Origin of the sequence: Microcoleus sp. K4-B3, from assembly GCF_036704615.1 — a bacterium.
GTDB lineage: Bacteria > Cyanobacteriota > Cyanobacteriia > Cyanobacteriales > Microcoleaceae > Microcoleus.
In genome coordinates this window covers 1-48,516 of sequence record NZ_JAUBSF010000050.1, presented here as the reverse complement: position 1 = coordinate 48,516, position 48,516 = coordinate 1, and the positions used below count along the sequence as shown (strand labels likewise).

General features: G+C 46.0%; 43 protein-coding genes, 1 tRNA gene and 1 pseudogene. 25 read left to right on the top strand and 20 right to left on the bottom strand.

What is annotated here, in order from left to right:
- Positions 1-543 precede the first annotated feature (543 nt).
- The 3 genes from QUA78_RS20135 (at position 544) to QUA78_RS20125 (ending at position 4,073) form a co-directional block, all read left to right on the top strand.
- The gene (locus tag QUA78_RS20135) at positions 544-900 is read left to right on the top strand and encodes a transposase (RefSeq protein WP_445302456.1); all 357 of its coding nucleotides are present in this window, start codon (positions 544-546) and stop codon (positions 898-900) included.
- Between the two features lie 59 nt (positions 901-959).
- Positions 960-2,684, top strand: a complete 1,725-nt coding sequence (gene ggt, locus QUA78_RS20130; RefSeq protein ID WP_333303476.1) for a gamma-glutamyltransferase — start codon at positions 960-962, stop codon at positions 2,682-2,684.
- 504 nt (positions 2,685-3,188) lie between these two features.
- Positions 3,189-4,073: a choice-of-anchor L family PEP-CTERM protein gene (locus QUA78_RS20125; RefSeq protein ID WP_333303475.1), complete on the top strand. Its 885-nt coding sequence runs from the start codon at positions 3,189-3,191 to the stop codon at positions 4,071-4,073.
- 437 nt (positions 4,074-4,510) lie between these two features.
- Here QUA78_RS20125 and QUA78_RS20120 read toward each other — a convergent pair whose 3' ends face one another.
- Together QUA78_RS20120 and QUA78_RS20115 are read right to left on the bottom strand one after the other, a co-directional pair.
- Entirely contained in the window at positions 4,511-5,539 is a 1,029-nt protein-coding gene (locus tag QUA78_RS20120; protein ID WP_333398984.1) for a pentapeptide repeat-containing protein, read from the bottom strand.
- A gap of 318 nt (positions 5,540-5,857) precedes the next feature.
- A complete protein-coding gene (locus QUA78_RS20115) occupies positions 5,858-6,706 on the bottom strand; it encodes an alpha/beta hydrolase (RefSeq protein ID WP_333303471.1) in 849 nt (282 codons plus the stop codon).
- 120 nt (positions 6,707-6,826) lie between these two features.
- On the opposite strand from QUA78_RS20115, the gene QUA78_RS20110 reads away from it, so the two are divergent.
- Both QUA78_RS20110 and QUA78_RS20105 read left to right on the top strand, forming a co-directional pair.
- Positions 6,827-7,282, top strand: a complete 456-nt coding sequence (locus QUA78_RS20110) for an aspartyl protease family protein (protein WP_333303470.1) — start codon at positions 6,827-6,829, stop codon at positions 7,280-7,282.
- A 91-nt stretch (positions 7,283-7,373) separates the two neighbouring features.
- On the top strand, positions 7,374-7,553 hold the full coding sequence (locus QUA78_RS20105; RefSeq protein WP_333303469.1) for a hypothetical protein: 180 nt from the start codon (positions 7,374-7,376) through the stop codon (positions 7,551-7,553).
- A 16-nt stretch (positions 7,554-7,569) separates the two neighbouring features.
- Here the strand turns inward: QUA78_RS20105 and QUA78_RS20100 are convergent, their stop codons facing one another.
- Positions 7,570-8,295: a DUF3120 domain-containing protein gene (locus tag QUA78_RS20100; protein ID WP_333303468.1), complete on the bottom strand. Its 726-nt coding sequence runs from the start codon at positions 8,293-8,295 to the stop codon at positions 7,570-7,572.
- Positions 8,288-8,872 (bottom strand): hypothetical protein, encoded by a 585-nt coding sequence (locus QUA78_RS20095; protein ID WP_333303467.1) that lies wholly within the window; start codon positions 8,870-8,872, stop codon positions 8,288-8,290. The genes QUA78_RS20100 and QUA78_RS20095 overlap by 8 nt, the downstream gene beginning before the upstream one ends.
- Before the next feature lie 516 nt (positions 8,873-9,388).
- Between QUA78_RS20095 and QUA78_RS20090 the strand changes: the two genes are divergently transcribed.
- From QUA78_RS20090 to QUA78_RS20070, 5 genes are all read left to right on the top strand, one after another.
- Entirely contained in the window at positions 9,389-10,639 is a 1,251-nt protein-coding gene (locus tag QUA78_RS20090; protein ID WP_333303466.1) for a ferrochelatase, read from the top strand.
- Between the two features lie 282 nt (positions 10,640-10,921).
- Complete coding sequence (locus QUA78_RS20085; protein WP_333267447.1) at positions 10,922-11,164, top strand: AbrB/MazE/SpoVT family DNA-binding domain-containing protein; 243 nt, start codon at positions 10,922-10,924, stop codon at positions 11,162-11,164.
- Positions 11,161-11,505, top strand: a complete 345-nt coding sequence (mazF, locus tag QUA78_RS20080) for an endoribonuclease MazF (RefSeq protein WP_333303465.1) — start codon at positions 11,161-11,163, stop codon at positions 11,503-11,505. Before QUA78_RS20085 ends, mazF begins: the two co-directional genes overlap by 4 nt.
- Positions 11,506-11,599: 94 nt before the next feature.
- Complete coding sequence (locus QUA78_RS20075) at positions 11,600-11,797, top strand: DUF433 domain-containing protein (protein WP_333303464.1); 198 nt, start codon at positions 11,600-11,602, stop codon at positions 11,795-11,797.
- A 26-nt stretch (positions 11,798-11,823) separates the two neighbouring features.
- Entirely contained in the window at positions 11,824-12,135 is a 312-nt protein-coding gene (locus tag QUA78_RS20070) for a DUF433 domain-containing protein (RefSeq protein ID WP_333398983.1), read from the top strand.
- A gap of 17 nt (positions 12,136-12,152) precedes the next feature.
- Here the strand turns inward: QUA78_RS20070 and QUA78_RS20065 are convergent, their stop codons facing one another.
- Positions 12,153-13,475, bottom strand: coding sequence for an aminotransferase class V-fold PLP-dependent enzyme (locus tag QUA78_RS20065; RefSeq protein ID WP_333303463.1), 1,323 nt, complete (start codon positions 13,473-13,475; stop codon positions 12,153-12,155).
- Between the two features lie 95 nt (positions 13,476-13,570).
- Between QUA78_RS20065 and QUA78_RS20060 the strand changes: the two genes are divergently transcribed.
- The 4 genes from QUA78_RS20060 (at position 13,571) to QUA78_RS20045 (ending at position 17,482) form a co-directional block, all read left to right on the top strand.
- On the top strand, positions 13,571-15,391 hold the full coding sequence (locus QUA78_RS20060) for a TM0106 family RecB-like putative nuclease (protein WP_333303462.1): 1,821 nt from the start codon (positions 13,571-13,573) through the stop codon (positions 15,389-15,391).
- Between the two features lie 88 nt (positions 15,392-15,479).
- A complete protein-coding gene (locus tag QUA78_RS20055; RefSeq protein WP_333303461.1) occupies positions 15,480-16,607 on the top strand; it encodes an esterase-like activity of phytase family protein in 1,128 nt (375 codons plus the stop codon).
- A 56-nt stretch (positions 16,608-16,663) separates the two neighbouring features.
- A tRNA-Asp gene (locus tag QUA78_RS20050) sits at positions 16,664-16,737 on the top strand.
- A gap of 82 nt (positions 16,738-16,819) precedes the next feature.
- Entirely contained in the window at positions 16,820-17,482 is a 663-nt protein-coding gene (locus QUA78_RS20045) for a Uma2 family endonuclease (RefSeq protein ID WP_333303460.1), read from the top strand.
- Positions 17,483-17,540: 58 nt separating this feature from the next.
- Here the strand turns inward: QUA78_RS20045 and QUA78_RS20040 are convergent, their stop codons facing one another.
- Both QUA78_RS20040 and QUA78_RS20035 read right to left on the bottom strand, forming a co-directional pair.
- Positions 17,541-17,750, bottom strand: a complete 210-nt coding sequence (locus QUA78_RS20040) for a hypothetical protein (RefSeq protein WP_172189418.1) — start codon at positions 17,748-17,750, stop codon at positions 17,541-17,543.
- 98 nt (positions 17,751-17,848) lie between these two features.
- Positions 17,849-18,346, bottom strand: coding sequence for a DUF393 domain-containing protein (locus tag QUA78_RS20035; protein WP_333303459.1), 498 nt, complete (start codon positions 18,344-18,346; stop codon positions 17,849-17,851).
- Between the two features lie 350 nt (positions 18,347-18,696).
- Here QUA78_RS20035 and QUA78_RS20030 point away from each other — a divergent pair, with 350 nt between their 5' ends.
- Both QUA78_RS20030 and QUA78_RS20025 read left to right on the top strand, forming a co-directional pair.
- Entirely contained in the window at positions 18,697-19,182 is a 486-nt protein-coding gene (locus QUA78_RS20030; protein ID WP_333303458.1) for a COP23 domain-containing protein, read from the top strand.
- The gene (locus QUA78_RS20025; RefSeq protein WP_333303457.1) at positions 19,127-21,961 is read left to right on the top strand and encodes a tetratricopeptide repeat protein; all 2,835 of its coding nucleotides are present in this window, start codon (positions 19,127-19,129) and stop codon (positions 21,959-21,961) included. The genes QUA78_RS20030 and QUA78_RS20025 overlap by 56 nt, the downstream gene beginning before the upstream one ends.
- Positions 21,962-21,971: 10 nt before the next feature.
- Here QUA78_RS20025 and QUA78_RS20020 read toward each other — a convergent pair whose 3' ends face one another.
- Positions 21,972-23,486 carry a serine/threonine-protein kinase gene (locus QUA78_RS20020; protein WP_333303456.1) on the bottom strand — a complete coding sequence of 505 codons (1,515 nt, stop codon included), beginning with the start codon at positions 23,484-23,486 and terminating at the stop codon, positions 21,972-21,974.
- A gap of 320 nt (positions 23,487-23,806) precedes the next feature.
- Entirely contained in the window at positions 23,807-24,058 is a 252-nt protein-coding gene (locus tag QUA78_RS20015; protein ID WP_333303455.1) for a hypothetical protein, read from the bottom strand.
- Between the two features lie 52 nt (positions 24,059-24,110).
- Here QUA78_RS20015 and gltX point away from each other — a divergent pair.
- Both gltX and QUA78_RS20005 read left to right on the top strand, forming a co-directional pair.
- A pseudogene (gene gltX, locus QUA78_RS20010) lies at positions 24,111-25,553 on the top strand (glutamate--tRNA ligase); the annotation flags it as partial.
- 348 nt (positions 25,554-25,901) lie between these two features.
- Entirely contained in the window at positions 25,902-26,336 is a 435-nt protein-coding gene (locus tag QUA78_RS20005) for a CAAD domain-containing protein (RefSeq protein ID WP_333304454.1), read from the top strand.
- Between the two features lie 99 nt (positions 26,337-26,435).
- On the opposite strand, the gene QUA78_RS20000 is transcribed toward QUA78_RS20005, so the two are convergent.
- From QUA78_RS20000 to QUA78_RS19985, 4 genes are all read right to left on the bottom strand, one after another.
- Positions 26,436-30,092 carry a CHAT domain-containing tetratricopeptide repeat protein gene (locus tag QUA78_RS20000; protein ID WP_333304452.1) on the bottom strand — a complete coding sequence of 1,219 codons (3,657 nt, stop codon included), beginning with the start codon at positions 30,090-30,092 and terminating at the stop codon, positions 26,436-26,438.
- A gap of 40 nt (positions 30,093-30,132) precedes the next feature.
- Entirely contained in the window at positions 30,133-31,032 is a 900-nt protein-coding gene (locus tag QUA78_RS19995) for an RNA-guided endonuclease TnpB family protein (protein ID WP_333304453.1), read from the bottom strand.
- Positions 30,936-31,352, bottom strand: a complete 417-nt coding sequence (locus QUA78_RS19990; protein WP_333304451.1) for a helix-turn-helix domain-containing protein — start codon at positions 31,350-31,352, stop codon at positions 30,936-30,938. The genes QUA78_RS19995 and QUA78_RS19990 overlap by 97 nt, the downstream gene beginning before the upstream one ends.
- Before the next feature lie 668 nt (positions 31,353-32,020).
- A complete protein-coding gene (locus tag QUA78_RS19985) occupies positions 32,021-33,292 on the bottom strand; it encodes an aspartate aminotransferase family protein (RefSeq protein ID WP_333304450.1) in 1,272 nt (423 codons plus the stop codon).
- Between the two features lie 128 nt (positions 33,293-33,420).
- Between QUA78_RS19985 and QUA78_RS19980 the strand changes: the two genes are divergently transcribed.
- The gene (locus tag QUA78_RS19980) at positions 33,421-34,698 is read left to right on the top strand and encodes a ribulose bisphosphate carboxylase small subunit (RefSeq protein ID WP_333304449.1); all 1,278 of its coding nucleotides are present in this window, start codon (positions 33,421-33,423) and stop codon (positions 34,696-34,698) included.
- Between the two features lie 221 nt (positions 34,699-34,919).
- Here the strand turns inward: QUA78_RS19980 and QUA78_RS19975 are convergent, their stop codons facing one another.
- Positions 34,920-37,322: an AAA family ATPase gene (locus QUA78_RS19975; protein WP_333304448.1), complete on the bottom strand. Its 2,403-nt coding sequence runs from the start codon at positions 37,320-37,322 to the stop codon at positions 34,920-34,922.
- A 116-nt stretch (positions 37,323-37,438) separates the two neighbouring features.
- Positions 37,439-38,527, bottom strand: coding sequence for an ATP-binding protein (locus QUA78_RS19970; RefSeq protein WP_333304447.1), 1,089 nt, complete (start codon positions 38,525-38,527; stop codon positions 37,439-37,441).
- Positions 38,528-38,664: 137 nt separating this feature from the next.
- Between QUA78_RS19970 and QUA78_RS19965 the strand changes: the two genes are divergently transcribed.
- On the top strand, positions 38,665-38,976 hold the full coding sequence (locus QUA78_RS19965) for a TRADD-N-associated membrane domain-containing protein (RefSeq protein WP_333304446.1): 312 nt from the start codon (positions 38,665-38,667) through the stop codon (positions 38,974-38,976).
- A gap of 132 nt (positions 38,977-39,108) precedes the next feature.
- On the opposite strand, the gene rbsK is transcribed toward QUA78_RS19965, so the two are convergent.
- Positions 39,109-40,029, bottom strand: a complete 921-nt coding sequence (gene rbsK / locus QUA78_RS19960; protein ID WP_333304445.1) for a ribokinase — start codon at positions 40,027-40,029, stop codon at positions 39,109-39,111.
- A 310-nt stretch (positions 40,030-40,339) separates the two neighbouring features.
- Here rbsK and nblR point away from each other — a divergent pair, with 310 nt between their 5' ends.
- The 4 genes from nblR (at position 40,340) to QUA78_RS19940 (ending at position 42,904) form a co-directional block, all read left to right on the top strand.
- Positions 40,340-41,035: a response regulator transcription factor NblR gene (gene nblR / locus QUA78_RS19955; RefSeq protein ID WP_333304444.1), complete on the top strand. Its 696-nt coding sequence runs from the start codon at positions 40,340-40,342 to the stop codon at positions 41,033-41,035.
- Positions 41,036-41,177: 142 nt separating this feature from the next.
- Positions 41,178-41,714: a DUF192 domain-containing protein gene (locus tag QUA78_RS19950; protein ID WP_333304443.1), complete on the top strand. Its 537-nt coding sequence runs from the start codon at positions 41,178-41,180 to the stop codon at positions 41,712-41,714.
- Between the two features lie 665 nt (positions 41,715-42,379).
- The gene (locus QUA78_RS19945) at positions 42,380-42,511 is read left to right on the top strand and encodes a hypothetical protein (protein WP_333304442.1); all 132 of its coding nucleotides are present in this window, start codon (positions 42,380-42,382) and stop codon (positions 42,509-42,511) included.
- 180 nt (positions 42,512-42,691) lie between these two features.
- Positions 42,692-42,904, top strand: a complete 213-nt coding sequence (locus QUA78_RS19940; RefSeq protein WP_172189436.1) for a DUF2949 domain-containing protein — start codon at positions 42,692-42,694, stop codon at positions 42,902-42,904.
- 55 nt (positions 42,905-42,959) lie between these two features.
- Here QUA78_RS19940 and QUA78_RS19935 read toward each other — a convergent pair whose 3' ends face one another.
- The 4 genes from QUA78_RS19935 to QUA78_RS19920 all read right to left on the bottom strand — a co-directional run bounded on the left by QUA78_RS19935 (position 42,960) and on the right by QUA78_RS19920 (position 46,161).
- The gene (locus QUA78_RS19935) at positions 42,960-44,117 is read right to left on the bottom strand and encodes an alanine--glyoxylate aminotransferase family protein (protein WP_333398982.1); all 1,158 of its coding nucleotides are present in this window, start codon (positions 44,115-44,117) and stop codon (positions 42,960-42,962) included.
- A gap of 78 nt (positions 44,118-44,195) precedes the next feature.
- The gene (locus QUA78_RS19930; protein WP_041623669.1) at positions 44,196-44,441 is read right to left on the bottom strand and encodes a DUF5340 domain-containing protein; all 246 of its coding nucleotides are present in this window, start codon (positions 44,439-44,441) and stop codon (positions 44,196-44,198) included.
- A 350-nt stretch (positions 44,442-44,791) separates the two neighbouring features.
- Complete coding sequence (trpC, locus tag QUA78_RS19925) at positions 44,792-45,691, bottom strand: indole-3-glycerol phosphate synthase TrpC (RefSeq protein WP_333306856.1); 900 nt, start codon at positions 45,689-45,691, stop codon at positions 44,792-44,794.
- 272 nt (positions 45,692-45,963) lie between these two features.
- Positions 45,964-46,161, bottom strand: coding sequence for a hypothetical protein (locus tag QUA78_RS19920; protein ID WP_333306859.1), 198 nt, complete (start codon positions 46,159-46,161; stop codon positions 45,964-45,966).
- 180 nt (positions 46,162-46,341) lie between these two features.
- Between QUA78_RS19920 and QUA78_RS19915 the strand changes: the two genes are divergently transcribed.
- Positions 46,342-48,459 carry an NACHT domain-containing protein gene (locus QUA78_RS19915; protein ID WP_333306861.1) on the top strand — a complete coding sequence of 706 codons (2,118 nt, stop codon included), beginning with the start codon at positions 46,342-46,344 and terminating at the stop codon, positions 48,457-48,459.
- Positions 48,460-48,516 lie beyond the last annotated feature (57 nt).

The window sequence follows — 48,516 nt, the reverse complement described above, 5'->3', positions numbered from 1 at the left end:
GTTTTTGAGCAACAGCTTGCCTTCTGTTAAAAGGCAGCTACTTTTAGCTGTGACCATTTTTTAGTCTAAACTCCAGTCAATAAGGAATCGAAACAATCTAGCTACACCAGCAAGAAACTGCTTGATAAAGCATTTCCGACGGTTCCTTACTCCGAAAACAAATTTGTCAATGTCCAAGGAGAGAAATCTCCCTACGATGGAGATATAGCCTACTGGAGTGAGCGTAACAGCAAGCTCTATAACGGCGAAACCTCTAAAGCTTTAAAACGGCAAAACCATAAATGTGGAAAATGTGGCCTAAAAATGCTAGGCGATGAAAAGGTGCATCTACATCATGTAGACAGAAACCATAGTAATTGGAAAATAAACAACCTTCTAGCGGTTCACGAAAGCTGCCACGATCATATCCACATGAGCAAAGGCGAAAGCCAAGAACATCGGGAGCTGGGTGCGGGGAAACTCGCACGCCCAGATCTAACTGAGAGGTGCGGAGGATAATACCTCCCATCGACTCAACCAAATACTTTATTATTTAGCACTGATATTCATCTACCACCTGAGCAAATTGTTGAATATTATCAGGCTCGTTTTCAAATCGAATTTATTTTTCGTGATGCTAAACAATTTACGGGATTGTCTGATTGTCAAGCTCGTCATTTACCACGGCTTGATTTTCATTTTAATGCCAGTCTTATTGCCTTATATCTAGCCAAATATGAACTCTCTAGTTGTCATTCATCTGCCAAATCTTTTGTGTTTTCTATGGCTTCTTATAAACGTCTGGAATTCAATAAGCATCTACTTTCTACCTTTATTGATAAGTTAGATTTAGACCCGGATTTGATTTTAAATCACCCTAACCTTCTTTCAGTCTTGTCTTATGGTACTCTGGCTACTTAAAAACTGTCCGAACTATTGTAAAATTATACTGTAAAAAATTCTCGAATCACCCCTAAAAAATGTTGCCAAAGTTCTTGAGCAAAGTGCAAATTTATACTTGTTTCCTAACAGTCTTGGTTTGCGCCGGCTGCCAGCAGCTACAGCCAAACTTGCAGCTGCAGCGCAGCAAACAGGGCATGGCAGTTTCGGCTCACCCTCTGGCGAGCGCTGCGGGGCTGGACCTGCTGCAACAGGGGGGCAATGCAGTGGATGCAGCGGCTGCTACGGCTTTGGCAATTTCGGTGGTGGAGCCTTTTTCGGCGGGTATCGGCGGCGGGGGTTTTTTGCTGCTGCGGCGGGCCGAAACGGGGACTGTGCAAGCGCTGGATTTCCGGGAACGAGCTCCGACAAGGGCTGCGCGGGATATGTACCTCGACAAGCAAGGCAAGGTGCGCCCAAGGGCAAGTCTGGACGGGCATTTGGCGGCGGGTATTCCGGGCACTGTTGCTGGACTTTACACGGTGCACCGCGAGTATGGTAAGTTGCCTTGGGCGGAGGTGGTGGCGCCGGCGATCGCCCTGGCTGAAAAAGGCTTTCCGGTAAGTTCGCGGTTTACCACGGCTACCCAGCGACGACAGGATGCGATCAAAAAAAACCGGGCGGCGCGGGAGGTTTTTACTCGCAGTGGCCTTTTATACCAGCCGGGTGAGCTTTTGGTGCAGCGGGATTTGGCGCGGACTTTGCGGCAGATTGCTGAAAATCCGCAGAGTTTTTATACCGGGGACATTGCGCGGGCGATCGCCGCCGACATGGGTAAAAACGGCGGTATTATCACTCTCGAAGATTTGAAAAACTATACGCCGATTTGGCGAAATCCAGTTTGCGGCAAATTTCGGGCTTACGAAATTTGCGCGATGTCGCCTCCTTCTTCCGGTGGCGTTCATTTGTTGCAAATCTTAAATATTCTGGGAGATACCGATCTCAAGAGGTTGGGGAGGCAAAGTCCAGATACCATACATTTACTGGCGGAGAGCATGAGGATTGCTTATGCTGACCGGGCTGAGTATTTGGGCGACCCGGATTTTGTGAGTGTACCGATCAAAGCTCTGACTAGCAGCAATTATGCCAAATTGAGACGATCGCAAATCCAAATGTCAAAAGCCAGACCTTCGGGAGAGGTGAAAGCTTTTGACGCTCAAACTTTGAGTCGCTTTGTATGGGAGTCTCCGGAAACTACCCACCTAACAGTAGTTGACAAAGAGCGCAATGTTGTAAGTTTGACGTTTACGGTGAATGGCGGTTTTGGGGCTGGGGCGGTGGCGGCGGGTACGGGAATTTTGCTCAACAACGAGATGGATGATTTTGCAGCGGCGCCGGGAGTGCCGAATTTGTTTGGTTTGGTGGGCGGGGAGGCAAATTCGATCGCTCCGGGGAAGACTCCTTTATCGAGCATGACGCCGGTCATCGTGACAGAAAAGGGCAAATTTCGCCTCGCTGCAGGGGCTCCCGGAGGCAGCACGATTATTACCACGGTGTTGCAAGTTGTACTGAACGTATTGGTTTACGACATGAATGTCGGCGATGCTGTGTCTGCACCTAGGGTGCATCATCAGTGGCAGCCCGATAGCCTGAGGGTGGAACGGGGAGGTTTTGAGGCTGCGACGCTTTCGGAGTTGCGCCGGCGGGGACACCAGATTGTGGAAGATGACGGCTGGGGCAATGCCAATGCGATCGTCCTGACTCCGGATGGTTGGTTGGAAGGGGCTGCCGATCGGCGCGGGGAAGGAGAAGCAAGGGGGTTTTAGTAATCAGTCAGTCGATTAGAGATTTTAGATTTTAGACTTCGGCGAGCCGTCGAGCCGCGCTCAGTCGAACGATTTTAGATTTACTCCACAGATGAATCTGCGAGCTTGAACTAGGTCGAAAATTATGATCTCTCCATGACAAGAGTCTGGGGCTTGTATGCGTTTTTGGGCGGGGTCATTAGTCATTAGCCATTAGCCATTAGTCATTAGTCATTACTCATTACTCATTTTGGTGATCGCAAACGGTATCAAAATCCGGTTTCTTTGGTTTCCAGTGCATAAGTCCTAAAATTATTAGTCTGTGTACGTGTGTTTTTGCATGCGTACTTTTGCAGTGAGGTTTATGTGCTGACTAACTGCCAGCAATTACCAAAAAACTGAATCACAAAAAGCGTAAATTTACTTATATGTAAAGTTATGGTAAAGGCACTAGACATTGATAGTTATATAATGTAAAAATCAAGTTAAGCATTAAATCAGGTTTGTATTTTTACGGAAAAACTTATGATAATTACTCACAAAATTGCTGCCTTAACTGCTACATTAACTACTGCTCTGAGCTTGTTGACAGCACCAGCAATGGCATTTTCGGTAGGGGCAACTAATAACACTGAGACTTTGAAAAATAATTTGTTGGGGACTAATACAGCGGGATTGAGTAATTTCTCTGTTTCAATTACGGGGAATGCTGCTGCTTTTGGTACTTTTACTAATGACCCCTTCGGTTTGAAATCAGGTGTTGTTCTCAGCACTGGTAAAGTCGCCGATCTACGGGGTCAGAATCGGAAAGATAACGTCCTCGTACTGACCAACGGCAGCGATTTAAACACGGACTTTGGCGCTCAAGGTGAAAAGGGGGACTTGACTCAGCTAAACCTCAGCTTTTTTGCTAATAGCACGGTTGAAAAGTTGTTCTTTGAATATGTATTTGCTTCGGAGGAGTTTCCTGAGTTCGGCGGTTCTGAATTTAATGACGATTTTGAACTGCTGCTGAACGGCACTAATTTGGCGAAATTGAGCGACGGAAAAACAGTTACGATTAATAATCTTGTTCCCGATCCAAATAATCGCTCTAAAGATCACCCAGACTATGTTGACAACCCAAGTTTGACAGGTATTGCTGCTAACATCGTTAAGCTGGATGGCTTTACTAAAGTTTTAGGTTTTGAGGGTTTGCTCAAGAAAAATCAGACGAATGTTCTCAGCATCCGCATTAAAGATGTGGGCGATGGCAATTTAGATTCTGCTGTATTTATTAAAGGCGGTTCTGTGGGGACGGTTCAACCTGAACCGGTTCCCGAACCGATGACTGTGGGGGGTTTGATGGTCGGAGGTGCTATGCTGGCTGCTGGAAAAAAGTTACGCGATCGCCGTGCCGGAAGTAATTAATAACAGAAAGAACAAGGAAGAAGGAAGAAGGAAGAAAGAAGAAGGAATAAGGAAAAAAGAGGAAGCATTTTGGCGGTTGCTGTAATATGAAGCTCTATTAACCGTGTTGGAGGCAGACACGGGCTTTGATGAACCGAAAGACTTCGTTGCAGTCCTTGAACCGGATAAAAAAACTCGGTTTGTGCGATCGCGATCGGGTAATATCATCTCAAGTAATTTAACCGCTATGGGTGCGCAGCGAGGAATGCAAGTCCTCATAAAATTCTGACGACGAACGCCCTCACTACGAACCAATTGTATTGCGGTTGTTCTAGCGGACATAATATAAGTTTTAATCCAAAATTCGCGGCAAAGGGCGAATTTTTGTGTATTTTTGGTTGCAGCCAATACTGCGGGTAAAACCCGGGCCTACAACAACTGACTAAAAACTAAATCATTTAGCTATGAACCGTACCGTCGGGTAAGATTGTACCTGTTAATGTAGTTCGGGTTAGTTTTACCATAACTCGATCGCCGTAACCGATTTTCGCTCCTGTTAAGTCCGCACCGCTCAAGTCTGCACCGCTCAAATCAGCTCCGATTAAGTTGGTTTCTCTCAAGTTGGCATTGATCAAACAAGCTCCTAACAAATTAGCCCTGAACAAGTTTGCTTTGTGCAAATTCGCGCCTGTGAGGTTGACGTTGTGTAGAAAAGCATCGCTTAAGTCGGCTTCACTCAGGTTTGCATTGCTCAAGTTTCTCCCTGAAAAATCCTTTTCTTTTAAGGAAGCTCCTTTGAAGTTGGAACCGCTCAAATCGGGAGCTTGCGGCGCAGCTTGGCGGTAAGACTGAGATGGCTGCGGCGGTGGCGATTGGTAGCGGGACGCATCTGAATAGGGCCCTGAAGGATTTCCAGCATAATTGCCAGCATATTTTCCTGGAGAGGTTTCAGAAGAGTAGCGGGGTTCTTTTGGGTTTGCCGGCGGTGGCTGGGTGTTTGGATACTGAGTATTTCTGTACTGAGTGTTTTGGTACTGAGTGTTTTGGTACTGAGTGTTTTGTGGCTGAGTGTTTTGTGGCTGAGTGTTTTGGTACTGAGTATTTTGTTGCTGGGTGTTTCTGTACTGAGTATTTTGTTGCTGGGTGTTTTGTTGCTGGGTGTTTTTGTACTGAGTATTTTGTTGCTGGGTGTTTTGTTGCTGAGTGTTTCTGTACTGAGTATTTTGTTGCTGGGTGTTTCTGTGCTGAGTATGTTTTTGCTGAACGTTCTGATTCTGACCTCTTGGTTGAATCGATCGTAATTGTTCGCGAGCTTGATTAATTTCCTTAATCTTTTCTTCAGCTTTCTGTAGTAGTCGGGGATTGTCTTTGGGGATGCGATCGGGGTGCCAAATGAACGCTAAATCCTTGTAGGCTTGGCTAATTTCTTCTCTGGAAGCTCCCGGCAACAGTTCCAGCACTTTATAGTATTGGTCGAGGTCGTTCATTGTACCACCTTTCGCTTTAAGAAATTAGGAATTAAAAATTAAGATCAGAGCAAAAGCTGCTGTCAGTCGATTTGAGATTTGAGACCTTCGGCGAGACGTTCGGCGAGCGCTCTGTCGAGCCGTCGAGTCGCGCTCTGTCGAGCCGTCGAGTCGCGCTCTGTCGAACAATTTTAGATTTACTCCACAGATAAATCTGGGAGCTTGAACAAGAGTCTAAAATTTTGGCCTGCTCACGACGAGTGTCGGGGGCTTGTCTCCGTTTTTGAGCGGGGTCAAAGCTTGCTTGTCCGATCGTACATTAGATGAACAATAACTCAGCTAAGCCGCTGCTGGCAAAAAGTCTCGAATTCGCTGCAAGTATGTTGCTGCATCCTCCAGCATCGGAAAGTGAGCCGTATTGGGAATTATAACAAATTCTACTTTTTTGCTGAGGGAGGCCGCTTGCTCTCCCATGATGGCAGGGATAATTTGGTCAAATTCTCCGGCCACAAGCAGTGTGGGAACACTCAGCCGCGCAAATTCTTGGGGCATTTCCTCGGCTGCTCTTTTGCTGACGGCCGTCACCATTGTACCTATAGCAGCTTGCTCGTCTGCCATTAAAAAATCCTTGAGAAACGCCAGACTGACCTCTGTGGGCAAGGAACGGCGCAAAAACCGGGCCATAAATAGCCGATCGGCAAAGGGAATCGATGCCAGCCAAGAGGGTCTAAATCTTACCACATAGCCGCCGAATTTGTGAAAAGTTGTAAAAGATTTTTCGTCGTATTCAAAAATCCCGCTGCAAGTGAGAATTGCTTTTTCTACTTTTTCGGGGTAAAGGTTGAGAAATAAAGTAGCAATTGATGCTCCTGTGGAGTGAGCATTGAGAAAGACGCGGCTTAAATTCAGAGATTCTAATAATTCCGCTAAGTCGCGGGCGTAGGTTTCGAGTTCGTAGCTGGACTCAGGAGGCTCTTTTGGCAAAGGCGATCGACCAAAACCTCTCATATCGTAAAGCAAACAATCAAAATCATCAGCAATAGCCCGTGCCGTGCTTTCCCAGTAGCGCGCCGATCCCGCCCAGCCGTGCATAAATACCATCACTGGTTTGCCGCTGGGTTGGGCGCTTGCGTCTGCCGTTATCCACTCGTAATAATGTTCTACACCGCGAATTGAAATGAAAGCCATGATTAAGTAGTTTTGAGTTTTGAGTGATAATTGTAAATCATATAGGAGTGAGGGGCGATCGCGTCTCAGTTAGCAGAACTCGTATAATGTAAGCAGCAAAAGATTAAAAGGAAATTTAATATGACAAAAATAAATAAATTAGAATTGGATGGAATTAAGAATATGGGGGCAATTAAGACTCAGGTAAAGCTGACAAATGCCATAGATGAAGCTCTAGTTAGTCGGGGGTTGCTCGCGCCTCGGCTGTTGCGTGAGTGTGAAACAGAAGCTCTAGTAGATACAGGCTCGGTTTACCTAGTAATTTCAGCAGAGATGGTACAGCAGCTAGGTTTACGAATTATAGGACAGCAGGTTGTTAAGTATGCTGACGGTCGTCAGGAAACCGTAGGAGTAACGGAGGCTATATTAATGGAAATTGAGGGGCGTAGGACTACGGAGGATGCTCTGGTGACAGGTGATGAGGTGTTGATTGGTCAGGTGGTTTTGGAGAAGTTAGATTTGCTTGTGGACTGTAGGAATCAGCGGTTAATGGGGAATCCTACTAATCCTAATTATTCAGTGACTTATATCAAGTAGGACTTATATCAAATCCGTTGACATCCGAATTATTCATCTCTCTCTTCTCTGACTCTGCGTTCTCTGTGTCCTCTGCGGTTTAATCATTCCGATGCAACCGGACGTAGGCAAAGTAGTAGGTTGGGTTGAGAAACAAAACCCAACACTCATTAATTGGATGTTGGGTTTCGTTCCTCAACCCAACCTACAGAATAAAAACTACATCTATCAAAAAATCTACGTTAACCTGCGTCAATCTGCCTACATCTGCGGTCAAAAATCACCAACATAAAAACCAATCAGAAATTTTAAGCAGCAGAAGCAGCCAGCCAAAATAAACCATCCACCAAAAGCGTGCTTAACACCGCTCCGCTAAAGGCGCGCCAGTGCAGTTGCTTGCCCCGCAAACTCAGCAAACCGACTGTTAGCAACACAGCGATTAGAACTAAAGCACAGCCTATGCCCCAAGGAGTTTCAATTTGACCGATCGCACTTTGAAAAATCGGCATAGCTAATTCCGGTTCCGCGTGCATAACTTGCCGCCAGTAGGGCATCAAGCCTGTTAAGTAAAAATATAAATCAGTAATGGCAGTACCCAAGAGGGAACCCAAGTAAAAATAGCCGCCAACTTTTCCCCAAGACTTGCCCAAGCACCAAATAGCAAAAGGCAAGCCAATTGATTCTATAGGTAGATGTAAAATTGGTTCCCATCTAAACCAGCCCCAATAGATAGAACCTGCCAGCCAACAGCCGGCAAATCCTAATAATAAATCTCCCCAAAGTTGGGTTTTGGGGCGGAAAATTAAGATAAAACTAAGTACGAACCAGGGAATAGTTGATAGCAAACTGATGGTTGGATATAAACGCACTAACGGTGCTTGCACGAAGACTGGAATTGATACTAAAAAGGCTGAGGCACTAAATATCAACCACTGCTGAATGCTATTTCTTCTGCCTGAAGATAGAGGATTTTCCAGACTGGTGATGGTGAAAATAGGTGCGATCGCGGATGATACTACATTAAGATTAAACAACTGATTGGACTCCGTACTGTTTCAATAGGTGGACTAAAAATTTTGCTGCGGTTGTGGGTGCGACAGTATCAATCCCGGCGGCGGTTTGGCTGACGTGCCAGCCTTTTGCCGTTTGGGGAGATCGCCACAAATCCAAATGTTCGATCGCGGGATCTGCATAAAAACTGTCTCCACCGCCACCGAGAATTGCCGAACTCCAGTGCGTAAAGCGATCGTGGCTGATTCGGTGAATGGGAAAATTGCTCCCCAGAGGTACTCCCCAACCGTCTAAGGCAAAAAAAGCCCCGACTTTGCCACCGAGTTGCTGCCACATCCAAGCCGCCCCGATCGCCCCGGCTACTCCTGCCGAAAAGCTGACAAATACTAGACTTTCTCCTGCTAAGTCTTCGCTGCACAAAAAGTGCAATATGTCAAGAGCTGAAAAAGGCGGATATTTATGAGCGGGAAAAATCTTGACAGGCTCGACTATTTGCTGGTTTTGGCGATCGGCTGCCAGTCCCCAAAGCCCCGAAAGTCCCGCTAGGAAACAGTCGGTTAGCTTTGGTTCGTGGACTCCGGGGCAAATTACCAGTCTCATAGTTCGTCAAGAAAGTTAATATAGTTCGCAACATAACTTTATCATATGCCTACTATATTATATACTATGCCGGGGGATAGGGTGTTAAACTTATAATAGAGTAAAGTTTGAAGAGTATCCCCCCTCTTAAAGTGCTGGGACTGCTCGCCAGAACTCAGACCAGAGGCAAGGTGAGCAAGTCTTAAGAAAACATAAAACTTAACAATCTCGGCTTTCTTCCGTGTCAGGGGTGGGGAGCAAGATTCTAGTTCTAGCCACCTTAGGGGTTTCGGGTGGGGGTCAAAAAGCCGATCGTCAGTGATGCCAAATCCGGGTTAGAAATCCCCGATCAGACTCGGCGGTTGAAACAGATCCTACACAAACTTTCGTCCGCCTAAGCGAAGGGGCACAGACACGGGCCTTCGCGGACTAAGATTGAAGGGAGTATTTAAGCCGGATTTTGTATGATGCAACATCTCAGATTTGCGCTTCATCCTGCGTGCGGCTCTCAAAATAGTAAAAATTGAGGAATACAAAGTGGTTGCTTCTCCAGAAAAAATCGAGTCCAAAACATCTGCCGCACCCGCAAGTAACGATCGGGTTGCTGTATTGCTGATGGGTTATGGCGAAGTCGAAAGCTACGACGATTTTGCCAACTACAACGAACAAGCTTTAAATTTGCTTACGGCAAAGTTTGCGCCAGTACCGCTTTGGATTTATCCGCCGCTGGCGAAGATTTTAGCAATCTTTGACTTGCACGAGTGGAGTCACCAACACGGTCAATTCGTTTCGCCGCACAATGCAATTTTTGAACAGCAGCGCGCTGGGATTGAAAAGAATTTACAGGAGAAATGGGGCGATAAAGTAAAAGTGTTCAAAGCTTTTAACTTTTGCGCGCCGTTTTTGCCAGAACAAGTAATCCCTCAAATTCAAGCAGAAGGATTTGACAAAATTCTGATTTATCCGCTGTTGGTAGTTGATTCGGTTTTCACCAGCGGTATTGCTGTCGAACAGGTGAATAAAGCTTTAGCACAAACCTTTGATGGTAAGGAACATTGGGTAAAAGGACAGCGCTACATTCCTTCTTTTTACGATGAACCGGCTTACATCCAGCTAATGGCGGATTTGGTTGAAGAGGAAATTAAGAACGATTTAGCTGTAGCGCATTTGCCTTCTCAGATTGGGATTGTGCTGATGAATCACGGTTGTCCGCACAAAGCGAAGGGCTTTACTTCGGGAATTGTGGAAAGTCAAGCTTTGTACGATCGCGTGCGGGAACGTTTGATGTATCGCTATCCTTTGATTTCGGTGGGTTGGCTGAATCACGACACGCCGCTGATTGAATGGACGCAGCCGGATGCGACGTTGGCTGCGAAGAATTTGATTGATTTGGGTGCAACTGCGATCGTGTTTATGCCGATCGGATTTGCGACAGAAAATCACGAAACATTGTTAGATGTAGACCACATTATTGAGTCTTTGCAGAAACAGCGTCAAGGAGTTACTTACCGCAAATTGCCTTGCGTTAACGACCATCCAGAGTTTCTGAAAATGGCGGCCGAGTGGGCAAATCCGCAGATTGAAGCGTTGTTGAGTGAGACGGCGGTGGCTGTTAATCCGAGTTTGGCTGCGGCGCACCGCGAACACGCGCATTCTCATGGGGATCACGGTCATTCTCATGGCGGGCACGGGCATTCTCATGGTGATCACGGGCATTCTCATGGTGATCACGGGCATTCTCATGGCGGGCACGGGCATTCTCACGGCGGGCACGGGCACAGTCATTAATTAGGATCTGAGAAACCGGGTTTTTTGCGAAAATACTGCGTTACAGACGACAGATTAAGTAAAAAACCCGGTTTCTTTGTCGGAGTGCGTGAGTTCAGATTAATTTAGGTAAAAAGTCGATCGTCCTTTGGTGTATTAGAGAAGGGGCGATCGACTTTTTTATCAAATTTTCTGTGCTTGTCAAACATCCCCTTAGTCGCTACACTGTAGATACTCTGTATATACTTTCTCTTAGAACGGGTAAATTCCTCAGAGTGATATCACTAACTAGAGGTTCAGGCTATGGTTGCGACGATCGCAAAATGGGGAAACAGTCTTGCTATTCGGATTCCACAGAATTTAGCTAAAGAGATTAACTTGGCTGAGGGTTCCGAAGTGAAGCTTGTCTTGATAGATGGCAAGCTGACAATCGAGCCTATCGTTCGTCGGCGGTATTCGCTTGAGGAGCTGATCGAGGCAATGACGCCAGAGAATGTTCATACTGAGATTGATACTGGAATTGCTGTGGGGAACGAAGTTTGGTGACACAATCAAATCCCTACATTCCGAGTCGAGGCGATATCGTTTATTTAGACTTTGACCCAACTAAGGGACACGAGCAAAAAGGACTTAGACCTGCTTTTGTGCTGTCGCCTCGTTCCTACAACGAGAAAAGCTCCTTAGCTCTATTTATGCCGATTACAAAACAACAAAAAGGGTATCCTTTTGAAGTTGTCCTACCCACTGGATTAAAAGTTCAGGGAGTAATTCTTGCAGATCAAATTAAGTGTTTAGACTGGAAAGCTCGCGGTATTCGATTTGTTGAGTCGGTATCTCAAGATGTAATTGAAGAGGTACAAGCTAAAATAGAGCCGTTGTTATTGTAAAAGCATGAAGTTCACGGGGTTGCATAAATCAGACGATCGCACTTTTCCTGAAATTACCTATGTGCGCGGCGCTAGCGGCTAATTCGTCCCCGTTTTGCGCGGCACTCGCTTGCGGGTGCAAACAGTAGTCATTGCAGCCCATAAATGGGGTTTTTCGCCAAACCAAATTGTCGCTGAGTATGATTTAAGTGAAGCTCAAGTGAACGATGTTTTCGCTTTTTATGCAGTCCACTGTCAGGAAATAGATGCCTCTATTGCCGTTGATCGAATTATCGAAGCTGCCAATGGGTAAACCGCTATTGCATCTGGATATCGATTATGACCATCAAAGAACAACTTCTCCAAACCATTGAAACACTGCCTGATGACTTGCTAGCACAAACGCTGCAATTCGTCCAAACCCTTCAACATCCCATTCACAAAACTCCAGGAATTTGTGGCGGTGCAGCGCGAATTCGCGATACCCGCATTCCCGTCTGGACGATTATCGCCTACCAACAACAGGGCGCAACTGAAGCCGAACTTCTTTATAATTATCCAGGAATCACCCTTCAAGATTTGCAAGCGGTTGCGAACTATTACGAACACAACCGAGAAGAAATCGAGCTGTGGCTTGCTGAAAATGAATAACTGCCAATGCTAAAGTTTTACTCAAATGAAAACTTCGCTATAGCGATCGCCCCAACCAACTTATCAATCTCCACCTCAGTGGTAAAATAGTGAACACAAGCCCGCACACAGTCAGGATTAAGAATAGTCCTTACCATAATTCCCTGTTTTTCCAACAAATCGACAAGCTTTTTGTGCGGCATCCCATTAGTTAATCGAAACGAAACTAAACCCGCTTCCGGCGCAGATTTCCGCAAACATTCCACATCGGGAAGTTCCGACAAACGCTCCCAGAGATACTTACTCAAACGGCAGATTTCTGCATACCTTTCCTCGATCGTACCCCATTCATGTTCCAGGGCGATCGCACTCCGCAAACCTGCATACAAAGGATAAGCCGAAGTCGCAATTTCGTAGCGCTGCGATCCCGACTTCCAGCCAAGGACTTTAGCATTAGCATCCGTCACAATTCCCCGCCAACCGATAAACACCGGATGCAAATCTGCCAAAGCTTCCGCACTCACATAAAGCCCCCCCAAACCTTCCGGGCCGCACCACCATTTGTGACCAGTAAAAGCATAAAAGTCAACCCCCGATTCAATCAAATTCAAAGGCAAAACCCCCACAGATTGAGCCGCATCAACTAATACTCTAACTTTGTGCTTCTTTGCAGGCAATTCCTCTTGTCCCTCCCCTTGAATCAGGGACAAATCCTCTTGCCCATCCCCTTGAATCAGGGACAAATCCTCTTGCCCATCCCCTTGAACCAGGGAAAACTCCTCTTGTCCCCCCCCTTGGCAAGGGGGGGTTAGGGGGGGTTCATGACAGACTTTTACAATCTCAGCCAGAGGCAAAACTTGGCCAGTATTCCACAAAATGTGACTGATAACCAACAACCGAGTATTTGGCCGCAAACTATCAGCAATCACCGCCACCGGATCGCCCTCATTCAAAGTAGCCGCCAGCGGACAAATCGAAACCTTAATGTTGAAACGGCGCTGAAGTTCCATTACACTAGCTACAATGCCGTGGTGCTCGCAGTCAGAAAGCAGCAAATGGTCGCCTGCTTTCCAGTCAATGCCCCACAGCGCAATATTGCAGCCGACGGTGACATCTTCAGTTAGGGCGATGGTTTCAGGAGGTACCGTCAACTCAGATGCGATCGCACGTCGCGTCAGCATCGCCTCCTGAACCACCCAAGCCCCCACCTCCCCCGAAAACGGCCCCCCAAGCTGCACCCGTTTGTAAGCCTCATAAATCGCCTCTAAAGCAGGCTCAGGCAGCGGCCCTTGTCCGCCGTAGTTAAAATAAGCTTTATTGGCCAAAGCTGGGAATTGTTGCCGGTGATTGTCCTTTGTCATTTTTTTTGGGGAATTATTGATAGCGTTAATATTGAATAACTAATGCTGTGAATTTTATACCTTTTGCCTGATACTCTATGCCTTGCGAATACTAAATGTTAATAACTGACAAACTACTACTTTCCTATCAGCGATGCCATCTCCGAGCATTTTTAGACACCTGCGGAGACTGGAAACAACAAGACCCCCCCAGCGACTTTCTGCTGAAACTGATGCGCGACAGCGCGACATACCAGCAGCAAGCTTTGGAACACGAGACTTACCAACAACCATATTATCCTAGAGGGGATTGGGAAGCCGGCGCGGCTGCTACATTGAGTTTAATGCAGCAAGGGGTCGATCGCATTTACCGAGGAGTTCTGATCCAGGGCGAATTCGGCCAAACCAACGGCGCAACAACTTCTCTGGTAGGAATTGACAGTCAATATTTCCCAGAATTTGGCGAAATCCCCGAAACTCCCGTTCATCTTTCATCCTCCAATCTGCACTCTTCAAACATTACCCTGATCGGCCGCCCCCATTTATTAATCAAACAGCCGGGACAATCAAAATTTGGCGATTGGAGTTATATTACTGCGGATATTTGGCTTAGCAAGCGACCAAAACAAGAGTATCAAATTATCGCCGCTTTTCACGCCCAAGTTTTAGCTTCCGTACAGGAAACAATGCCCGATACTGCCTGGCTGATGCTGCGAAAAAAAGGCCTGTGGTCGGTGAATCTCGACCAGCGAACTCCTCAGATGTTCGAGATTTTAGAGAACTGCATTCAGATGATAGAACATCGGGATAAACCAGAGGTCTTCATTTCCCGGCAAAAGTGCAATCTTTGCGGTTGGTATACTATCTGTCACGCCGAAGCAGAATCTATTAAACATCTTTCATTATTGCCGGGAGTTACTGCCAGCCGCTATGCTAGACTAAAAACTCTCGAAATTACTGATGTTAGAACTCTCGCTAATGCTAGTTCCGAACTGCTAGCTGAGTATCCAGAATTCCCCGACAGAGTTGCTTTTGATGTGGTGCAGCAAGCTCAATCGCACTTGCTAAATCAACCGCTGTTGCGGGAAGAAGGAAGTTCGGCAACGAGCAATGTACGGGATGTAACGGATAGAAGTTCGGCAGCGAACACTGTACGGGATTTAACAAATTTAACGGATGTAGGTGTGAGGAAAGAAGGAATAAGGGAAGAGGCAGAAGTTAATGAATTTATAACCATACCAGAAGTTGCCGAGAAGAGTTTAGCAACAGTTAATCTTGTTCTGGGAAAGACTACAGAAAATAAACCTGCCGCACCTTCTAAACCTGCGCCAATTCTCCGCAAGAAACCAATTCCGTATTCCCAATCTGTCTTTTTGCCGATCGCCCCAATCGAACTCTACTTTGACATTGAAGCGGAACCCGAGTTAAACTTAGATTACCTCCACGGAGTCTTAGTTGTTGACCGATCCAACAATACGGAAAAATTCCACGGTTTTTTAGCAGAATCAGCAGCAGAGGAAGGTGCAATCTGGCAGCAATTTTTAGAATTAATGTGGGCTTATCCCATTGCTCCGATTTTCCACTTTTGCGACTACGAAGTCAAGACTTTTAAGCGACTGGCTAAACTTTACAATACTCCAGCTTATTTGTGGAAACCCGTGCTGAAAAGGTTTGTAGATATTCACAAACAAGTGACGCAAAAAGCGATTATGCCGGTGGAAAGTTACGCACTCAAACCAATTGCCCGCTGGCTGGGTTTTGACTGGCGAGATGCTAAGGCTAATGGTGCTCAGTGCGTCTGCTGGTACGACGATTGGCTCAAAACCGGCGATCGATCGCTCTTGGAGGCGATCGTCCGCTACAATGAGGACGATTGTCGTGCTACTTATGTAGTTAAAGATTGGTTGACGCATTTTTTGCTAAATCATGAGCCGTGATTTTCAGATTTAACGAACAGCGAAGACGCGAATGGCGCGAAGGAAGAAAGGGAAAAAGTAGATAGGTAATCATGTATTTATTGGTAAGATGCGAAAGCTAGCAAAAGCAACTATATTTATTGTCTGTTTTTTGATAGCAGCAACTGTTGCTATTTGGGTAAACCAGTCAGCCAAATCTTTCGCCGTTACCCAAATAAATTTTATCGGCAGAGCAATATTTCCTACAGGTTCTCCTTTTCAGGGGACAGAAATTGGCGGACTTTCGGGCATTACTTATGATGCCGAGAAACAAGTTTATTATGCCATTTCTGATGACCGCAGCAGCAAGGCTCCGGCGCGCTTTTATACTCTTAAAATTAACTGGCAATCTGGTAAACTGGAAAAAGAGCAAATTACTTTTACGGGAGTCACTACTTTATTAGATGAAAACGGCAAAGGTTTTCCTGAATTAAGTTTAGATCCCGAAGGGATAGCTTTTACAGGCAATAGCGTGTTTGTTTCTTCTGAGGGAGATGTCGATCGCCAAATAAATCCTTTTATCAAAGAGTTCTCCCTCGATGGTAAACTGCTGAAAACGCTGGCAATTCCTGAACTATTTTTGCCGGATGACAAGGGCAGTAAAGGCATCCGCAACAATCTATCATTTGAAAGTTTAACTTTAACGCCCGATCGCAAATATCTATTCACCGCCACAGAAAATGCGTTGGTTCAAGATGGCGCTGTACCTTCCCTGGAAACCGGGAGTCCGTGCCGGATTTTGCGCTACGATGCGGTGAGCGGCAATCCCGAAGCATCGTTTCTCTACATCACCGAACCGCTACCGGCTGGTGCGAATCCTGTGGGAAAATTAACTAGCAACGGTTTAGTGGATTTGGTGGCGATCGACGATAACCGTTTGCTGAGTTTAGAGCGTGCTTTCTCCCTGGAAACAGGCACGACTATCAGAATTTTTGAGATTTCTCTGGAAAAGGGCGATCGTATTGAAGCACTCGAAAGCCTCAAAAGCCGTCTCAGCGAGGTTTCTCCCGCTCAAAAACGCCTGCTGCTGGATTTGGAAACGCTGAAAATTCCCCTAGACAATATTGAGGGGTTGACATTTGGCCCCGCCCTGGCGGATGCTAGCAGAGGTCTGATTTTGGTGAGCGACAACAACTTCAGTCCCCTGCAAGAGACTCAAATTTTGGGCTTCCAAATAAAAGTTCAACAAACCTCTTGACAAAAGGTGAACTTATAGGCATAATAGAAATTGTGCCTGAAAAAACGGCAAAACGAGGGACAGTAGTTCAATTGGTTAGAGCACCGCCCTGTCACGGCGGAAGTTGCGGGTTCGAGCCCCGTCTGTCCCGTTCTCTCGTAAGTCGAAAGTTTAAAATAAATACAAAGTTTAAGCTTTTGGTATTTTATTGATTCAGTAAGGAGGAGCGAAATATGACCGTTACGCTCATTAACCCCTCCCCAGAAAAAACTACACAACGGGTGGTATTATCTAATATCAGTTGGCACACTTACCAAACCTTATTAGCAGAAGCGGGAGACAAGAGATCCTCGCGTTTTTCGTATTCTCAAGAAGTATTAGAAATTCTCATGCCATCAGATTTGCATGAAACTGTTAATTGTTTGTTGAAACAGTTTGTGACTACTTTAAGTGACGAATTAAAATTGAAACGCAAGGGATTTGGTTCGACGACTCTCAACCGTGAAGATTTAAAACAAGGCGCAGAACCGGATTCCTGTTTTTATATCCAAAATGTCGATCGCATTCGCGGCCGAAAAATTAACTTGTTAATCGACCCGCCACCAGATTTAATTATTGAAGTCGATCTCACCAGTCCATCTACTAATCGCTTTGCTATCTACAAAAACTTAGGAGTTCCAGAAATTTGGAGATGTCTCGGAGAGACTGTACAATTTTTTCAACTTCAGAACGGAGAATATGCGATCTGTGAATACAGTGGCGCTTTTCCGATTGTTTCTTCAGGAATAATCAATCAATTTTTGCAGATGGCCGAGATGGAGGATGATACGACTATAATTGACGCTTTGCGAGTATGGGTCAGGCAGCAGTTGCGATCGCCCGAAAATGAGCAATAATACTAAACTTAATTTAACTAATTCCTTTCTCCCACGGACGATCGACTCCAAGCAGCGCTCAAAGGTGTTGGAGAATAAACGGGCGCGCTATCTGATAAGTCAAAACTAGAACGATGGGCACGAGGATCGGAATAGCCACTAACAATCCCCATTTGCCAAAGCTAATTTTTTGACCGTCCGATTTGAAGAGGACAATCACAGCGACAATTCCCATCAGTACCCAGAGGCCGCCGAAGCCAATGAAAACTGTATAGCCTGCATCTTGCATTTTTTTCCCGCTTTTGATAGTAGTCCATCTTTAATGTTAGTTGCAGTCTGTTTCTGCTGACATCTTCTGATAGACCGATCGAACTTATTAAATATGACTCATTTTGAGTTGGGTTGGCAGCGGCCTTGACTTTCGCACTCGATCCGCTGAGTTCGATCGCTCATAATTGTTGCTAAATCCGGCCTTCCCGTCAACATCAGCCGCCAGTCTGCCCAAATTCCGTACAGCCAATTGGCGATCGCCCCGAGCACTGGTAACTTAGTCACAGCATAAACCCAGCCCATACCTAAAATCTCGTAAGTGCGGCGAAAAACCTCCACATTTTTAACCGTCGTACCGTCGGGTAATATCGCGTGAATCCGACCCATCGCCGTTTCGTAGTCGATTCCGCCGTGGGCCTCCGGGTTGTAGCCATCCTCCGCAATATCCACAAACGACACTAAACCTCGCCCCGCATCGCGTTTTTTTAAGAAATTAACCTCCCGCACGCACAGAGGACATTCACCGTCGTACAGCAACTCAATCTGCCAAGCAGGGGCAGCAGACTCGGGTGAGGGCGCAACAGATTCGGAAAACTCGGTTTTAGCAGCAGACATAGGGAAATATATTTGAATGTCGTCGATCGCACACAAACTTTTCAGGAATTACGCATGGGAGTCCAGAAACCGGGTTTTTACTGAGAAGACGCGTTGCAGCTCCCAGATTCGGCAAAAAACCCGGTTTCTTTGGTCGGAGTGCGTAATTCCTATATTTTACAAGACTGAACTCCCATTGCGCTATCTGCTGTTAGTGGCAACCTGGATGTTTTTTGCTTCTACAATTGCCTTGATGTGGTCAAGTAGGTTTTCAAATTTCATTAAACCTGCAACCAGCCTGACAGCTCTGCTATGATAAGCGTAAGGTCAGAGAAAATGATTTGTTCCTCTCCATGCCGGTGAAGTTCAAAATGAAAAAACGATTTTTCCCAGGATGTTTGGTCGGTTGTCTGTTGGTAGGGGTGATGAGCGGCTGCGATCGGAGGATACTCCCGGTCGATCAAGGAAGGTTCTTCTGTAACAAGGACAAAAACGGTATTCCCACCACGTTTGTTGAGACTTCTCAAGGGACACAGCCTGTGATTCGCTGGAAATCAGAAATTTTTACAGCAGCCGGCTACGACCCTGAAACACGCTGTAAACAGGTGTCACTTAGATTTCAACAAGCAGCAAATAACGGAGGTCTTCGATATCTTATATCAGAAAAACAAAACAAGCAGTCAGTGATTTGTATTTCTGACAAAGAAAACGGAACTTGTAATCTGAAACTATTTGACGTAACACCGCCAGATACCGTACAGAGCGTACTTAGTAAATTACAGCCTAATGCAAGTAAGCCACTTGAACAAAGCGGTGGTGAACCTTATCTTGCTATTACAGAACTTCGCAACCCGTAAAAACTTTCTAAACAAGCTTTGTTACCATTTCACAACTAATAGTAAATTAGAGGGTTGGCGTTTCCCCGCCCTCCTTTCCCATACTCAGCAAACACGAAAAAAGATAAAAATGAAAAACCGGCATCTTTTTATCCTGACTTGTCTAAGCAGTTTTTTGCTCATTTCACCCGTTCTTTCTGGCTGCGATCGAGTTAATAGTTTTGTACAGCAATTCCAGTCAACTGGAATTGCTAAATTATCGGAACCAGCATTAAAAGAACTCTCTGAATCCATCACCGTGCGCGTGACTACACATAAATCCGGCGGCGGTTCAGGAACCTTGATTCATAAAGATGGTTCTAGTTACACCGTATTGACAAACGCTCACGTTCTTGGTGAAGATGAAGCACCGTATAGGATCGAAACCCCAGACAAAAAAACTTACTCCGCCTCAGTTGTTGAAAATGTTAAATTTAGTGACAATGATTTAGTTTTATTAGAGTTTGTTTCTGACGCAAACTATGAAACTGCAAATTTTCCTAATTTGAATAATATTAATGCAAACAAGTATGTAAATATTGGTGAAAAAGTTTATGCCACTGGTTTTGCTTCTGATGATGAAGGCAAGGTCAATTTTACTACTGGAATTCTAGAGTTTTTTCCGCCTAAAAAAATTACAAATGGCTACCGGATAGGCTACACCAATCCTATTAAAAAAGGAATGAGTGGTGGCCCTATTTTGAACCAATGGGGAGAGTTAATCGGCTTAAATAGCAGACACTCTTATCCCACTTTTGGGGATCCATTTGTCTTTCAAGATGGAACTCGCCCCAGCGAAAAGGAACGCAAAAAAATGGTTCCTTTGAGTTGGGGAATGCCGATAGAAATATTAGCAGAAACTGCCTCAAAATTCGTCAATCCACCTTCACAAACTCTCACAGGTTTACCCAGTGAAATTGAGAGAAAAGCAAAACAAATTACAGTTAGAATTGAACGACAAGTTGGGGGTGGTTCAGGTGTAATTATTGCCAGCCATAAAGCAGAAAAGGAAAATAAATATACCTGCTACGTCCTTACCGCTTCTCATATTCCCATAAAAACTGAACAGGATTATACCATTATCGCTCCAGATAACCAACGATATACGATCAAGCCCGGAACCGAGAAAAAATCGGAAGGTTTAGATTTTGCAGTCGTTTCATTTACTAGCGAAACCAACTATTCAGTCGCTACTCTGGGAAATTATGAATTAAAGGATAATAGTTACATTTTCGTCTTTGGTTGGCCTGTATCTAAAAACTATAGAAAACCCAGTTCTCTCCTGACTGCTGGCTGGTTTTTGTCTCCAGAAAAAGCTCGAATATACGATGCAAAAGATGCTTTTTCTTTGCAAGAGGGTTATGAACTGACTTACACCAATATGACGCAAGGAGGGATGAGCGGGGGCCCTGTTTTTGATACTCAAGAACGAGTTATAGGCATTCATGGAAAAACCGAAACACAAGATGGCGTTAATATAGGTTATAGTTTAGGGATACCAAGTAAAACAATTTTAAGTTTGATAAATAACTTAGGGGTTCAGAAAAAATGGTTGTCAGTAGAAACGTCTGCACCTGAATTTCCGACAAAAGAAGTTGACAATATTCTCCAGATGTCACGAACTATAGTAGAACCCTCAAGCGAGGCTAAGGAGGAAGATTGGATCAACTATGGGAATCAATTATGGAGAGTTGCTCAAAATCCAGATGAGCATTCAAAGGCGATTGATGCTTTTATAAAAGCCATTGAAATTAATCCTAATTCGTATATTGCTCGGTACGCAGCGGGATTAGCAGCAAAGGCTAAAAGAGATTATCGTTTAGCAAATATAGCCTTTAGTAAGGCAGTTGATATCAAGCCAGATTTGTATGCAGCTTGGCGTCAAAAAGGAGACACACATTACAGTCTACGAGAGTACCAAGACGCGTTGAATGCTTACGAAAAAGCCATTGAAGAAGCAGAAAAACAGAATGAAGAAGATTTTGTTTTGTACTTGTGGAAAGGTGTTGTGCTGTACGAATTAAAACGTTATCCACAAGCCATAAATGCTTACACTAAATCCATAGAACTTAAGCCCCATCCCTATACCTACGACAATAGAGGATTGGTATATTCTGCCAAAGGAGAGAATGATAACGCTCTTAAAAATTACAATGAGGCAACTAGATTAAAACCTGATTATGCCATTGCCTATAGCAATAAGGGTGATGTCTATGATAAGAAGAAAGACTATGACAACGCTCTTAAAAATTATAATAAAGCAATTGAATTAGGTTATAAAAATGCCAACATTTACCGCAAAATTGGGAATATATATTATGGTGACGGCAAAAAGGACTACGACAAAGCTCTTGAAAATTACAATAAAGCAATTAACTTAGGCTATAAAGATGCCAATATTTATATATTTCTGGGGTATATATATTCTAATGAAAAGCAAGATTATAAAAAAGCTCTTGATAATTACAAGGAAGCTCTTAAACTAGATGGTAAAAATGCTAATATCTATCTCTATATGGGAAATGTCTATAAGGAACAAGGAAAGAATCAAGAAGCTGTTGAAAATTACGATGCAGCGATTAATTTAGATCCTAAAAATGCCTACGCCTACAACAATAAGGGGCTTGCTCGTGAAAACATGAAGGATATAGATGCAGCCATTGCCGATTTCCAAAAAGCATCAGAACATTGTGGCAAGGGAACCTTAAGCTGCGAAGACCCACGAAATAATCTCAAAAGACTTGAAAATAAGATTGAGTGAGTTTTGGAAATTAACGAATTTCAAAAGATTTTCTCATCGGTTCAATAACTTTTTCTTCATCTTCTGAAAAATTGCTATCTTCACCTTTATAGGTCACGATATAGGCTTGATTATTCTTAACCGTCCAAATCAATTTATGCTTTATTTGGACAACGTTTTTTCCAGCCGAGTCTTTTTCTTTTGTAATAAAAACAAGCATTTGTGCTGTATTGTTTGCCAAGGTTGTTTTTTGTGGAGTGTTTGGGAGTAGATCTTTGCTAACTTGTTTATTGATTATTTTCTGCTTCAATATGTTTTCATAATAGTCCTGAGACGACATCTGCCTAGATAATTTTTCAGAATAAACAGTCACAATTTCTCGAAATCCATTATCTTTCGGCGACTTGAAGACTATTCCATCAAGGGTTATTCCAGTAGCAGAAATCGATGGTTTCCATTCAGCCGGATATTTGAGCTTGATTTCTTGATTTTCATAATATGAATAACCAAACATAAATTTAACAACCCACTCACGAATTTCTTCATTAAACGGTGCAATGATTACCGCAATGAGTGCGATTGCAAGCGCAGTTGTCTCTTTATGAGAGCGAAACCAAGATGAAATAGACATAAAAGAAACAGGGGGTTGAGAAAGTTGAGTTGATGCTAAAATAGGTGCTGCTGAAATCAAAGTTTGACTACTTTTTTGATTCGACAAAAAACCATCTAAAGCCTGCAAAACTTCCACCGCAGAAGCATAACGCTGTCGGCAATCCTTACGCACCATCTTATCAATAACATCTGCCAATTCGCCACTCACGGACACCGCATCCCGCCACTGAAACTCCCCCGTCACCGCATCTTCAGGAAATCCCCCAAAATTCGGTTCGGGATTTAAACCCGTCAACGCCTGAATCGCAATTACTCCTACCGCATAAACATCACTACTAAAACGCGGTTTCCCATTCGCCTGTTCATCGGGCATATAACCGTGAGTTCCGATCACAATCGTAGGCGTAACTTGACCGTGCATATTCACCGACAAACAGCCAATTTCTTTAACAGCCCCAAAATCAATTAAAACAATTTTTCCATCCGACTGACGCCGAATAAAATTAGCCGGTTTAATATCCCGGTGAATTACACCCTGACCGTGAACAAACGCCAAAACCTCTAAAATATCCTGCAACAGCGAAATCACCTCGTTTTCGCCCTTCTGCGTACCGCGAATCAACTCATTGCTTAAGACATCCCCCTCAATAAACTCCTCAACCAAATAAAAGTCTTGATTTTCCTCAAAATGCGCTAATAAACGCGGAATGCGATGGTGATTTCCCAATCGGTGTAAAATTTCTGCCTCTTGATTAAATAACCGCGTACCTTGTTGTAAAATAAATGGTTCATTAGACTGAGGCTGAAAGCGCTTTACGACACAGATCGGGTGGGCAGGTAAATCCCAATCCTCCGCCAAAAACGTCTGCCCAAACCCCCCCGCACTCAGAGGTTTAACAATGTGATAACGGCCTCGTAAAACAGTTGCATTCATCTCTTTTTTATGCTAATAAAACCGATGATTTAGAAACCTTTTTTTTTACAGCAATTTTCAGGTGAGTAGACCGAGGGTGATTGAACCATCCCATAGCATCCCATACTCTTAATGTAAGTCATCACATCCGCGATCGCCCTCAGAGAGTGCTTCACGGTCGTGACCAGCTCACACCCACCCACAATGTACTTTGAGCTTGTCAATGACTGCGATGCCCCCGGCTTCAATTGTGGCGCTAAAATCTGCCTAACATTATCTAAAGCCCTTTACTACTACCTTTAGGTTAGCATTTTTGTAGTCCAATCACCTGAAAATTGCTGTTAACAAAAATAGACAAATCCCGCTGGGGAGCGCATTGCCTGTCGGCGGGCAGTTATTTGTGCTTTGAAAATAGTCCCAAAGGTGAATCCAGTCTGGGCCGCCCGCAATGCTAATATCATCAAGATGCCATCTGCTGCCTTGACGGAACTGTAGCCCGATCGCATATTATCAAGCAATTCGAGGCAAAACACCTGCCAAGGACAACTTTTAAGTCGGCAACAAAATATAATAAAATTTGAAGTCTTAAACATCAGCTATTCCCCCAACCCGTAAATCGCCCCCAATCTAAAAGCAAAAATCTACATGAATGTCAGAGTCCGTCTAGCCCCCAGTCCCACCGGAAACCTACACATCGGTACCGCCAGAACCGCCGTATTCAACTGGCTGTTTGCCCGCAACCAAGGCGGCACATTCATCCTGCGGGTAGAAGACACAGACGTAGAACGTTCTAAAAGCGAATACACCGATAACATCCTCCAAGGCCTCACCTGGCTGGGTATGAACTGGGACGAAGGCCCGAGTTTTCAGTCCCAACGTCTGGAAATATACCGCCAAGCAGTCCAAACCCTGCTAGACAATGGACTCGCCTACCGCTGCTACACCACGTCGGAAGAACTCGACGAAATGCGGGAAGCACAAAAAGCCAACAAACAAGCCCCCCGCTACGACAACCGGCACCGCAACTTGACAAGCAAACAGCGCGCAGCTTTTGAAGGCGAAGGGCGACAAGCTGTGATTCGGTTTATCATCGACGACGATCGCACAATTTCTTGGAACGACATGGTGCGCGACACCGTAACCTGGAAAGGTAGCGACCTCGGCGGCGATATGGTGATTGCCCGTGCATCCAGCGGCGGCGTCATCGGCCAACCACTTTACAACCTCGCCGTAGTTGTCGATGACATCGACATGGGCATCACCCACGTCATCCGCGGCGAAGATCACATCGGCAATACTCCGAAACAAATATTGCTATACGAAGCTTTGGGCGCGACAATCCCAGAATTTGCCCACACGCCGCTGATTTTAAACTCCCAAGGACAAAAGCTTTCTAAACGCGACGGCGTAACCTCGATTTCTGACTTCAAAGATATGGGCTACCTGCCCGAAGCTTTAGTTAATTACATGACTTTGCTCGGTTGGACTCCGCCGGATTCAACGCAGGAAATATTTACACTGTCGGAAGCAGCAGAATTATTTACATTCTATCGAGTCAACAAAGCCGGTGCAAAATTTGATTGGGATAAACTCAATTGGCTGAACAGTCAATATCTGCACAAAATGCCAGTGCCGCAATTGACAGATTTGCTGATACCTTATTGGTGGCAGAAAGGCGGTTACGAGTTTGACTTAGAGGCAGACCGCCCTTGGCTCGAACAAATAGCTGCTTTAATCGGCCCGAGTCTCGTTCGCTTAACCGATGCTGTGGATATGTGCAAGTTATTCTTCTCCACCACGGTGGAATACGAAGAAGAAGCACTGGCACAATTGCAGCAACCAGGGGCTGCACAGGCTTTACAAGCAGTTGTAGAAGCGATGGAAAGTCATTCATCCCTGACATCAGCGGAAGCTCAGAAAATCACTAAAAAGCTCAGTAAAGAGAAAAATCTTAACAAAGGGCTAATTATGCGATCGCTCAGAGCCGCTCTGACAGGTGCAATGCACGGCCCCGACCTGATAGAATCTTGGGTAATCCTTCACCAGCGGGGGACGGCTAAAACTCGCTTGCTTGATGCCATTAGCAACTTGAATTTGCCGGCTGTTGGTGTCGCGGCCGAAACTCCTACCCCAGAACAGCAAAACGCGGAAACTGCAACCGAAACTTCTGTCGCACAACAGCCGGCAGCGTCCGTTTCACCAGCCGAAATACCGACTTCAGCACCAGAGGTTTCAGCAGTCGAAATATCGGCTCCTGAAGCAGTGGCGGAGCCCGTTTCAGCAGTCGAAATACCGACTTCAGAAACAGGCGAAGTGTCGGCTCTTGAACCAACCGACGGGGAGGTTGCAGCAGTCGAAATACCGGCTCTTGAAACAGCCGCAGCAGCAGTTGAAATACCTGCCGCCAACCAGCAAAAAACTATTGCGAGTGGAGAAATGACTTCATCAAACGAACCAGAAACAACCGTTATCATCACCGACATTCCTGCCGGAAATGAAGCAGACAGTTCGCTCGGTACAACAAAAGTCATAATTACCGACGAACCGCCAAGTCAGACCCAGCAGATCAAAGAACAAATTATCTCAATTTTGTCCGAGTTTCCCGCTTACATCGGCAGCTTTTACGAGCAATACAAAAGTCCCCTGACTGTTATCGGTGTAATTGTAGCCTCGATTATCTCTTTGAAAGTGCTTTTGGGGATAATAGATGAACTCAACGACATCCCCCTGCTAGCACCCACATTCGAGCTAATTGGTATCGGATACACCGGGTGGTTTATCTACCGCTATTTGCTGCGATCGTCCAATCGGCAACAATTAGGTCAAGAAATTCAAGCCTTGAAAGAACAAATTTTCGGCAAAAAATCCTAGATTTTTGCTGTAATTTGTTGAATTTATGCCCGACACTGACAACTTTAAATAAGTTGTTAGTGTCGGGTTTTTAAATGACTAATGACTAATAACTGATAACTAAACCCCAGCCGCAGTAAAAGCCGCCCAATAATAAGGATTAGCAAAAGGATAGGGTTTGCGGTTGCGAATTTGCTGCAAAGAAGCCTCCGCAATCAGGCGAGAACTTTGAGAAAGCCGATCGAACATTTGCGAAATTTGAGGTTGAAAATCTGCCAGCAACACCTCCAATTGCTCGCCAGTCAAATCCCGCAGCCACCTTTGAGCGTCCGCCAGCGCAATCGCCACATCTCCCACCTGCAACCTAGGAAACCGTGCAAGATTTTCATAAAACTTGCTCGTCAGCAGCAGCGTAGAAACATCGTTCACCTTCCAAAGACTGCTGACCACACTAGACGTGCCAGCATACAACAAGCCCGCCGACAAACCGACAAAATCTCCTCCTGCACCGCTAACTCCGCCGGCCGCAATTTCGCAACCCGATAAAGTAACTAAAAAATATTGCCGAAAATCCAGATTAAAAATTTCCTCCAAACTCAGAGACTCATTCCTAAAAAACACGCCAGATTTCAGCGGCAAAGCCAAATTAAGCAAACTCAAACAAGCAAAATGAGCACATTTTTTCTGCTGCAACTGCCCTATTGGCTGGGAGAAATTCTCATTATTAGCAGACATTCCTAGGGAAAAAGCCTCTTTAATTGCGGGCTTCTGGCGCACAACTTCTGCACTAGAAAAATACTGGGAAATATTGCCGATTTCAATGTTGCTGTAGAACGCATCTCTGGTGAAAGTTGGAACTGCCAAAAGGTGCTGCAAACGGGGTCTGTACCGACCAATAGCTGCTTCGCGCGCACTTTGTCTCAACAGCAATAGCTGACAGCTAGGAGCATAGCGAATTCCTCCAGCAAATCGATCGATCAAATAAGCAGCAGGCGCTGGAACCTCGCCAAAAGCCGAACTTTGAGAAAAATCCGAAACGCTGTGAGTCTCCAGATCTAAACCGCTGCGATCGCTCAACCCAGACCTAAAAATTCCCCCAGCGTCCTCAAACCCGTCTCTCACCCCCTGAGGCAAAGCGTGGAGCGGCAAAGCGTGCAAAAATCGGTGCGGCACAAAAATCAGCCGATCGCAATTCTCCGGAATCAGCGCCACCACTCGATCGATTTCCAGCAGCGAGGCCAAGCGTTTGAGGCGAGCCGGGAGATGATTGATCCAGCGACCTTTTTGTTCGGAATAAGCGCTGAGGTAATCCTGGGCCCAACTTTCGGCAGCCAAAGCATTTTGTGGCGAACAGAGGTGAACGGCCGGATATTGTGCATTCTTGACCACTACAAAAGCAACCAGTAACTCCCCTAAACTCGCCCACACCACAGCAGCGCAATTGGCATCAGGCAACAATTGGCGAATTTGCTCGAAAGCGATCGGCTCAACTTTGCGAGCTAGGCTGAAGAAAGGGTCGTTTGCCTGCACCTCCCGCGCAATCAACCTATCAAACTGCTTCCACAATTGATTTAAGTGCATGAAGTCCGAGTTCGGCAGCAGAGAACCGCTGTTCAAACCTTGGCTATCGCCCTCAGAAATCAAGGTAGTGTTCCGCTCGGGTTCTCCCTGTTCTTGATGCCGCTGTTCCCCCGCTATTTCCAGTTGCAGCGACTCCAACTCGCTTCGCACCGCTGCGGGAATTTCGGCTTTCGGAGTCAGGTGGCATTTAACCAGCAGTTCTACCAAATTCCGATTTTTGTGGCGTTCGGCGTATTCCAGAGCCTTAGCGTAATATTCAGGTTGGGTGGCGCCGAGCTCCAGGCAAACTTGCACCAGGCATTTATAGAGTCCAGCCCAAGTGCGGGTTAATTTGACTTTTGCGGTACTCGTCCGATCGCCAAAATCGACTGTATCAACCCCAACTTCGCAACGCAAGAATTCAACAGTATCGACAGCAGCAGTAAAAACCCCGTAGGCGCCAAGCAAGTCGCCTCGAACTCGGTAAGCTTGACCCAAATAAAATAAAATTTCAGCCCAGCGGTGGGGATAGCTTTCGCGAGTGTAGACTTGCGTGGCGTTTTGATAGCAGCCGCTCGCGCTTTCCATGTAGGACAAGTTTTCCGCCTCCATCAGTTGTGAATAAGCCCTGCCGAGATAAATTTGCAGCATTGCCCAGCGGTTGGGATAGGCCTGCCTGGTGTAGACTTCGCCCGCATTTTGATAGCAGGCGATCGCGCTTTTGAGGTTGCGGTTTTTTTCCCCCTTCACGTGTTCGCAGAAAGCGCGGCCGAGGTAGGCACACAGCATTGCCCAGCGTTCGGGAGATTTTTGGCGGTTGCAAAACAGTAAAGCATTTTGATAGCAGGCGATCGCCATTTCCATATTTTCGGCTTTTTCCCCTTTCACCCGCCGACTGTAGATCCTACCGAGGTAAGTTTGGATCGAAGCCCAGGCTTCGGGAAATTTGATGCGGGTGTAGACTTGTAAAGCATTTTGATAGCAGGCGAGCGCCATTTCCAAATTTTCCACCGGATCGCCTTTGATGCGATCGATAAACACCCGGCCCAAATTTTTTTGAGTCGTCGCCCACTGCAGCGGAAAAGCTTCCCGAGTCCGCACTTGCAAAGCTCTCTGATAGCAGGTAACCGCGTATTCGAGATTTTCGGCTCGGTTGCCCCGCAGGAATTCGCAGTAAGCATTTGCCAAATTATTTTGAGTCGTCGCCCAGCGCCGGGGAAACAGCTTGCGGTTGTAGACTTGCAAAGCATTGTGGTAGCAAGCGACAGCCAGTTCCAGATTTTGGGCTTTGCTGCCCCGCAGGCGGCGGCTGTAAGCGCGGCCGAGATTGTTTTGAGTGCTCGCCCACTCTTCCCCGAAACTTTCGCGGGTGCGAACTCGCAGCGCGTTTTGATAGCAGGCGATCGCCTGTTCTAGATTTTCTGCCGGATCTCCCCTGAGGCGCTCGCTGTAAGCGTTGCCCAGATTGTTTTGCAGCGTCGCCCACTGTTCCGGGTACTGTTCGGGAGTGCGCACTTGTAGGGCATTTTCAAAGCAAGCGATCGCCTGTTCGATATTTTGAGCCTTATCACCCTTGGGACGATCGCTGTAAGCGTTGCCCAGATTGTTTTGCATCACCGCCCATTCTTGGGGAAAGTCTTTGCGGGTAAACACCTTAGCAACTGTTTCGTAACCGGCAATTTCGATTTCCAAGTTATGAGCCTTGCTGCCGAGGGGAAACCGCCCAATTTTGTTGCTCAGATTGCCGATTAACGCTGCAATGCGCCTAGTCTCGGATTCTTTGGCAGCAGGGAGCACCAAAGTGGCCCAGTGGCGCAGCAGTTGTGCGAAATTCTGGTCGAGTTTGTCTAAATTGTTTCTCAGCAGCGAGTACAGGTGCTGCGAATCAGCGCCGCGCGCGACTGCCTGCAATACTTCTGCTAAAAAAGTCAGATATGCTGCCCCGGTTGCGGGCAATTTATAATTCCCTTTTGCAGATTCTAAGGGTGCGATCGCCCTTTGGAAAAATTTTGCAGCTTTCAGCAAGCTTTCTCGCGTCAGTGCCACTTCTTCCAAATAAAGCGTTTGCACGAACCCAAAGTCGATCGACTTTGGGTTCGTCCTCAAAATCAAATCTATTCCTGAGTCCCCAGGATTTTCCAGCAGCGCTTGGAGCATATTAACATCTGTTTTGCGACGCTGTTCGTCCATCGTGCATTCCGCCAAACTATTAACCATAGGAGCGCTGCTTCCGTGCAACCAAGTGAACTACCCACCGCTAAATCGGAATACCGAATATAGTAGGGGCTTCTGTACTCATAGGCGAGTGCCTCAGCTTAGACTTTCGTCCCAGCTTTGGTCTTACCTCGCCTTCTAAAGCAGAGACGGCTGCACCTTCCGCCTTTAGTATAGTGATACCTTCTGCTATCATACTTATCGCTGCGTTCGCCTCCCGATCGCGATCGGTCGCACAGTTAGGACAAGTCCATTCCCTCGCATCTAATGGCATCTCGGTCATTTGATGGAAACAATTAGAATATAGTTTAGAACTGGGAAACCATCTATCAATCTCAACTAAGTTCCCGCCTTTGCGTTCCAACTTGTAGGCTAAGAAGTTGGTAAAAGTTCCCAAACCCTCATCTGATATTGGTTTCGCCAAATTGGGATTGCCAACCATGCCCAAGACATTAAGGTTTTCTACTATGACTGCGAGGCTATCGCTGACCAACTTATAACTAAGTTTATCTATAAAATCTTGCCGCGAACTCTCAACCCGTTCGTATACCTTGGCAACAACTTTTCTATATTTGTACCTAGAATTACTTCTTGTCTGCTGGCGCCTTAACTTTTGCTGCTGGCGCTTCAAGTTCTTCTTGTGCTGGGCCAAACGCTTGGCATTGTCATATTTAGATACTTTTTTGCCCTCGTTGACAATACCAAAGTGTTTCAATCCTAAATCAATGCCATAAATCCTACCTTCTTTTGTTGTCTGGTTCTCACCCTCAATTTCACTCTGTATAGATGCCAGATATTTCCCTGAACAATTTTTACTAATAATTAGATTCTGGATTTTTCCCTCAATTAATCTATATATTTTTGGTTTTGGTATTCCCCCCTTGCCGAAAACTTTGACATTTTCCTCTCCAAAATAGGAGGCTTGACGATACTTAAATGACAGTTTTTCATCCTGACAATTGAATTTAGTAAGCCCAGCCAATGTATAAAAAAATTGTAGGCAGTGGTTAATGTAAGCGCATTAGCTGACAAAAGTTGGCTGTAACACTCATCTAACCATGCACTGCCATCTGATTTTTTGAGAGCAAGAAAAAGTGTGTTGAGCCTGGAGCAGCCAAGTCTTTTACGAGTTGTCTTATAAACTTCAATTGATTTATTTAGACCATAATTCCACCACCAACGCGCACAAGCCAAAGTGGGAACTACTTGTATTTGTTGATTTTGGGTAGGATACAAACGAACTTGGATAGCCTTGTGTAGCAATCAACATCACCTCCTTGGTTCTTCTATTCTCTCACAATATACAGTTGATGAGCAAAGCATTACGGAAAAAATGGGTGACGGCGATTGCATTTTTCCTCTCTTGAAAGCTGTCCCAATAATTGCTCAAAGATGCAATGGTCGTCACCCGCCCTTCCCACTAAACGGAGTACGGTGATAGTGGGAAGCGCGCAAAATAGTTAAACCAGGATTCACAAGTCCCAATACACACGCGGATAGCGCAAATAGCACCTAGAATCGCTAATAGTATTATGTTGCGCGCTGCTCTTGAGTAAAATCCCGGTAAAAAGCGCCGTCAGTCTGTGGGGGCGGTTTTCATATCGTTTCCGGTTGCATCAATATTGTTCCAATGTCCAAATGTCCAAACAGTAAACAGTCAACAGTCATCAGGAGTGCAACCGGAATTGATATCACAGACAGTTCTAAATTTGACAAACCCGCCCCGACAGATTTGCAGCGGGACGGGTTTACTTTTACCCCGATCGGACTTAGGCTAAGAAACCCGGTTTCTGGGAAACTATGGGGTTTAGTAACGAGAAATCTCGAAAGAAACCCGGTTTTTGAGGAAGAGTGTGTCCTGGACTAAGTGAGTTATCTAGGATATTGTGCGAGATTCAGCGCTACAGCTAACAAAAATCAATTAACTAGATTTACTGTACCGCTTGAGAGCGCAGCGCTGATTCCACTGCCTGCAGAGCTCGATCGACTTCAGCGGCAGTGACAATCAGCGGCGGGACAAACCTCAGCACTTTCGGCCCTGCAGGAACCAACAGAACTCCTGCGGCGATCGCAGATTTGACGATATCGCCCGATGTCAGTTCGATGTCAGCTTGCAATTCCATCCCGACAATCAAACCCCAGCCGCGCACTTCGGCAATTAAATGGGGATATTCGGCCGCCAACTTGTTAAGGCCTGATTTCAACTGTTCCCCGCGCTGCTGCACGTTTTCTAGAAGGTTTTCCCGTTCCAAAGTTTGGCAAACGCACAAAGCTACAGCGCAAGCAAAAGGATTGCCGCCGAAAGTGCTGGCGTGACTTCCCGGTTCAAATACATCGCAGGAAGATTTGCACAGCATAGCGCCGATCGGGATACCGCCGCCCAACCCTTTCGCAGATGTAAAGATATCCGGTTCAATGCCGAGGTTTTCGTAGCCCCAGTATTTGCCGGTGCGTCCCATCCCGACTTGCACTTCGTCGAGAATGAGCAAAATGCCTTTTTCGTCGCAAATTTCCCGAATTCGCTGGAAGTAAGCGATATCTCCGGGGCGAACTCCGCCTTCGCCTTGCAGCGCTTCCAGCATAATTGCTGCTACTTGGCGTTCGTCTTTGTCGAGTTCTTCGATCGCACTTTCGATCGCACTAATATCGTTGTACGGCACGTAGTGAAATCCGGGAACCAAAGGACTAAAACCCTTCTGGTATTTAGGTTGTCCCGTTGCGGTAATTGTCGCTAAAGTCCGCCCGTGGAAACTCGCAACGGCGGTAACGATCGTCGGATTCGAGATATTTAATTTTTCGTGGGCGTATTTGCGGGCGAGTTTAATTGCCGCTTCATTAGCTTCCGCGCCGGAGTTGCAAAAGAAGGCTCTGTCAGCGCAAGAATGGTCTACAAGCCACTTCGCCAGCTCGCCCTGTACGGGGATGTAATAAAGGTTAGAAACGTGGTGCAGGGTCTGAATTTGCTGAGTTACCGCTGCAATCATTGCCGGGTGGGCGTGTCCCAGAGTGCAGGTAGCAATACCCGCCACAAAATCGAGATATTCGCGGCCCTCGGTATCCCAAACGCGGCAGCCTAGGCCCCGTTCTAGGGCGATCGCAAAACGCCCGTAAGTTGTCATTACATAGCTGTCGAAGCTCTCAGAACTGAAGGGACTGGCTTCGGCTTGCACGGTTGGTTCTTTTAGTAAGGTTTCTGGACTCACGAATCGCTCCTTAACACATAATATGCAGACCTCGATTGTACGGTAAAAATCCAGGTTAGCGGTGCAGGCTGTTAGTTTTGTCATAAAATCATAACAGTAACAACAATTAATCCCTCACAAATCTACTGATGAGTTATTACATTTCTCCTAACTTTCTCGATAAAGTTGCGGTGCACGTCACTAAGAACTTTTTAAATTTGCCCGGGGTAAGAGTTCCCCTAATTTTGGGAATTCACGGCCGTAAAGGAGAAGGCAAAACTTTTCAAACCGAACTGGTTTTTCGGCGGATGGGCTTTGAACCGGTGATGATATCTGGTGGGGAATTAGAAAGTCCGGATGCGGGAGATCCGTCGCGTTTAATTCGCTTGCGCTACCGGGAAGCGGCGGAGCAAATTCGCGTGCGCGGCGAGATGTGCGCCATCTTTATTAACGATTTGGATGCTGGTGCTGGCAGGTTCGATACTACTACTCAATATACTGTCAATACTCAGATGGTCAATGCCACTCTGATGAATATTGCTGATAATCCAACTAACGTGCAGTTACCGGGAAGTTATGACAGCACGCCGCTGCACCGAGTGCCGATTATTGTCACTGGAAATGATTTTTCTACGCTTTACGCGCCGCTGATTCGCGACGGGCGGATGGAGAAGTTTTATTGGGAACCCAGCCGGGATGATAAAATTGGCATTGTTGGGGGAATTTTTGAGTCGGACAAATTGTCAAAAACCGATATTGTGGCGTTAGTGGATAATTTTGCCGATCAGGCGATCGACTTTTTTAGTGCTTTGCGATCGCGCATTTATGACGAACAAATCCGCGAATTCATTCACAAAGTAGGAATCGAGCGAGTTTCCAAGCGTTTGGTAAACACTTTGGAAGCAGCGCCAGATTTCCACAACCCGAATTTTAGTCTCGCTCATTTAATAGAAATGGGCAGTTTGATGGTGGGCCAACAAAAGCGGATTAAGGAAATGCGCTTAGTAGATGAATACAACCAATCGCGGCTGTTTAACGTTAAAGGAACCCCCAATGCCCCTGCTGCTGCGCCAACGCAAAGTCAATTAAACGACCCGTCATCCAAATATTATAAGGCTTACGATGAGCCAAGTTCTGAAGGTGGTAACGGTCATGCGGCGCGGCTGAGTTCCGAGGTATTGGAACAAGTAAAGCAGTTGTTAGCAAGAGGCTGCAAAATTGGCATGGAATATGCAGATAATCGCCGATTTAAGACTGGTTCTTGGCAAAGTTGCGCGACAATTCAAACTGCACAGGAAAAAGATGTGGTTGCATCTTTAGAAACTTGTTTGGCGGAACACGGCGGCGAATACGTGCGGCTGATTGGTATCGATCCAAAAGTCAAGCGGCGGGTAGTTGAAACAATTATTCAGCGGCCGAATGGTTAAAGCTAAAGTAGTCCGCCAGGGAATGAATTCGCTGTCTAATAGCTAAAGTCCTCTGAAGAGGACTCATGAGTTTAAAAGTTTTTCTTATCAGTCCTCTTGAGAGGACTTTAGCTTTGAGGCAGGGGTTTCAACCCCTGTCGGACTATCGGTTTAACGTTAAGTTGACACAAATGAACAGTGTTGTGTCCCTACAGGCAATATCTTCTTACTCTCGCCGTAGACTACTGGACAGACATAGATGATGCAAACCAGCGGCGAATTAATTCTACTTGGAAACGGTAGCCTTCACTAACTTCCTCAATCAATTCGCGTTGCAGAAGTAAATTGATAGCATCGGATTTATCGGGAAATTGTTGCAAAATAGTTAATCGGCTGACTATTGCCCCTTCTCCTTGTGCTGCCAAAAACTGCAAAATAGCTAATCCTGCTGCATCTGCTTGATTGCTTTGAATATCGGCAAAAAAGAAACTGCCAACACTTAAAGCTTCTGGTATTGCTGCTTCTACATCGGCTAAAGTTGCCAGTCGGCGGATAGATGGATCTTGCTCGTTTTTTAGTGCGATAATTTCAGCGCAGAGGAGTTGGATTAGGAAAGGGTGACAGCGGGTGAGTTGCAAGACTCGCTCAACCGCATTGGGTTCGTAACGCAGGGTAAAATCTTTGACGGGTTGCTCAATTAGTTGACGCGCTTCGGGTTGTTTCAGGTAGCTGATATGAACGACTTGGACATTGATTAAATAGCTAGCCCAACGCTGAAATTCTTCTATTGTATGGGAACCAGCTAGCAGCACTTTGAAGCGGGGACGATGTTGAATCAGGTGACGCAACATTTCCAGAACATCCTCCTGATCAAAGCGTCCTTTTGTGATGGCATTATCTAGCGCCTCGAATTCATCCAAGGCAAGCAGGGCAATATTTGGTTGTAGCGCTTGTTCTACTTCGTCCAGCCATTCATCAAAGCGGGTGAAAGGGTCATCTTGCAGTGTTTCGCGCTTAAGAGATGGGAGAGTTAACGCACTTTGGCGCTGGGCTGAGTTTGCCATACTGCGGGCGATATTGTAGAGAAAACCAGCATAATCACTCGCTGATGAAACCGGCCCTTGCAAGTCTACAAACATGGGAATAATAGTGCTCGGTAGCAAGCGTCCCAGGTTGTTGAGGAGGGATGTTTTGCCCATGCGCCGCTGTCCGTAGAGTAGCAAGGGAGGGCGGCGGCGGTCTAGCAGTAATTGCTCGATGCGCGTACCAATGTCAGCACGTCCGGTGAAGATTTCCTGTTGTTCTGTCAGGGGTACGCCAATGATATAAGGGTTGTCGATTTCTTGTCGTAGTTCAACTGCTTTCGCCTGTTCTTGCACATAGTTGGTGACAATTTCATACCAACTATTTGCAATAGGGCGAAAACGTACTGCATATTTGTCACCACTGCGGGTCAATTCTCGAATTAAACCATTTAATCTTTCTGCTACAGCACTGAGGGCTAAACGCTTGTTGTAAGCACTATTTTGGTTGAGGGCTGCTGCTACATCCTCGCTGATGCGACTAAAGCTACTTAGGAGGGAACTAACTGGACTATTCAGTTCTCCAAGGGCTAGATTGCGGTAGGCGTTAGCGATAGCAGCTACATCTTCACAACGTTCTAAGCCCCGTGCATCAAGTTCAATTTGTACAGCTTGTGCTGCCCAACCCTGACGGCTTGTGTTTAAATAGTTGAGTGCAGCTTTGCCCTCTTCTGGGTTACGCTCCATTACTAAAAGAACGTGCTTGTCTAAGCCTTGTAGGGGAAGGCGCTGCCACTCATCCCAAAAAGCTGAATGCCAACGTAAGAAACTGGGTTTAGTAGCTGTGCGTCGTTTGTCTAGTTGGTAAAGCAGAATATTCCATCCCGTGAGAGAAGGATACAGTACCACTGGCAGCCATAAGTTGATAGTTATTCCGACGCCCGACGCCACGACCGACGCCACGACCGACGTCTCGCCCAACGCCACACGGAACGCCATGCCGAACGCCACGCCCGACGCCACGCCCAACGCCAGGCTCGACGGCACGATGGACGGCACGCCCGACGGCACGCCCAACCCCACGCCCCACGCCACGCCGCACGGCACGCCCAACGCCACGCCCAACACCACGCCCGACGCCACGCCCGACGGCACCCCCGACGGCACGCCCGACGCCACGCCCAACGCCACGCCCGACGCCACGCCCGACGCCACGCCCCACGCCACGCCCAACGCCACGCCCCACGCCACGCCCAACGCCACGCCCAACGCCACGCCTAACGCCACGCCCGACGCCACGCCCGACGCCACGCCCGACACAATCTTTTCTACTGGCGCACCTAGTAGCCAAAGCACTAAGGCAACAACAATTGAATTAGCTAGGACAGGCAAAACCAGGAATGCTTGTATTAGTAGCTTCCACAAAGCTGGGTTTTGCCATCTTAAACCTCTTTTGATCTTAGATGGGGTGTCTAAACCAGGGTCAATACGCTTGAGATGATTTTGCCAAGCCGAGGGACGAAAGAAAAGCCAGAACAGCAGTTGCAGGCTACCCAAAATCAGGTTGGGATGCTGTTCAGGTGCATTGGTGTAAGCGTTGCGCGGCACATTTGGCGAGGTCATCCGATTTTTGATTTTCGATTTTCGATTTTAGATTGAACCCACAGATAAATGCGAGGGCTTGCGATCAAATTGGTTTACGTACTTAATTTTGAGTAGTTTCATAAATATAACGAGCGCTAGAAAAATTGCTCAAATAAATGAGTGAAGGGCTGCATCTGTTTTAACCCTTCTTCACGCCAATCATCCCCCATTTCCCCATCTTCCAGACTAAATAATCGTTCTCGACAAAGGATTTGCAGCAGCAGAGGCCAGCATTTACTTTGATTCAAAATCCACTCGACATCCTCAGCCGGAAAAGGAATGGGCGAACTGGCTATCAACTCCCGTGCTTCAGCTTCAGTCAAAGCACCCAGAGTTGTGGTATATCCAAAGATATTGAAAAAAGGCGAACTATGTCCGGTGCTACGCGCTAACTCGATCGGCGATTCAGGAGTTGCCAAGACAAAGCCTAAATTCCCATTGGTTTGGTTTGTTGCCAAAGAGCGCAAACTCTCCCAAAACCCATCATCTAATTCGGGACAGCGCTGTAAACCTACACCAATTTCATCTAATAAGATGACTGTAGGCTGACGTAAATTACTGCTAACCACATCCATAAATCTATCTAAGTCGCAAGGGCTGGGAACTGACATTTTTAGGGATTCTAAAATGTAGCGCAGCAGCCCTTCCCGATTTTGCCGTCGCGAATCTTGAAAATCTACGAAAATCCAACGATAGTTTTCTGGAGAGGGCAACCACTCAGATTTTTGACCGGGGCGCAACTGTTCTGTTGGGGTGGTGGTAATATTTTTCAAGTAGTACAGCAAAGAAGTCTTGCCACTGCGCCTCTTGCCGATAATCGCAGCATTTTGCAGGGGACGGCGTTTCAGTAAGTCGAATAGGCGTTTTAGTTCCTTCTGTCGCCCAAAAAAGTAGCGCGGATGGGTGATGGGAGTTCCAGTGATGAAAGCTGAGGTTTCCTCCAAGAGAGGCTTAGGGATAGTTTCGTCTATATGTACGATATTTCTCCACTCATACCCCAATCTCTCGCTAATTTCCTCAAAATTTATATAATCAACAGGTTTACCCGCCAGAAAGCTCTTGACGGTGGATAGGGAAATTCCTAATTCTTCAGCCAAAGCCCTCTGACTCGGAAAGCCCTTGCGTCCTAAAGCCGATTTGACTTGTTCGATACACCCTGGAGAAACTCTGAGCGATCGCCCCATGATGCCTCTAGAGAAAATTACTCATCCGAATTATAGATTTAATCTCAACTACAAGTCAACCAACAAGTCAACCTCACTCGACTCTGAACTCAACTTTGCTTGATTTTTAATAAAATAGTAGCGTTGAATTTACACCTATGTCGGACAATAAATTACATCCCAAGCAAGCACCATCCTCCGATGATTCTGCCAAGCTCGATCGCAAGATTATTCAAGACGGTCGGCGTCAAGGGCGTTGGATTTCTAACGCAACTCTTGGATTCATCATTACCAGCAATTTTGTCAATATTTTATGCATCGGATTGTTGTTTTTTGGCAAAGTTCCAGAAGGAACAATTACCGCGACAAGCGGCTTAACAACAAATATTGTTAGCTTGCTGGTCATGTTTGCGAAAGAAAATAACGACCGACTCGATCGCCTAGCCAAAGAATTCAAAGACGACGATTAACTAAAAATAGTTAAAGTAGGGTGCGCCTTCCGCACCTGACAAATTACCAATTCAACTAATGCGCGCTTTACAAGTCAAAGTAGGGTGCGCCTTCCGCACCTGACAAATTCAACTAACACGCACCTGACAAATTCAAATTAAATTCTGCAAAAATTTATCAAAAGTTGCCCGATCGCACATAGCAACTTGAGCACCCACTTTAGTTGTGCACAGAGCGCCCGCTGCTGCGCCCCACCGCACCGCCTCTGACAAGGACAGACCGACATCTAATGCAGAGGCTAACCCGCCGTTAAAAGCATCGCCAGCAGCCACAGTGTCGATCGCCTCCACAGCAAAAGCCGGTACAAAAAACGTTTCATCCGCCGTAACAGCAACAGCCCCCCGATCGCCCAATTTGACAATAACATTCTTGACACCGCGCTCCTGCAAGTGTTTGGCAGCTACAATCGCTGTTTCCGTGTCATTCACCCGAAAACCGGCTAACTGGCTGGCTTCCACTTCATTCGGCGTGATAATGTCAATTAGCGGATAAAGTTCGATCGGCAAATCCGCCCTAGCCGGTGCTGGATCGAGAATAACTCGCACCCCCGCTTCACGAGCAGCTTTCGCAGCTTTTTGGACAACTTCCAGGGGAATTTCTAACTGTAATAGCACAGATGTAGCTGCTGTTAACAGTTTTTTGAGACGTTCTAGATCTGCTTCACCGACATTGTTATTCGCGCCCGGAATCACAATAATATTATTTTGACCTGTCTCGTCTACGGCGATAATTGCCACTCCTGAATGAGTGTTTGGGTCTGTTAATACATTGTCTGTATTTACCCCATAAGATTGTAAGTTTCTCAATAATTCTTCAGCAAATTTATCGTTGCCGACGCGACCGATGATGTGGGTGGAAGTGCCGAGACGGGCGGCGGCGACGGCTTGATTTGCTCCTTTGCCACCGCCGGCTGTGAGAAAATTGCTACCGATGATAGTTTCCCCTGGCTGCGGCAACCGGGGAGTTTTTGCTGCTAGGTCGATGTTGATACTGCCGAATACGATGATGGTCATAATTTAAATTGGGAATTGGGCATGGGGCATGGGGCATGGGGCATGGGGCATTATAGAATTGGGAATTGGTAATGGGTAGCAACTCGCAAATAACCCATAACGAATAGACATCTCCCATAATTATCGTGGAACAGGCAGGATGCCTGTTCAAAATCTGCTTTTTAGGAGAAGTCTAATAACAACCAATAACAACAGTCAACAGCCAACAAACAACAGCTAACAGCCAACACTCAACAGCCAACAACCAACAGTTAACAACCAACGGCCATCAAACGTGCTAGAACAGTTATGGTCTCCACCGGTCAATTCAATGGCTGCAATTACTCTCGATCGCAATCCCTGTGTCCTGCTAGTTGAAACAGACGAAGTTCTCGCCGGACACTTGAGTCTCGACTTAAAATCCTCCGGCTACGAACCGGTAGTGGCTTCTAATACCGCCACGGGCCAACATTTAGCCAGTGAATTGCAGCCAGCTTTGATTGTAATCGATCGGATACTTGGCCCTGAGTCGGGGCTGTCACTGTGTTCTTACCTCAGAAGTATTGGCAATCGGGTGCCGGTACTGCTATTGGTCGGTCGCGATACAGTTGACGATCGCGTAGCTTGTCTGGAAGCTGGGGCGGATGATTATTTTCTTAAACCTTACCGCACTGAGGAGTTTTTGCAGTTGGTGCGCTTGTATTTGCAGCCGGATAACACCAGCAACGAACAATTGAGGTTTGGCGATTTAGTTTTGGATTTGGCCTCTAGGCGGGCCCTGCGCAATGGACGGGCGATCGACCTGACGATGAAGGAATTTGAGCTGCTAAAGTATTTGATGGAACATCCCCGCGAGGTTTTGACTCGGGAACAAATTCTGGAAAATGTTTGGGGTTACGACTTTTTGGGCGAGTCGAATGTGATTGAGGTTTACATCCGCTATCTGCGCCTCAAGATCGAAGATGAAGGCGAAAAGCGCTTGATTCAGACGGTGCGCGGTGTTGGCTACGTGATGCGCGAATCTTGAAGAAGTCATTAGTCATTAGTCATTAGTCATTAGTCAGTGGTCATTAGTCAGTGGTCATTAGTCATTAGTCATTAGTCAACAATGCCCATGCCCCATGCCCTATGCCCCATGCCCTATGCCCAATCTAAAATCTAAAATCATTATGAATTATTTAGGTAATTTGCTGAGTATTGCGGTAATTCTATTTTTGCTGGGATGTTCGCCGACTTTACCTGTTGCGAATACTGGTGCTACTGGTATTTTGGCGTCGCAGTCTCCGACGGCGACAACATCGGGTCAAGTGCTGCCTGTTTCTGCTAGAGCTCGGATAGCCGATCGCCCGTTAGCGGAGTCCTCGAAGAGGATTGAACTCGAAGTGGCGAAAACAGTGGAACAACAGGCTATGGGTTTAATGTACAGAACTTCTTTGCCGGATGACAGAGGAATGCTGTTTGAGTTTAAATCGGCGCGGCAGGTCAATTTTTGGATGAAAAATTGCAAGATTTCTCTGGATATGATTTTTCTGCGGAATGGGGTGGTTGAGGCGATCGAAGTTTCTGCACCTCCTTGTACTGCCGATCCTTGTCCTACCTACGGGCCCAACACTGTTGTCGATCGAGTTATTGAACTCCGGGGCGGGCGAGCTGCTGAACTCGGTGTCACAGTGGGCGATCGTATTGAAATCGAGTTTTTCCAGTAAAACTACGGACTGTTTCAGTTGGCGATTGTATAGGGGCTAGAAACCTGGTTTCTTGCGATATTTCTCGTTACTCAACCCAAAATTTCCTAGAAACCCGGTTTCTGAGGTCAACCTGCCTCAGCGAACTAAGTTTTGAGGTTGTAGTCTGAAACCCTTATTCTCCCGTTGGCAATCAAAAAATGTCCAAACTGTTGTTCTAGTAAAACCTGCACACAAACACAATCCCCCGGTTTCCATCCCCCAGAGATCCGCCTGCCTTCGGAATACCGGATAAAATTTAGAAACTTTACAAAAATTGATTAAATCTGTTAAAATATTAATGTAAAATTCAGTACAAACACCAACAGATTTGCTACGATGTCGATCTCAGCCAGTCTGGAGTTGAGCTTGTTTGCGGAAGCTGTAGATTTTTGGTCGCAGGTATGAGACGAGTCAGCGACTCGTTACCAATCCTGAGAGACGATACTCAGCCTCAAGAGGTAGCAGCACGAAAAGAAATTCTCTGGGACTTCTGAAGTTCGAGCTAAATCTACTAAACCTATCGGAAGTAAAATGCTACAAGCCAAGTTATTTGGCAAAGTTAACTTCTGGTAGCAGGTTGGAATTGGATCGAAATATCTAACCAATGTTTCGGAAGTAGATTTGCGGATTCTGCATTTGGGCAGATGAAGTTAAACTCTGAACCTGGTTTATTAGTTTTAGGTAGCAGAATTTATTCCGATTCGCGCTGCAAAGATTCCGAGGTATTGAGTTTAGATTCGATCGGGCTGGCAGCAGCAAAAGTGCAAAACCTTTAGCTTTTTGGAAAAGGTTGGCTTTATAGTCGCACTCAGCATTACATTTGGCAGTTTCAACTGCCAATACTGTTAAAACAGTTATCGACGGTTACAAGACAGATTTAAAACTGGCTTATTACTAATCACAAAACATCAGGTTCCCATTAGAAAATGGTGTCCTATACTTAGAGGTGAAATCAGATGGCATCCGCTACATACACTCGATTAATTCGATTTTTACAAGAAGATTTGGCAATTTCTCCCGCGTCAATTGCTGTCGCCGAACGTGGCGGTGACAAACAGCGCCAGCGCGATAAAGACCCGAATTCCTTGCCGATGGTTCTGTGGCAATACGGTTTAGTCACTCTCGAACAGTTGGATAAAATCTTTGATTGGTTATCCGAAGCATATTAAAAGGATTTTAGATTTTAGAGAAAATCCAAAATCCAAAATCCTTTAACAACTGAGATTAGGATTCAGCCAAGAATTTGGCAGCAGCGGCAACGCCGGCACCAGGAGTGTAGCCTTCATGACCCAATTCTCGCAACACGACTTCTAAAGAGGAAATTGCTGCTAGAATATCGCGATCGCACACAAAGCCCAAATGGCCGATTCGGAAGATTTTACCTTTCAAATGGTCTTGTCCGTCGGCGAGAGCAATGTCAAATCTCTTTCTCATCAAAGTCCGCACTTTTTGAGCATCTACGGATGCTGGCGGCATAACCGAAGTAATCGCAGGGCTGGCGGCATCATCAGTGGCAAACAACGGCAAACCTAAAGCTTTTACAGCAGCGCGAGTAGTTGTCATTAAGCGTTTGTGCCGCGCGAAAACATTTTCCAACCCTTCTGTTTTCATCATCTGCAGCGATGCTTGCAGGGCAAAAAACATATTGACAGGGGGAGTAAAAGGAGTGGTATTTTTGGCAGCGTCTTTGCTATATTTGCCCAAATCCAAATAATAGCGGGGCAGTTTCGCAGTTTTGTAAGCTTCCCAAGCTTTGGGACTGACGGCCACAAAACCCAAACCAGGAGGAATCATGTAAGCTTTCTGAGAACCCGAAGCAATGACATCGATGCCCCAAGCGTCCATCGGAATATTGACAGCGCCTAAGCTAGTGACAGCATCGACCATAATTAAAGCTTCACCGTGGGCTTTAACGTGGCGGTTGATGGTTTCGAGGTCGTTGAGTACGCCGGTGGAGGTTTCCGAGTGGGTGATGATAACAGCTTTGATTTGCTTCTCTGTATCTGCTTCGAGTTTTTCGCGGAAGTGTTCGGGGTCTAAAGGTTGGCCCCACTCAGCTTTAATAATTTCGGCGTTTAAACCGTAAGCTTCGGCGACTTCAGCCCAGCGTTCGCCAAATTTACCGTTGCATCCGACTAAAACTCGATCGCCCGCACTCAAGAAATTAATTATCCCAGCTTCCATCGCGCCGGTACCGGAAACGGTTAAACTCAGTACGTCACTTTTAGTTTGGTGCAGCCATTTGAGGTTTTCGGTACATTCTGCAAAAATCCCGTCAAATTCCTTGCTGCGGTGGCCCATCGGGTGTTTTGCCATCGCTAACAATGCCGCTTCCGGCACCGGCGTCGGGCCGGGAATCATCAGCATTAATTTGTTGTCCATGATATTGTCCTAACTATTCCTGTGGGAGTTATATAGAATAAATCAAATACGATACGTCGCGTCGCTACTCTAAGTTTTTTAACTTTTAACTCCCTTGTGGTTAATTTCATTTAGAGACCAGCGGTGTTCTACCGCTAAGTTCGATCGCTCGCAGCTTTGTTCTAATTGCTTTTGAATGGCAAGGGCTTTGCGCAGGGTAATAATAAGTTGGTGAACTTGTTGCTGCTGCGGCGATTGGGGACTGACAGCAAACATTGTTTTGCGTTCTAACAATTGAAGTAGCAATTCATAATGAATGTACGAAGGAAGGGGGATTGGCTCCATGAAAGCTAACATACCTCAGCGAACCGACACCCCATTGCAATTGCATGAGGCATCACAGGTGAACATTAGATGCCCGATTTTTTATTTGTTTTCTCACCGTACAAAAACCCCTGCTTTGCCGATCCAATATTCGGGGCTGGGTGCGTTGGACACGCTAAATCTTGCGATCGACAGGCTTACAGAATAGATTTAATTGCTTTCTGGCAAAATGTTTCTCTGCAATATAGCTTGGAGTGCTATTTTTTTTACAGTCAAGCGCTTGAGTCGATGCAGGCTAGAAATTCTCATTATTTACCTACTTAATCATTTTCTATCAGAATTAAGGGTGGTTTGTCAAGCGGTCTCGCCTTTCACAGGCTGGGAGGGCGATCGGCAAGGGAGGCTAAAGCCGCACCCGGATCGGGCTGCTTGACCAGAGATTCGCCGATGAGGACGGCTGCGGCGCCGGCGGTGGCAACTTGAGCGAGGTCGTCGGGAGTGTGGATGCCTGACTCGCTGACGGTGAGGATGCCTTTTGCTTGGATTTCGGTTTGGCGCGAGGCTAATAGTTGACCGGTAGTTTCTAGGCTGACGGAAAAGTCTGCTAGGTTGCGGTTGTTGATGCCGATCAGGTTGACGCCTTCTAGGGTTAATACTCGATCGAGTTCTTCGAGAGTGTGAACTTCTATTAAAGCTGTCATGCCCAAAGTCTTGACAATTTTAACAAAGTATTGTAAGTCTTTGTCAGATAAAATGGCGGCGATTAACAAAACAGCATCAGCGCCGTGAATGCGGGCGAGATAGATTTGGTAGGGATAGATAATAAACTCTTTGCAAAGTAAGGGTAAATCGACGGCGGTACGGATTTTAGCTAGATTTTCAAAGCTGCCTTGAAAGAACTTTTCATCGGTGAGTACGGAGATGCAGCTAGCGCCGTTTTGTTGGTAAGCTATGGCGATCGCCACCGGGTCGAAATCTTCGCGAATTACGCCTTTGCTGGGGGAAGCTTTTTTAACTTCCGCGATGATAGCGGGTGTGGTTTTGCCGTTTTTAAGGGCGGCAAGAAAGTCGCGAGTAGGCGGTGCGAAGGGGAGTTTTTTGTGAAGTTCGGATAACGGGGTGCGATCGCGCTTTTGGGCCACTTCAGCTTCTTTTTGCCAGACGATTTCTTCGAGGATGTGCCGGGGTTCGGCGTCGGGTACGGCGATTTGGTAGCTGAGGTAGAGTACGGAGACGGATGTGCTGGGGGGACGGCGGCGGATTTGAAGCATTGTTACTGGTTGATACTAAGGATTATTGTAGGGGCGATCGGGCTTTTTGCAATTGGCGAGTAAGGATTGAAGTCGCAGCGATCGCAGATGCAGCCATTGAAATCGCCCTTACAAAGGCAAAACCCGCGCAGGCGGGTTAAATTGCACAAGTCTGGCGTTGCGCGGACTTTAATTGTGTAGCGACAGGTTTCAACCTGTCGCACCGATTGTTATGTGAAAATTCCCAAATTGCATTTGTAGAGACACGATCGCGTCTCTACAAGATGCGATGGTTAGTGAGACTTTTTTTTCAGAACAATGACAACTTTCTGGGAGTCTTGTTTTTTAACTTCGCTTCTGCGTTGACTGCGGATCTTAGTTCGCGATGGGGGAGAATCATAGTAAATTTCTTCCTCGCCCCAAGGAAGACAAAGCTGCACGCCTACAGGTTGCCGTTCTCTGCTTTCGCTTGAAGTATTGCTGTTTTTCATAAGTTAATCCTCTGTGTTTGGGTTGTTGATTTATCCCTAAACCCATTACACAATGCCCATCCAAACAGGAACCCACAAGATGCTATCAAGATACTATCAAGATGCTATCAACCTTCAGATTGAATCCGCTATTTGACAATAAAGACTATAATTTAATGAATAAGACGGGAGAGATAGCTGATGTCCTGGGATGACTTTCTGGAAAAAGTTGCTGAAACTCACAGTGTCTTCGATGAGGACGAGAGACAGGCTTTCATGACTAAGTTCGCTGAGCGAAATTTAAAGTCAAATCTATCAAACGCAAAGTTAGCAAACGATCTGAACGTCAGCGTCGCGACGCTGGGAAGACAATTAGGATTAGTCTATGGCAAGTTTTCTCAAAGTTGCCCCAAGCTTTATTCTGATAAAAAGGGTAAATTCGAGCTACTGCGAGAGTGGCTGAAAACTGGATATGCTCAATATCAGGAAACAGGAAAGCTGCCTGGGCTACCTGCAACCTCTAACCTTGCTGCGAATAATCAGACTGAAGGTTTGGCATTTCAGCACACTCCCGACAAGTGGCAGGAGGTTTGTCGCCGGATGCTGCTAGAACAGAAGCGGCTAAGCAGCAATAAGCTAATTCCTCCTCAAATGAAGCGCGATCTGATTGATGAAAATATATATGTAGATTTGACCTTAGTGCAGCAGGAGCAAATCCAAAAGGTTGGAGGCGACTCATCACCCGAACAGGGTTCGCTGTTGTATGAGTCAACGGGGTACAGCAAAACCGAAAGATTTGAATACAACCAATTTCTCACAACAGTCCTCAGCACTAAGAAAAACGATCGAATTGCCATCATTGGTGAACCAGGAGGAGGCAAAACCACGCTTTTACAGAAAATCGCTTTCTGGCTGTTAGATAATACAGATGATTTGGTGATTTGGGTTTCTCTAGGACGTTTAGCGACGAATCTAATTGATTACATATTTAATGATTGGCTGCGAGACGCAAAGGGAACTGTCGCTGAAAACTGGCAGACAGCTTGGAGAAGTCAGTTGGAACAGGGGCAGGTGTGGTTGCTGTTAGATGGGCTAGATGAAATGGCAGCAGAGATGCAGGAAACCTTATCTGCAAGGGGTTTACTGACTCATGTGCGGATAGTAACAAGTTGTCGGCTGAATGTTTGGCAGGCTAACCCCCGCATTTTGGATGGCTTTGAATTTTATATTACTCAACCGTTCACCTACCCCCAGGTACAGCAGTTTATCGAGAAGTGGTTTAGTAAAGATAACGCATTGGGCGATCGCTTGTGGCAAGCAATTCATCAACCAGGAAAGGAACGGATTAAGGATTTAGCCAGAAATCCTTTAAGGTTGACGCTGTTGTGTGCAATTTGGCAAGGGCGAGATGGCGATTTGCCTGATACAAAAGCGAAATTATATCAAAAATTTGTCGATAAAATCTTTGACTGGAAAGCAGAGTTTTTCCGCCGGGACTCTAACAATCTAGAGAGGCTGAATGCTAAGCTGGGAGAGTTGGCTAGAGAAGCGATCGATAAAGAGCCTACTCGGTTTCGCTTGCGACATAAGTTTGTCTGTCAGCTTTTGGGCAAGCCAAAGGATAAAGATTCTCTGCTGCAATTGGCTCTGGATTTGGGTTGGCTGAATCAAGTGGGAATGCATGCAGATGAACCTGAAGAACCAGTTTATGCTTTCTGGCATCCCACGTTTCAGGAATATTTCGCCGCGTGTACAATTGATGATTGGAACTTTTTCCTGAATCACATTCCTGACAACCCCAAAGACTCTAAAGCAAATTACCGAATTTTTGAGCGCCCGTGGAAAGAGGTTATTTTATTGTGGCTGGGGCGGGAGGATGTACGAACAGAGAATAAGGAAGCGTTTATTAAGGCTTTGATTGAATTTCAAGATGGATGTCCGGATTGTATTTCTGATCGCAAAGGTTTTTATGAATACCGAGCGTATTGTTTAGCAGCTATAGGTATTGCTGAGTTTAAGGAATGTAGCTGTGCTGATGCAATCCTATCGCAATTGATTAGATGGGGATATGGTTATTTCAATTTAAAGATGCAGATGTGGGTTGGGGAAAGTTGCCCAAGTTCAGAATTAGCGAGGGCTGCATTCCAAGAGAGCGATCGCAGCCGAACCATCCCTGCTTTAATTAACCTGATGCTTAACAGTACCAATGATGCTCCTTTTTGGGATATGGCTCAAAGTTTAGGACAAATTGGCAGGGGCAATCAGCAAGCAATGGACGCACTAATATATCTTATCCTTACTAAGCTGTTTCGCATTTAAATTGTGATAATAGCATTTCCTTTGTTTTTAAGTTTCCGTCCCCATTTGATAACCAAT

What these genes read in the sequence shown, in the direction of transcription:
- ggt (WP_333303476.1), top strand. Translation starts at nt 960, where the DNA reads ATGTTGCCAAAGTTCTTGAGCAAAGTGCAAATTTATACTTGTTTCCTA.
- QUA78_RS20125 (WP_333303475.1), top strand. Translation starts at nt 3,189, where the DNA reads ATGATAATTACTCACAAAATTGCTGCCTTAACTGCTACATTAACTACT.
- QUA78_RS20120 (WP_333398984.1), bottom strand. Translation starts at nt 5,539, where the DNA reads ATGAACGACCTCGACCAATACTATAAAGTGCTGGAACTGTTGCCGGGA.
- QUA78_RS20115 (WP_333303471.1), bottom strand. Translation starts at nt 6,706, where the DNA reads ATGGCTTTCATTTCAATTCGCGGTGTAGAACATTATTACGAGTGGATA.
- QUA78_RS20110 (WP_333303470.1), top strand. Translation starts at nt 6,827, where the DNA reads ATGACAAAAATAAATAAATTAGAATTGGATGGAATTAAGAATATGGGG.
- QUA78_RS20105 (WP_333303469.1), top strand. Translation starts at nt 7,374, where the DNA reads ATGCAACCGGACGTAGGCAAAGTAGTAGGTTGGGTTGAGAAACAAAAC.
- QUA78_RS20095 (WP_333303467.1), bottom strand. Translation starts at nt 8,872, where the DNA reads ATGAGACTGGTAATTTGCCCCGGAGTCCACGAACCAAAGCTAACCGAC.
- QUA78_RS20085 (WP_333267447.1), top strand. Translation starts at nt 10,922, where the DNA reads ATGGTTGCGACGATCGCAAAATGGGGAAACAGTCTTGCTATTCGGATT.
- QUA78_RS20070 (WP_333398983.1), top strand. Translation starts at nt 11,824, where the DNA reads ATGACCATCAAAGAACAACTTCTCCAAACCATTGAAACACTGCCTGAT.
- QUA78_RS20065 (WP_333303463.1), bottom strand. Translation starts at nt 13,475, where the DNA reads ATGACAAAGGACAATCACCGGCAACAATTCCCAGCTTTGGCCAATAAA.
- QUA78_RS20060 (WP_333303462.1), top strand. Translation starts at nt 13,571, where the DNA reads ATGTTAATAACTGACAAACTACTACTTTCCTATCAGCGATGCCATCTC.
- QUA78_RS20055 (WP_333303461.1), top strand. Translation starts at nt 15,480, where the DNA reads ATGCGAAAGCTAGCAAAAGCAACTATATTTATTGTCTGTTTTTTGATA.
- QUA78_RS20045 (WP_333303460.1), top strand. Translation starts at nt 16,820, where the DNA reads ATGACCGTTACGCTCATTAACCCCTCCCCAGAAAAAACTACACAACGG.
- QUA78_RS20040 (WP_172189418.1), bottom strand. Translation starts at nt 17,750, where the DNA reads ATGCAAGATGCAGGCTATACAGTTTTCATTGGCTTCGGCGGCCTCTGG.
- QUA78_RS20035 (WP_333303459.1), bottom strand. Translation starts at nt 18,346, where the DNA reads ATGTCTGCTGCTAAAACCGAGTTTTCCGAATCTGTTGCGCCCTCACCC.
- QUA78_RS20030 (WP_333303458.1), top strand. Translation starts at nt 18,697, where the DNA reads ATGAAAAAACGATTTTTCCCAGGATGTTTGGTCGGTTGTCTGTTGGTA.
- QUA78_RS20020 (WP_333303456.1), bottom strand. Translation starts at nt 23,486, where the DNA reads ATGAATGCAACTGTTTTACGAGGCCGTTATCACATTGTTAAACCTCTG.
- QUA78_RS20015 (WP_333303455.1), bottom strand. Translation starts at nt 24,058, where the DNA reads ATGTTTAAGACTTCAAATTTTATTATATTTTGTTGCCGACTTAAAAGT.
- QUA78_RS20005 (WP_333304454.1), top strand. Translation starts at nt 25,902, where the DNA reads ATGACTTCATCAAACGAACCAGAAACAACCGTTATCATCACCGACATT.
- QUA78_RS20000 (WP_333304452.1), bottom strand. Translation starts at nt 30,092, where the DNA reads ATGGTTAATAGTTTGGCGGAATGCACGATGGACGAACAGCGTCGCAAA.
- QUA78_RS19980 (WP_333304449.1), top strand. Translation starts at nt 33,421, where the DNA reads ATGAGTTATTACATTTCTCCTAACTTTCTCGATAAAGTTGCGGTGCAC.
- QUA78_RS19975 (WP_333304448.1), bottom strand. Translation starts at nt 37,322, where the DNA reads ATGACCTCGCCAAATGTGCCGCGCAACGCTTACACCAATGCACCTGAA.
- QUA78_RS19970 (WP_333304447.1), bottom strand. Translation starts at nt 38,527, where the DNA reads ATGGGGCGATCGCTCAGAGTTTCTCCAGGGTGTATCGAACAAGTCAAA.
- QUA78_RS19965 (WP_333304446.1), top strand. Translation starts at nt 38,665, where the DNA reads ATGTCGGACAATAAATTACATCCCAAGCAAGCACCATCCTCCGATGAT.
- rbsK (WP_333304445.1), bottom strand. Translation starts at nt 40,029, where the DNA reads ATGACCATCATCGTATTCGGCAGTATCAACATCGACCTAGCAGCAAAA.
- nblR (WP_333304444.1), top strand. Translation starts at nt 40,340, where the DNA reads ATGGCTGCAATTACTCTCGATCGCAATCCCTGTGTCCTGCTAGTTGAA.
- QUA78_RS19950 (WP_333304443.1), top strand. Translation starts at nt 41,178, where the DNA reads ATGAATTATTTAGGTAATTTGCTGAGTATTGCGGTAATTCTATTTTTG.
- QUA78_RS19945 (WP_333304442.1), top strand. Translation starts at nt 42,380, where the DNA reads ATGAAGTTAAACTCTGAACCTGGTTTATTAGTTTTAGGTAGCAGAATT.
- QUA78_RS19940 (WP_172189436.1), top strand. Translation starts at nt 42,692, where the DNA reads ATGGCATCCGCTACATACACTCGATTAATTCGATTTTTACAAGAAGAT.
- QUA78_RS19935 (WP_333398982.1), bottom strand. Translation starts at nt 44,117, where the DNA reads ATGGACAACAAATTAATGCTGATGATTCCCGGCCCGACGCCGGTGCCG.
- QUA78_RS19930 (WP_041623669.1), bottom strand. Translation starts at nt 44,441, where the DNA reads ATGGAGCCAATCCCCCTTCCTTCGTACATTCATTATGAATTGCTACTT.
- trpC (WP_333306856.1), bottom strand. Translation starts at nt 45,691, where the DNA reads ATGCTTCAAATCCGCCGCCGTCCCCCCAGCACATCCGTCTCCGTACTC.
- QUA78_RS19920 (WP_333306859.1), bottom strand. Translation starts at nt 46,161, where the DNA reads ATGAAAAACAGCAATACTTCAAGCGAAAGCAGAGAACGGCAACCTGTA.
- QUA78_RS19915 (WP_333306861.1), top strand. Translation starts at nt 46,342, where the DNA reads ATGTCCTGGGATGACTTTCTGGAAAAAGTTGCTGAAACTCACAGTGTC.